Source organism: Ramlibacter sp. (genome assembly GCF_035548915.1).
Taxonomy (GTDB): Bacteria; Pseudomonadota; Gammaproteobacteria; order Burkholderiales; family Burkholderiaceae_C; genus Ramlibacter.
The window spans coordinates 1-54,386 of sequence record NZ_DASZSE010000011.1 but is presented as its reverse complement, the minus strand read 5'-3'; the positions used below and the strand labels follow the sequence as shown (position 1 = coordinate 54,386).

General features: G+C 69.0%; 56 protein-coding genes (1 of these 56 running past the window's edge). 26 read left to right on the top strand and 30 right to left on the bottom strand.

Annotation, left to right across the window (positions count from 1 at the left end):
• Both VHA82_RS02880 and lplT read right to left on the bottom strand, forming a co-directional pair.
• Positions 1-300, bottom strand: the beginning of a protein-coding gene (locus VHA82_RS02880) for a DMT family transporter (protein ID WP_325540077.1). Its footprint begins 618 nt before the window's first position; the window shows 300 of its 918 coding nt (coding positions 1-300); it begins with the start codon at positions 298-300; its stop codon lies off the left edge, out of view.
• The gene (lplT, locus tag VHA82_RS02875) at positions 293-1,576 is read right to left on the bottom strand and encodes a lysophospholipid transporter LplT (protein WP_325540075.1); all 1,284 of its coding nucleotides are present in this window, start codon (positions 1,574-1,576) and stop codon (positions 293-295) included. Before lplT ends, VHA82_RS02880 begins: the two co-directional genes overlap by 8 nt.
• Positions 1,577-1,733: 157 nt before the next feature.
• Between lplT and alr the strand changes: the two genes are divergently transcribed.
• Complete coding sequence (gene alr, locus VHA82_RS02870) at positions 1,734-2,828, top strand: alanine racemase (RefSeq protein ID WP_325540073.1); 1,095 nt, start codon at positions 1,734-1,736, stop codon at positions 2,826-2,828.
• Positions 2,829-2,855: 27 nt separating this feature from the next.
• Here the strand turns inward: alr and VHA82_RS02865 are convergent, their stop codons facing one another.
• The 14 genes from VHA82_RS02865 to hpaR are packed head-to-tail and all read right to left on the bottom strand — an operon-like array spanning position 2,856 to position 13,160.
• Positions 2,856-3,221: an EamA family transporter gene (locus VHA82_RS02865; RefSeq protein ID WP_325540071.1), complete on the bottom strand. Its 366-nt coding sequence runs from the start codon at positions 3,219-3,221 to the stop codon at positions 2,856-2,858.
• 21 nt (positions 3,222-3,242) lie between these two features.
• Entirely contained in the window at positions 3,243-4,313 is a 1,071-nt protein-coding gene (locus tag VHA82_RS02860; RefSeq protein ID WP_325540069.1) for a 3-deoxy-7-phosphoheptulonate synthase, read from the bottom strand.
• On the bottom strand, positions 4,310-4,756 hold the full coding sequence (locus VHA82_RS02855) for a type II toxin-antitoxin system VapC family toxin (RefSeq protein ID WP_325540067.1): 447 nt from the start codon (positions 4,754-4,756) through the stop codon (positions 4,310-4,312). The genes VHA82_RS02860 and VHA82_RS02855 overlap by 4 nt, the downstream gene beginning before the upstream one ends.
• Positions 4,753-5,079: a FitA-like ribbon-helix-helix domain-containing protein gene (locus tag VHA82_RS02850; RefSeq protein ID WP_325540066.1), complete on the bottom strand. Its 327-nt coding sequence runs from the start codon at positions 5,077-5,079 to the stop codon at positions 4,753-4,755. Before VHA82_RS02850 ends, VHA82_RS02855 begins: the two co-directional genes overlap by 4 nt.
• A 56-nt stretch (positions 5,080-5,135) precedes the next feature.
• A complete protein-coding gene (locus VHA82_RS02845) occupies positions 5,136-6,113 on the bottom strand; it encodes a 2-dehydropantoate 2-reductase (RefSeq protein ID WP_325540064.1) in 978 nt (325 codons plus the stop codon).
• Entirely contained in the window at positions 6,110-6,859 is a 750-nt protein-coding gene (locus tag VHA82_RS02840; RefSeq protein WP_325540063.1) for a class II aldolase/adducin family protein, read from the bottom strand. Before VHA82_RS02840 ends, VHA82_RS02845 begins: the two co-directional genes overlap by 4 nt.
• Entirely contained in the window at positions 6,856-7,644 is a 789-nt protein-coding gene (locus VHA82_RS02835; protein ID WP_325540061.1) for an HpcH/HpaI aldolase/citrate lyase family protein, read from the bottom strand. Before VHA82_RS02835 ends, VHA82_RS02840 begins: the two co-directional genes overlap by 4 nt.
• Before the next feature lie 13 nt (positions 7,645-7,657).
• Positions 7,658-8,458 carry a 2-oxo-hept-4-ene-1,7-dioate hydratase gene (gene hpaH, locus VHA82_RS02830; protein ID WP_325540095.1) on the bottom strand — a complete coding sequence of 267 codons (801 nt, stop codon included), beginning with the start codon at positions 8,456-8,458 and terminating at the stop codon, positions 7,658-7,660.
• 20 nt (positions 8,459-8,478) lie between these two features.
• Entirely contained in the window at positions 8,479-8,946 is a 468-nt protein-coding gene (locus VHA82_RS02825) for a 5-carboxymethyl-2-hydroxymuconate Delta-isomerase (protein ID WP_325540059.1), read from the bottom strand.
• Position 8,947: 1 nt separating this feature from the next.
• The gene (hpaD, locus tag VHA82_RS02820) at positions 8,948-9,874 is read right to left on the bottom strand and encodes a 3,4-dihydroxyphenylacetate 2,3-dioxygenase (RefSeq protein WP_325540057.1); all 927 of its coding nucleotides are present in this window, start codon (positions 9,872-9,874) and stop codon (positions 8,948-8,950) included.
• A 7-nt stretch (positions 9,875-9,881) separates the two neighbouring features.
• A complete protein-coding gene (gene hpaE, locus VHA82_RS02815) occupies positions 9,882-11,333 on the bottom strand; it encodes a 5-carboxymethyl-2-hydroxymuconate semialdehyde dehydrogenase (protein ID WP_325540054.1) in 1,452 nt (483 codons plus the stop codon).
• Between the two features lie 7 nt (positions 11,334-11,340).
• A complete protein-coding gene (locus VHA82_RS02810) occupies positions 11,341-12,087 on the bottom strand; it encodes a fumarylacetoacetate hydrolase family protein (protein WP_325540052.1) in 747 nt (248 codons plus the stop codon).
• Positions 12,084-12,722 (bottom strand): fumarylacetoacetate hydrolase family protein, encoded by a 639-nt coding sequence (locus VHA82_RS02805; protein ID WP_325540049.1) that lies wholly within the window; start codon positions 12,720-12,722, stop codon positions 12,084-12,086. The genes VHA82_RS02810 and VHA82_RS02805 overlap by 4 nt, the downstream gene beginning before the upstream one ends.
• 3 nt (positions 12,723-12,725) lie before the next feature.
• A complete protein-coding gene (gene hpaR / locus VHA82_RS02800; RefSeq protein ID WP_325540047.1) occupies positions 12,726-13,160 on the bottom strand; it encodes a homoprotocatechuate degradation operon regulator HpaR in 435 nt (144 codons plus the stop codon).
• 141 nt (positions 13,161-13,301) lie between these two features.
• Here hpaR and radA point away from each other — a divergent pair, with 141 nt between their 5' ends.
• The 6 genes from radA to waaF all read left to right on the top strand — a co-directional run bounded on the left by radA (position 13,302) and on the right by waaF (position 18,320).
• The gene (gene radA, locus VHA82_RS02795) at positions 13,302-14,678 is read left to right on the top strand and encodes a DNA repair protein RadA (protein ID WP_325540045.1); all 1,377 of its coding nucleotides are present in this window, start codon (positions 13,302-13,304) and stop codon (positions 14,676-14,678) included.
• Positions 14,675-15,484, top strand: coding sequence for a metallophosphoesterase family protein (locus VHA82_RS02790; RefSeq protein ID WP_325540043.1), 810 nt, complete (start codon positions 14,675-14,677; stop codon positions 15,482-15,484). Before radA ends, VHA82_RS02790 begins: the two co-directional genes overlap by 4 nt.
• Positions 15,481-15,915: a glycerate kinase gene (locus VHA82_RS02785; RefSeq protein ID WP_325540041.1), complete on the top strand. Its 435-nt coding sequence runs from the start codon at positions 15,481-15,483 to the stop codon at positions 15,913-15,915. The genes VHA82_RS02790 and VHA82_RS02785 overlap by 4 nt, the downstream gene beginning before the upstream one ends.
• 39 nt (positions 15,916-15,954) lie before the next feature.
• On the top strand, positions 15,955-16,890 hold the full coding sequence (locus VHA82_RS02780) for a branched-chain amino acid transaminase (protein ID WP_325540039.1): 936 nt from the start codon (positions 15,955-15,957) through the stop codon (positions 16,888-16,890).
• A gap of 3 nt (positions 16,891-16,893) precedes the next feature.
• On the top strand, positions 16,894-17,118 hold the full coding sequence (locus VHA82_RS02775; protein WP_325540037.1) for a zinc-finger domain-containing protein: 225 nt from the start codon (positions 16,894-16,896) through the stop codon (positions 17,116-17,118).
• Between the two features lie 173 nt (positions 17,119-17,291).
• Positions 17,292-18,320 (top strand): lipopolysaccharide heptosyltransferase II, encoded by a 1,029-nt coding sequence (gene waaF, locus VHA82_RS02770; RefSeq protein ID WP_325540035.1) that lies wholly within the window; start codon positions 17,292-17,294, stop codon positions 18,318-18,320.
• Here waaF and VHA82_RS02765 read toward each other — a convergent pair.
• Complete coding sequence (locus VHA82_RS02765; protein ID WP_325540033.1) at positions 18,317-19,174, bottom strand: LysR family transcriptional regulator; 858 nt, start codon at positions 19,172-19,174, stop codon at positions 18,317-18,319. The genes waaF and VHA82_RS02765 overlap by 4 nt on opposite strands.
• Positions 19,175-19,240: 66 nt before the next feature.
• Here VHA82_RS02765 and VHA82_RS02760 point away from each other — a divergent pair, with 66 nt between their 5' ends.
• Both VHA82_RS02760 and VHA82_RS02755 read left to right on the top strand, forming a co-directional pair.
• Positions 19,241-20,431 carry a YbfB/YjiJ family MFS transporter gene (locus VHA82_RS02760; RefSeq protein WP_325540031.1) on the top strand — a complete coding sequence of 397 codons (1,191 nt, stop codon included), beginning with the start codon at positions 19,241-19,243 and terminating at the stop codon, positions 20,429-20,431.
• Positions 20,421-21,026 (top strand): carboxymuconolactone decarboxylase family protein, encoded by a 606-nt coding sequence (locus VHA82_RS02755; protein WP_325540030.1) that lies wholly within the window; start codon positions 20,421-20,423, stop codon positions 21,024-21,026. Before VHA82_RS02760 ends, VHA82_RS02755 begins: the two co-directional genes overlap by 11 nt.
• A 234-nt stretch (positions 21,027-21,260) precedes the next feature.
• Here the strand turns inward: VHA82_RS02755 and VHA82_RS02750 are convergent, their stop codons facing one another.
• Both VHA82_RS02750 and VHA82_RS02745 read right to left on the bottom strand, forming a co-directional pair.
• Positions 21,261-22,454: a sensor histidine kinase gene (locus VHA82_RS02750; protein WP_325540029.1), complete on the bottom strand. Its 1,194-nt coding sequence runs from the start codon at positions 22,452-22,454 to the stop codon at positions 21,261-21,263.
• Positions 22,454-23,203, bottom strand: coding sequence for a winged helix-turn-helix domain-containing protein (locus VHA82_RS02745; protein WP_414708614.1), 750 nt, complete (start codon positions 23,201-23,203; stop codon positions 22,454-22,456). The genes VHA82_RS02750 and VHA82_RS02745 overlap by 1 nt, the downstream gene beginning before the upstream one ends.
• Before the next feature lie 50 nt (positions 23,204-23,253).
• Here VHA82_RS02745 and VHA82_RS02740 point away from each other — a divergent pair, with 50 nt between their 5' ends.
• Positions 23,254-24,630: a class I adenylate-forming enzyme family protein gene (locus VHA82_RS02740; protein ID WP_325540025.1), complete on the top strand. Its 1,377-nt coding sequence runs from the start codon at positions 23,254-23,256 to the stop codon at positions 24,628-24,630.
• An 83-nt stretch (positions 24,631-24,713) separates the two neighbouring features.
• Here the strand turns inward: VHA82_RS02740 and VHA82_RS02735 are convergent, their stop codons facing one another.
• A complete protein-coding gene (locus VHA82_RS02735) occupies positions 24,714-26,111 on the bottom strand; it encodes an AmpG family muropeptide MFS transporter (protein WP_325540023.1) in 1,398 nt (465 codons plus the stop codon).
• A 145-nt stretch (positions 26,112-26,256) separates the two neighbouring features.
• Here VHA82_RS02735 and VHA82_RS02730 point away from each other — a divergent pair, with 145 nt between their 5' ends.
• Positions 26,257-26,694: a hypothetical protein gene (locus VHA82_RS02730; protein WP_325540022.1), complete on the top strand. Its 438-nt coding sequence runs from the start codon at positions 26,257-26,259 to the stop codon at positions 26,692-26,694.
• On the opposite strand, the gene VHA82_RS02725 is transcribed toward VHA82_RS02730, so the two are convergent.
• The gene (locus tag VHA82_RS02725) at positions 26,691-28,430 is read right to left on the bottom strand and encodes a M10 family metallopeptidase (RefSeq protein WP_325540020.1); all 1,740 of its coding nucleotides are present in this window, start codon (positions 28,428-28,430) and stop codon (positions 26,691-26,693) included. The two genes, VHA82_RS02730 and VHA82_RS02725, sit on opposite strands and share 4 nt — an antisense overlap.
• Before the next feature lie 315 nt (positions 28,431-28,745).
• Here VHA82_RS02725 and VHA82_RS02720 point away from each other — a divergent pair, with 315 nt between their 5' ends.
• Positions 28,746-30,326: a YHYH protein gene (locus VHA82_RS02720; protein ID WP_325540019.1), complete on the top strand. Its 1,581-nt coding sequence runs from the start codon at positions 28,746-28,748 to the stop codon at positions 30,324-30,326.
• An 8-nt stretch (positions 30,327-30,334) separates the two neighbouring features.
• Positions 30,335-31,405: a HupE/UreJ family protein gene (locus tag VHA82_RS02715; protein ID WP_325540018.1), complete on the top strand. Its 1,071-nt coding sequence runs from the start codon at positions 30,335-30,337 to the stop codon at positions 31,403-31,405.
• On the opposite strand, the gene VHA82_RS02710 is transcribed toward VHA82_RS02715, so the two are convergent.
• Complete coding sequence (locus VHA82_RS02710) at positions 31,352-32,293, bottom strand: DMT family transporter (RefSeq protein WP_325540017.1); 942 nt, start codon at positions 32,291-32,293, stop codon at positions 31,352-31,354. The two genes, VHA82_RS02715 and VHA82_RS02710, sit on opposite strands and share 54 nt — an antisense overlap.
• A gap of 37 nt (positions 32,294-32,330) precedes the next feature.
• Between VHA82_RS02710 and pyrF the strand changes: the two genes are divergently transcribed.
• Positions 32,331-33,158, top strand: a complete 828-nt coding sequence (gene pyrF / locus VHA82_RS02705; RefSeq protein WP_325540016.1) for an orotidine-5'-phosphate decarboxylase — start codon at positions 32,331-32,333, stop codon at positions 33,156-33,158.
• Positions 33,159-33,197: 39 nt separating this feature from the next.
• On the opposite strand, the gene VHA82_RS02700 is transcribed toward pyrF, so the two are convergent.
• The 3 genes from VHA82_RS02700 to VHA82_RS02690 form a co-directional block, all read right to left on the bottom strand.
• Positions 33,198-33,563, bottom strand: coding sequence for a VOC family protein (locus tag VHA82_RS02700; RefSeq protein ID WP_325540015.1), 366 nt, complete (start codon positions 33,561-33,563; stop codon positions 33,198-33,200).
• Positions 33,564-33,666: 103 nt separating this feature from the next.
• Positions 33,667-36,555: an excinuclease ABC subunit UvrA gene (gene uvrA, locus VHA82_RS02695; RefSeq protein WP_325540014.1), complete on the bottom strand. Its 2,889-nt coding sequence runs from the start codon at positions 36,553-36,555 to the stop codon at positions 33,667-33,669.
• A 62-nt stretch (positions 36,556-36,617) separates the two neighbouring features.
• The gene (locus tag VHA82_RS02690) at positions 36,618-37,181 is read right to left on the bottom strand and encodes a helix-turn-helix domain-containing protein (protein WP_325540012.1); all 564 of its coding nucleotides are present in this window, start codon (positions 37,179-37,181) and stop codon (positions 36,618-36,620) included.
• Positions 37,182-37,298: 117 nt separating this feature from the next.
• Between VHA82_RS02690 and VHA82_RS02685 the strand changes: the two genes are divergently transcribed.
• The 4 genes from VHA82_RS02685 to ssb are packed head-to-tail and all read left to right on the top strand — an operon-like array spanning position 37,299 to position 40,909.
• On the top strand, positions 37,299-38,015 hold the full coding sequence (locus VHA82_RS02685) for an SDR family oxidoreductase (protein WP_325540011.1): 717 nt from the start codon (positions 37,299-37,301) through the stop codon (positions 38,013-38,015).
• Complete coding sequence (locus VHA82_RS02680) at positions 38,012-39,127, top strand: S-adenosylmethionine:tRNA ribosyltransferase-isomerase (protein ID WP_325540010.1); 1,116 nt, start codon at positions 38,012-38,014, stop codon at positions 39,125-39,127. The genes VHA82_RS02685 and VHA82_RS02680 overlap by 4 nt, the downstream gene beginning before the upstream one ends.
• A 52-nt stretch (positions 39,128-39,179) precedes the next feature.
• Positions 39,180-40,388: an MFS transporter gene (locus tag VHA82_RS02675; RefSeq protein ID WP_325540093.1), complete on the top strand. Its 1,209-nt coding sequence runs from the start codon at positions 39,180-39,182 to the stop codon at positions 40,386-40,388.
• A gap of 32 nt (positions 40,389-40,420) precedes the next feature.
• The gene (gene ssb, locus VHA82_RS02670; protein ID WP_325540009.1) at positions 40,421-40,909 is read left to right on the top strand and encodes a single-stranded DNA-binding protein; all 489 of its coding nucleotides are present in this window, start codon (positions 40,421-40,423) and stop codon (positions 40,907-40,909) included.
• Positions 40,910-40,987: 78 nt separating this feature from the next.
• On the opposite strand, the gene VHA82_RS02665 is transcribed toward ssb, so the two are convergent.
• Together VHA82_RS02665 and mnmA are read right to left on the bottom strand one after the other, a co-directional pair.
• On the bottom strand, positions 40,988-41,383 hold the full coding sequence (locus VHA82_RS02665; RefSeq protein WP_325540008.1) for an MmcQ/YjbR family DNA-binding protein: 396 nt from the start codon (positions 41,381-41,383) through the stop codon (positions 40,988-40,990).
• Between the two features lie 10 nt (positions 41,384-41,393).
• A complete protein-coding gene (gene mnmA / locus VHA82_RS02660) occupies positions 41,394-42,494 on the bottom strand; it encodes a tRNA 2-thiouridine(34) synthase MnmA (protein WP_325540007.1) in 1,101 nt (366 codons plus the stop codon).
• A 32-nt stretch (positions 42,495-42,526) separates the two neighbouring features.
• On the opposite strand from mnmA, the gene VHA82_RS02655 reads away from it, so the two are divergent.
• Complete coding sequence (locus VHA82_RS02655) at positions 42,527-44,050, top strand: hypothetical protein (RefSeq protein ID WP_325540004.1); 1,524 nt, start codon at positions 42,527-42,529, stop codon at positions 44,048-44,050.
• Between the two features lie 16 nt (positions 44,051-44,066).
• Here the strand turns inward: VHA82_RS02655 and VHA82_RS02650 are convergent, their stop codons facing one another.
• Positions 44,067-44,546: an NUDIX hydrolase gene (locus VHA82_RS02650; RefSeq protein WP_325540001.1), complete on the bottom strand. Its 480-nt coding sequence runs from the start codon at positions 44,544-44,546 to the stop codon at positions 44,067-44,069.
• A gap of 63 nt (positions 44,547-44,609) precedes the next feature.
• Here VHA82_RS02650 and VHA82_RS02645 point away from each other — a divergent pair, with 63 nt between their 5' ends.
• The 3 genes from VHA82_RS02645 to VHA82_RS02635 are packed head-to-tail and all read left to right on the top strand — an operon-like array spanning position 44,610 to position 46,254.
• On the top strand, positions 44,610-45,401 hold the full coding sequence (locus VHA82_RS02645; RefSeq protein ID WP_325539999.1) for a MotA/TolQ/ExbB proton channel family protein: 792 nt from the start codon (positions 44,610-44,612) through the stop codon (positions 45,399-45,401).
• On the top strand, positions 45,401-45,829 hold the full coding sequence (locus VHA82_RS02640) for a biopolymer transporter ExbD (RefSeq protein ID WP_325539997.1): 429 nt from the start codon (positions 45,401-45,403) through the stop codon (positions 45,827-45,829). Before VHA82_RS02645 ends, VHA82_RS02640 begins: the two co-directional genes overlap by 1 nt.
• A gap of 2 nt (positions 45,830-45,831) precedes the next feature.
• Entirely contained in the window at positions 45,832-46,254 is a 423-nt protein-coding gene (locus VHA82_RS02635) for an ExbD/TolR family protein (RefSeq protein ID WP_325539995.1), read from the top strand.
• Here VHA82_RS02635 and VHA82_RS02630 read toward each other — a convergent pair whose 3' ends face one another.
• Together VHA82_RS02630 and VHA82_RS02625 are read right to left on the bottom strand one after the other, a co-directional pair.
• On the bottom strand, positions 46,255-46,977 hold the full coding sequence (locus tag VHA82_RS02630) for a hypothetical protein (protein WP_325539993.1): 723 nt from the start codon (positions 46,975-46,977) through the stop codon (positions 46,255-46,257).
• 85 nt (positions 46,978-47,062) lie between these two features.
• Positions 47,063-48,205: a metallophosphoesterase gene (locus tag VHA82_RS02625; RefSeq protein ID WP_325539991.1), complete on the bottom strand. Its 1,143-nt coding sequence runs from the start codon at positions 48,203-48,205 to the stop codon at positions 47,063-47,065.
• Positions 48,206-48,438: 233 nt separating this feature from the next.
• Here VHA82_RS02625 and VHA82_RS02620 point away from each other — a divergent pair, with 233 nt between their 5' ends.
• The 4 genes from VHA82_RS02620 to VHA82_RS02605 all read left to right on the top strand — a co-directional run.
• Positions 48,439-50,046 carry a Re/Si-specific NAD(P)(+) transhydrogenase subunit alpha gene (locus VHA82_RS02620; protein WP_325539989.1) on the top strand — a complete coding sequence of 536 codons (1,608 nt, stop codon included), beginning with the start codon at positions 48,439-48,441 and terminating at the stop codon, positions 50,044-50,046.
• A gap of 10 nt (positions 50,047-50,056) precedes the next feature.
• Complete coding sequence (gene pntB / locus VHA82_RS02615; RefSeq protein ID WP_325539987.1) at positions 50,057-51,466, top strand: Re/Si-specific NAD(P)(+) transhydrogenase subunit beta; 1,410 nt, start codon at positions 50,057-50,059, stop codon at positions 51,464-51,466.
• Positions 51,467-51,487: 21 nt separating this feature from the next.
• Positions 51,488-53,164, top strand: coding sequence for a long-chain-fatty-acid--CoA ligase (locus VHA82_RS02610; protein ID WP_325539984.1), 1,677 nt, complete (start codon positions 51,488-51,490; stop codon positions 53,162-53,164).
• Between the two features lie 44 nt (positions 53,165-53,208).
• The coding region (locus VHA82_RS02605; RefSeq protein WP_414708613.1) for a type IV pilus assembly protein FimV at positions 53,209-54,386 on the top strand (1,178 nt) is incomplete at its 3' end.

Sequence of the window (54,386 nt, the reverse complement as noted above, 5' to 3'; positions counted from 1 at the left end):
CACGACGCGCACCACGTCGCCCACCGTCACGCCCCAGTTGAAGCCGACGTTGGTGACGCCGCAGGCCGCGACCAGCAGCCACAGGAGCGGCTCGCGCGCGAAGGCACGCACCGCGCCCGGCCTCGCGGCGAGGACGATGAGCATCGACACGGAATAGACCAGCGCGGTCGACCAGAGCGGATGCAGTCCGAGCGCGTGCAACTCGCGCAGCGGCCACCACGATACGCCCCACACGAAGGCGTTGACGAAGAGCGCGGCGACCGCCGCAACCGCCGCGGAGGGCCCGCGCGCGTCACCCATGCACGTTGTCGTGCCGCGCGACAGCCAAGAGGTGCTCGACCTCGTCGCGGTACACCACGCAGTTGCGCTCGTGCTGGCGCTTGATGAGCCACATCGCGCCGGCGACCACGACACCGAAGGCGGTGATCGCGCCGAACGCCGAGAGGCCGAGGCCCGCCGAGAGGCTGTAGAAAGCGCCGAGCGCGAGGATGCAGGCCTGCTCGTTGAAGTTCTGCACGGCGATGGAACGTCCCGCGCCCATCAGGTTGTGCCCGCGGTGCTGCAAAAGCGCATTCATCGGCACGACGAGAAAGCCCCCGAGCGCACCGAGCAGGATGAGAAACGGCGCGGCCAGCCATGCGTTGTGGATGAAGTTCATCGCGACCACGAGAAGGCCCATGCCGATGCCGAGGGGCATGACCGAAGTCGCCCGGTCGAGCCGCATGCGCACCGAAGCGGCGATCGCACCGATGGCGGTGCCGAGCGCCACGACGCCCGACAGCGACGAGGCCTGCGTCGTGGTGTAGCCGAGCGCGGCCGCGCTCCAGGCGAGCACGACATAGCGCAGGTTGCCGCTCACGCCCCAGAAGAGCGTGGTGGTGGCGAGCGATATCTGGCCGAGCTTGTCGTTCCACAGGCGCGAATTGCAGGTCCAGAAGTCGGGCACCAGTTCCAGCGCATTGCTGGGCATGCGGCGCATTTCCACGCCGGTGAGCGGGATGCGCAGGTTGAACCACGCGGCGAGCGCGTAGACGAAGATCAGCACCGCGATCGCCGCTTCGGGGGGCGTATCGATGCCGGTGTCGAAGTACGGGATGTCGAGCGCGAGCAGGTGGCGCGACAGCGCCCGCCCCACGAGCTGCCCGCCCAGCAGGATGCCGAGGATGATGGAGGCGATGGTGAGACCCTCGATCCAGCCGTTGGCCTTCACGAGCTGGGAAGGCGGCAGGAGCTCGGTGAGGATGCCGTACTTGGCCGGCGAATAGGCGGCGGCGCCCAGCCCGACGATGGCGTAGGCCGCGAGCGGGTGCAAGCCCGCGAGCATGATGAGACAGCCGACCACCTTGATCGCGTTGCTGATGAACATGACCTGGCCCTTGGGCCGCGCGTCGGCGAAGGCGCCCACGAAGGGCGCGAGCACCACGTAGAAGAGGGCGAACATCGGCACGAGCGCCGCCGCTTCCCAGCTCGGGGCCTTGGCTTCCTTCAGCAGTTCGACGGCGGCGATGAAAAGCGCGTTGTCGGCGAGCGACGAGAAGAACTGCGCCGACATGATGGTGTAGAAGCCGCGCTTCATCGGGGACCCAGGCTCCCGGGCGGCCGCATCAGGCGCGCTGATCGGCGATTCAAGTTATGTCTCCAAGCGACCCCGGGGGTTATATCACGCGGGCCGATGACAAAATCGCGGCAGCCGCCCACCGCCCGCCCCTTGCGGCAGCGCCGGCGCCACCGCCATGCCACGCCCGATTCTCGCCACGATCCACACCGACGCCCTCGGCCACAACCTCGCGCGGATGCGCCGCGCAGCGCCGGATGCGCGAGTGTGGGCCGTGGTCAAGGCCAATGCGTACGGGCATGGGATCGAGCGCGTGTACGAGGCGCTCGGCGGCGCGGACGGCTTCGCGCTGCTGGACCTCGCGGAGGCCGAACGGGTGCGCGCCCTGGGCTGGCGCGGCCCGATCCTGCTGCTGGAGGGCGTCTTCGAGCCGCGCGACCTGGAAGCGTGTTCGCGCCTGGCGCTCTGGCACACGATCCATTGCGACGAACAGATCGAGATGCTGGCCGCGCACAAGACCCAGCAGCCGCACAAGGTGTTCCTGAAGCTCAACTCGGGCATGAACCGGCTCGGCTTCGCGCCGCAGCGCTATCGCGCGGCGTGGACGCGACTGGATGCCATGCCGCAGGTGGACGAGATCGCCCTCATGACGCACTTCAGCGATGCCGACGGCCCGCGCGGCATCGCGCACCAGCTTGCGGTGTTCGAAGCGACGACACGCGATCTGCCGGGCGAACGCACGCTCGCCAACAGCGCCGCGACGCTGCGCCACAGCGCCAACCCGGCCGTGCGGGGCGACTGGGTCCGCCCCGGCATCGCGGTGTACGGCAGCTCGCCGGACCACGACGAGCACGACATCGCGCACTGGGGCCTCGTGCCTGCGATGACGCTCGCCTCGCGCATCATCGGCGTGCAGCAGCTCGGGGCCGGCGACACGGTGGGCTACGGCTCCATCTTCACGGCCGATGCGCCGCTTCGCATCGGCGTCGTGGCGTGCGGCTATGCGGATGGCTATCCGCGCCACTGCTCCACGGGGACACCCGTGCTGGTGGAAGGCGTGCGCACGCGTCTCGTGGGCCGCGTGAGCATGGACATGATCGCGGTCGATCTCACGCCGGTGCCGCGAGCCGGCATCGGCAGCGAAGTGACGCTGTGGGGTCGGTCTTCGAGCGGTGCCGTGCTCGCGATCGACGAGCCCGCGCGCGCGGCGGGCACGCTGGGCTACGAGCTCATGTGCGGGCTCGCGCAGCGGGTGCCTGTGGTCGTGGCGTGATCGGGCGTGCATGCCGCGGCGTGTGCCTCACCGCCTGCGCATCCCGAGGAACATCACCGCGCCCACGACGATGAGCCCTCCGGCGACCTGCACCGCGGCGACCGCCTGCCCGAGGACGAGCCACGCGAGCACGAGCGCGAAGACCGGCTCCACGTTCATGATGGCCGAGTTGCCCACGACGCCCAGCTTCGGCAGCACGGTGAACATGATCGTGAAGCCCGTGCCGTAGAGGAAGGTGAGCATCGCGAGGCCCGCCCAGCCGGCGGGCGCATCCGGCAGGTGGAAGCCGCCTTGCAGGCTCACGGCGGCCAGCGCCACAAGCCCCGCGAGCGCCATCGTCGTGGCCGTGCGCACGCGGCCGTCGACATCGGCCGCCTCGTGCTGCGTGAGCACCAGCGCGAGCCGCCGCCACGCCTAGGAGGAGGCGCTCTCGCGGCGGGCGCGAACGGCCGCGGCGAGTTGCTCCAGCACGTCGACCGTGGCGTCCCAGCCGATGCAGGCGTCGGTGACGCTCTGGCCGTATCGCAGACCCTTGCGGCCTTCGACGATGTCCTGCCGGCCCTCCACGAGGTGGCTTTCGAGCAGCACGCCCGCGACGTGGCGCGAACCCGCTTCGATCTGCCGCGCGAGTTCGGCCGCGACCGTGGGCTGGCGGCGATAGTCCTTCGCGCTGTTGCCGTGGCTGCAGTCGACGATGAGGCGCGGCAGCAGCCCGGAAGCGAGCAGCGCCGCCGCCGCCGCTTCCACGCTCGCCGCGTCGTAGTTGGGTCCGTGATGCGCACCGCGCAGCACGAGGTGCCCATCCGGGTTGCCGGTGGTCGTGACCACGATCGCACGGCCTTCCATCGAGATCGACGGAAAGCGATGCGCTTCGCGAGCGACGTGGATCGCGTCGATCGCGACGTCGATGCCGCCGTGCGTCGGATTCTTGAAGCCGACCGGTGCGGAGAGCGCCGAGGCCATCTGCCGGTGCAGCGGGCTTTCCACCGTGCGTGCGCCGATGGCGCCCCAGCTCAGGAGCTCGGCGTAGTACTGCGGCATCGCGAGGTCGAGGATCTCGGAGGCCGCCGGCACGCCGAGGCGCGCGCATTCCAGCAGCACGCGCCGCGCGGTGCGAAGCCCTTCGCCGATGTCGCCGCTGCCGTCGAGCCCCGGGTCGTAGATGAGGCCCTTCCAGCCCATGCGCGTGCGTGGTTTTTCGAAGTACACGCGCATCACGGGAAAGAGGGCGTCGGCATGCTCTCCCGCGAATTCCGCGAGGCGCTGCGCGTATTCGACGGCGGAGGCCGGTTCGTGAATCGAGCAGGGCCCGACGATCGCGAGCAGCCGGTCGTCTTCGCCGCGCAGGATGCTGCGGATCGTGCCGCGCGCTTCCTCGATCGATTCGGCCTGCGCCTCGTCGCAGGGCAGCTCGGCATGCAGCGCGGCGGGGGCGGGCAGCGCGTCCTCGCGAGCGATGTGCAGGTCGGAGATGCGAGAGCTCATGCGTCAGGCGCTCCGAGGTTGGCCAGATGCCTGCGCGAGGCTTCGGCAAGCTGCATGTCGAGGGTCGCGAGCGGACATTTCAGTTGTGCCGCGAGCCAGAGGTAACTCGCGTCGTAGGCCGTGATCCGGTATTGCAGACCGAGCGAGACCACCTCGGCTTCATCGATCCGGAACAGCCGGATCGCCATGGCGCCGAACTGCTCGAGCGCCTCGGCGGCGAGCGCATCGAGACCCTGTCGCGACTTCTTCCAGGCGACGTTGGCCATCTCGTACTGAAGCAGATAAGGCGCGAACAGCTCCCGCCCCGCGATCTGCGCATCGGTTTCGGCTTGCGTGGACTCACTGAAGGCAGTGCTCGCGATCACACTGCAATCGACGACCAGCGGCGGCCGCATGCGATACGCCTGCGGCGGCTCCGCGATGTGAAGACGCGCGGCCGTCATCGGCTGTCGCGGTCCGCGCGAAGGATGTCGACCGCCAAAGGTTGACCGCGAACAGGCTTGGGATGCTGGGCGCGCAACTCGGCGACGACCTGCTCCGGCGTTTTCCATCCCTGGCGGTAGATGGGCCATCCGCGAGTATCGAATCCAACGATGCGACCCCGGGCCTTGTCCGCATCGCCCGGCGGCAGGAGGGCGGCATCCTTCACGGCCTGCTCGATGATCGCCATCAGCTCCCCCTGCAGGGACCGATGATGGCTCGCCGCAAGCTTTCGCAGCGCTTCGGCCCAGGCTTCGGGCACGTCCTTGATGGAAAGGTTGGGCATTGGCACGGTTCCAAAATGGATTCGGGCTCCATTCTGGAGCCATGACGCAAGTTTCGTCAATACAACCCATGCACACGCGCATGCAACCGCGCGAGGCCCAGCAGCGTGTCCGTGAAAGGCGTCGCCACGCCCGTGAGCTCGCCCAGTTCCTTCACCACCGTCACGAGCGCATCGAGCTCCACCGGCTTGCCCGCCTCGGCGTCCTGCAGCATCGAGGGCTTGAAACTCCCGAGCTTGCGCGTGACCTGATGGCGGTCTTCCGGCTGCTGGTCGATCGGAATGCCGATCCGTTCGCCGATCGCCCGGGCTTCGAGCATCACGCGCGAGATGAACTCGCGCACGAGCTCGTCGTCGAGCACCTTGTCGGTCGTGGCGCCCGTCATCGCGCTCACCGGATTCACCGTCATGTTGCCCCAGAGCTTGTACCAGGCGTCCTTCTGAATCTGTTCGGCGAGTTCGGCTTGCAGGCCCGCGCGCGCCAGCAGCTCGCAAAGCGCTCGAACGCGCGGCGTTTTCTCTCCGGAGGGCTCACCCACGATGAGGCGCGTGCCCCTATGGTGCTTCACGAATCCCGGCTCGATCAGCGCGCAGCTCGCGTGCACGACCGAGCCGACGATGTGGCGAGCGGCAATCGCGGCGGCGATGCTGCCGTCCGGGTCGATCGCCTTCAGGCGAGTGCCCCGCCAGGGCCCGCCGAATCCTTCGAAGAACCACCAGGGCACGCCGTTCATGGCGGTAAGCACGATAGTGTCGGGGCCGAGCAGAGGGCCGATCGCCGAGGCGACCGCCGCCATCGCGGGCGCCTTCACGGCGACGACGACGAGGTCCTGCACGCCGAAGTCCGCGGGCGACGCGCTCGCGCGCACGGCGGCCGTCGTCACGTCGTCGCCTTCCTGCAGGCGAAGGCCTTTTTCCTGGATCGCGCGCAGCGTGGCCCCGCGTGCCACGACGCTCACGTCGCAGCCGGTCTGCGCGAGCTTCGCGCCGATCCAGCCGCCGATGGCGCCTGCGCCGTAGATGCAGATATTCTTCATTGCCTGTAGGAGTCGTCTCTTCGATCCACGAGCCGCGTCATCGCGTCGAACACGTCCTGGCCGCCGCCGAACTGCAGGTCGAACTGGAACGAGTCGTGCGTCGTCTTTCTCGCGACGGCTTCGGACACTTCGATCGCCGGGCCGAGCGCGGCCTGCGCGACCTGGATGTCGCAGGCGCGCTGCAGCGTCCACAGGCGCGTGAAGGCGAGCGGCAGCGTCGGCGCCCACGCGAGCAGGCCGTGGTTGCGCAGGATCGCGAGCGGCTTGTCGCCGATGTTCTTCACGAGGCGCGGGGCCTCGTCCGCATGGATCGTGATGCCCTCGAAGTCATGGTAGGCCACCATGTCGTGCAGTTGCGCCGAGTAGAAGTTGTTTTGCGCAAGACCGGTTTTCGTGCACGCCACCGCGAGGCCCGTGGTCGTGTGGGTATGCATCACGCAGTGCGCATCGGGGATCGCTTCGTGGATCGCCGAGTGCACCGTGAAGCCGGCGGGGTTCACGGGCCACGGGTTGTCGTCCTGCTTTTCGCCTTGCGTATCGATCTTCACCAGGTTGCTCGCCGTCACTTCGCTGTAGTGCAGGCCGAACGGGTTGATCAGGTAGAGCTTGCGCGAACCCGCCACGGTTTCGGGCAGCCGCACCGTGATGTGGTTGTAGATCATCTCGGTCCAGCCGAGCAGGTCGAACGCGCGATAGCAGGCCGCGAGCTGCACGCGCGCCTTCCATTCGTCGGGGTGGTACTTCATGCGGGTCCTGCCGGCTTGTATTTCGACGCGAGCTCGCTCGTGCCGCGAGCGAGGATGCGATGGTCGATGCCCACGCCCATGAACAAGACACCGAGCGCGAGCTGGTGCCGCGCAAGCGTCTCGTCCGCGGTGAGGATGCCCGGTGCCTTGCCGCAGGCCGAGATGCGGCGGATCGCGTCGTCGATGATCTGCTGAACCTCGGGGTGCGTGTTGTTGCCGACGTAGCCGAGCGAAGCGGAAAGATCGGAGGGACCGATGAAAAGACCGTCCACACCGTCGATGGCGGCGATCGCCTCGATGTTGTCGAGTGCCTCTTTCGACTCGATCTGCACGAGCAGGCACACCTCCTCGTTCGCGCGAAGCGAGTAGTCGGTGTAGGCACCCCAGCGCGAGGCCCGGGCGCCGCCCATGCCGCGCGCGCCATCGGGCGGATATCGCATCGACCGCACGAGATCGCGCGCCTGCTCGGGCGTGTCGACCATCGGAACCAGCAGCGTCTGCATGCCGATGTCGAGGTACTGCTTGATGAGCATCTGCCCCACGTGGCCATGGCCCATGGGCACGCGCGCGATCGCATGGACCCCGGGATAGGCGGCGATGGCCTGCGCAATCCGCAAAGTGGAGCGCAGGTCGTTGGGCGAATGTTCGCTGTCGATGAGGAGCCAGTCGAAGCCCGCGCCCGCGCAGATTTCGGCCGCGTAGGGGTCGCCCAGCCCGAGCCAGAGGCCGATCTGCGCCCGGCGCTCTTTCAGCGCCTGCTTGAATGGATTGACGGGAGTCTGCATCGCAAAAACGCTCCTAGATGAAGTTGAATTCGAAGCGGCCGAAGTGGCCGTAGTCCGCATCGAAACGGTCGCCGCGCTTCGCAGCCACTGGCCGTGTGAAGGAGCCGGCGAGCACGACCTCGCCGGCTTCCAGCCGTTCGCCGTGGGACGCGAGCCGGTTGGCGAGCCACGCCACGCCGATGGCGGGATGTCCCTGCACGCCGGCGGCCAGGCCGGTTTCCTCCACCGCGCCGTTGAGCCGCAGGATCGCGCCGCACCACGGCAGGTCGGTCTCCCGCGGGTCGATGCGGCGCCCCGCCAGAATCACGCCCGCGTTGGCCGCGTTGTCGCTGATGGTGTCGAACACCTTGCGCGGCGCTTTCGTGTGGCGGTCGAACTGTTCGATGCGCGCGTCGATGATCTCGATCGCGGGCGTGACGTGGCGCGTGGCGGCGATCACGTCTTCGAGCCGCACGTGCGGGCCATCCAGCGCCTCGCTCAGAACGAACGCGAGTTCGACCTCCACCCGTGGCGCGATGAAGCGATCCGCGGGAATCGGGCCGGGCTCGAAGAACATGTCGTCCAGGAGCGTGCCGTAGTCGGGCTCGTCGATCTGGCTTGCCTGCTGCATGGCGCGCGACGTGAGGCCGATCTTGTGTCCGCGCACCGTGCGGCCTTGCGCGATCTTCATCGCGACCCACGCTCGCGACACCGCGTAGCCGTCGGCGATGGTCATGCCGGGAAAGCGCCTGGAGAAATGTTCGAGCTGCACGTGCGTGCGCTCGGCTTCGTGGAGCTCGCGGGCGAGCCGATCGACAAGCTCATCGGTGAACATGGCATCGCTTCCCATCGCCGTCATCCCCGCGGAGGCGGGACTCCAGGGCTCCCGGTACTTTGGATGCCCGCCTGCGCGGGAATCACGGGCGCGAAGAGCGGATGCAGCGTGCTCAGCTTGCCGTCGTACACCTGGCCCGGACTCTCGTCGATCTGCAGCGTGATGCCGATGAGTTGTCTTTCCAGCACCGGCGCGAAGTGCTGCTTTGCCACGGCCAGCAGCGTGTCTCCCGCGTGCTTCTGGACGGCCTCGCTGCGCCCCGCGCCCATGCGCACGTTGACGTAGACGAACGCGTAGTCCCCCTGCCCGTCGGCCACCGCGTAGTGCGCGGCCGGATACGCGAGCACTCGCGTGCCGCCGGTGGGGAACACCTGCCGGCCGGCTTCGTCGCGGATCGTGAGCATCGCATCGGCGAGCGCGCGGCAAAGCGCGGTCATGTCGGTGAGCCGGTCGACATTCGGTGTGTAGAGGATGACGCAGTGGGGCATGTCAGAGTCTGCTCGCGATCGCCGTATAGCCGTCGGCGGCGCTCGCCTGCGCCGGCGGGATCGCGCGGCCGTCCTGCGGCGTGACGGGAAACACCGCGTTGATCTGTCCCGTGCCCGAAGCGCCGAAGTAGGGCGTGACGATTTCGGCCCGCCCGTCGTAGGCGGACCAGCCGAGTGCGCCCAGCAGCATCGCGGTGTCGTGCATGAAGCCTTCGCCGTGTCCCTTGGACGCGTATTCGGGCAGCATCCCGCAGAAGGCGGGCCACTGCGCGTCGCACCACATGCGCACCACTTCGCGGTCGAGCTGCTCGAGAAACGGGCTCCAGATGCGGAACGCGAATTCCGGCGCGAGGCCGTTTTGCGCGAACCGGTGCGAGAGCGAGCCGCTCGCGAAGATCGCCACCGTCCCGTCGTAGTCGTCCTCGATCGCGCGGCGAAACGCCCAGCCGAGGCGCGCGCTGTCGTTCAGGTAGTGCGCCATGCACAGCGCCGAGACGGACACGACCTTGAAGTGCCGGTCCCCGTTCATGTAGCGCATCGGCACCAGGGTGCCGTATTCGGGATTCAGCGTCGTCGCATCGTGCGCGAGCGTCTCCACGCCCATCGCGTTGGCCTTCTTCGCGAGCATTTGACCGAGCGCGGGGTTGCCCGGGAAGCCGAACCGCATGTTGCTGATGAAGTGCGGCAGCTCGTTGCTCGTGTAGAGGCCTTCGAAGGAGGGCGCGCAGTTCACGTGGTAATTGGCGTTGACGAGCCAGTGCGTGTCGAACACGACGATCGTGTCCACGCCCAGTTCGCGGCAGCGTCGCCCGATCTCCACGTGCCCGTCGATCGCGTCCTGCCGCGTGCCGTGCCGCGGGCCCGGCAGCTCGCTCAGGTACATCGAGGGAACGTGCGTGATCTTGGCCGCGAGTGCGAGCTTGCCCATGGTCAGGTCACCAGCGGGGGATGTGATGGGCGCCGAGCGAGACCGCCACGTTCTTCGGCTCCAGGAACACTTCGTAGCTCCAGGTGCCGCCTTCGCGACCGACCCCCGAGGCCTTGGTGCCACCGAACGGCTGGCGCAGGTCGCGCACGTTCTGGCTGTTCACGAAGCACATGCCTGCTTCGATTCCCGCGGCAACGCGGTGCGCGCGGCCGATGTTTTCGGTGAAGACGTAGCTCGACAGGCCGTAGGCGATGTCGTTGGCGATGCGCACCGCATCGGCTTCGTCCTCGAAGGGGATGACGCAGGCGACCGGCCCGAAGATCTCGTCCTGCGCGATCTTCATGCGGTTGTCGACGTCCGCGAAGACCGTCGGCACGACGTAGTTGCCCGCCTTCACGCGATCGGGCAGCAGCGGCGCGTCGAGTCCGCCTGCGACGAGCGTCGCGCCTTCGCGCGAACCGGTCTCGATGTAGCCGCGCACCTTCGCGAGATGGCCGCGGGAGATCATGGGACCCACGAGCGTGCTTTCGTCGAGCGGATCGCCCACCGCGATCTTTCGCGCGCGCTGCGCGAAGCGATCGACGAACGTCGCGTAGATCGGCCGCTGCACCAGAATGCGCGAGCCCGCCGTGCAGCGCTCGCCGTTGTTGGAAAAGATCATGAAGACGGCCGCATCGAGCGCGCGTTCGAAGTCCGCGTCCTCGAAGATGACGAAAGGCGACTTCCCGCCGAGCTCCATGCTGAACTTCTTGAGCCCCGCGGCCTGAACGATGCGGTTGCCGGTCGCGGTGGAGCCGGTGAACGAGATCGCGCGCACGTCCCGGTGCTTCACGAGCGGCTCGCCCGCGTCGCGGCCGGTGCCGTGCACGATGTTCAGCACGCCCGCCGGGATGCCCGCTTCGAGCGCCAGCTCGCCCAGGCGCGCCGCGGTGAGCGGCGAGAGCTCGCTCATCTTCAGCACGGCCGTGTTGCCGAAGGCGAGGCAGGGGGCGACCTTCCACGTGGCGGTCATGAAAGGCACGTTCCACGGCGAGATCAGGGCGCACACGCCCACCGGGTGGAAGAGCGTGTAGTTGAGGTGCGTCTCGGTCGGGTAGGTGTGGCCGTCCACGCGCACGCACATCTCGGCGAAGTAGTGGAAGTTGTCGGCCGCGCGCGGCACGAGCTGCTTGCCGGTCTGCGCGATCGGCTGGCCCGTGTCGAGCGTCTCGGTGCGTGCGAGCTCGGGCACGTGCGAGGCGATGAGCTCGCCCAGGCGCCGCACGAGCTTGGCGCGCTGCGGCGCGGGCAGGGCGGCCCACTGCGGGAACGCGGCCTTGGCCGCGGCCACCGCGGCATCCACTTCGGTGTCGCCGCCCGCCGCGACTTCGGCCAGCACGTCCTGCGTCGCGGGGTCGACGGTTTCGAAGTAGTCGCGGCCGGGGACGCGCTTGCCGCCGATCAGATGGTCGATGCGCATGTCGGTTTCAGGCGATGGTGTTCATGAGGGCGCCGACGCCTTCGATTTCCGTGACGACCACGTCGCCGGGCCGGCAATCGACGACGCCGTCGGGCGTGCCGGTGAGGATCATGTCGCCGGCGTTGAGCGTCATGAAGCTCGTGAAGTATTCGATGAGAAAGGGAATGCCGAAGATCATGTCGCGCGTGTTGCCGCTTTGCGTGACCTGGCCGTTCACTGTCGTCTTCAGCTCGAGCGACATCGGATCGGACACGTCGTCGCGGTCGACGAGCCACGGGCCGATCGGCGTCGCCCCATCGCGGTTTTTCACGCGCAGGTTCGGCCGGAACCAGTTCTCCAGGTAGTCGCGCACCGCGTAGTCGTTGGCCACCGTGTAGCCCGCGACGAAATCGTAGGCTTCGCCGCGTGGCACCCGCTTCGCGGTGCGGCCGATCACCACGGCGAGCTCGCATTCGTAGTGCATCGTCCGCGCGTCCGCGGGGCGATGCGTGACCTGGCGATGACCGGCGAGCGCGTTGGGTCCCTTCAGGAAGGCGAGCGGCTCGGCGGGCGCCTTGAACGCGAGTTCCTTCGCGTGGTTCGGGTAGTTGAGGCCGAGCGCGAGGATCGTGCGCGGCCGCTCGGTCGGCGCGAGCGGGGGCAGCCAGATGACCTCGTCGGGCCGCGCGACGCGGCCGTCGGGAAGCAGCAAGTCGCCGTCGCGTTCCGTCGCGTCGTGGGCCTCGCCCATCCAGGTGACTCGTGCATGCTTCATGCCGTCCCCTTCAAGCCGGCTTCCGGCGCGAGGATGTTGGTGAGCGTGCCGAGCCCTTCGGCCTGCAGTTCCACGCGGTCGAGCACCCGCGCGCGCGGCCGGCCCCAGTCGCTGCCGAGCAGCAGCACGTCTCCGGGGCCGAGCGTCATGAACTCGGCCACGTCGGCGAGCAGCCGCGCAGCCGGCCGCACGAGCTCGGCGAAGCGCATCGTCTGGCGCAGCGTGCCGTTCACCAGCACGTTCAGCACGAAGCGCGACGGATCGACGTCGTCGCCCGCGGGCAGCAGCGTGGCGCCCACGCCGAGAAATCCGTCCAGGCACCTCGAGCGAACCGGCGGGCGGAAGAAGGATTCCTCCGCCACGGCGAAGTCGGTCATCAGCACATACCCCGCGACTTCGCGCGCCGACTTCATCACCATGCCGACCGAGCCGAAGACCTCCACCTCGGCCACGTGCGCGGGCACGGGCACCGGCACGCCGTCGGCCGTCCAGGTGTTGGCGGTCTTGATGTAGAGCACCGGCGCCTTCGGCGGGGCGCCGTAGGGTGCCTCGTTCATCCGTTCGGCAAGCGCCTCGTGTTCGCCCCGGAAATTCATGAGGGTGCCGTAGACCGTGCCCATCGCGAGAAAGCTCATGGTTCAAGACTCCACTTCGAGTTCGATCAGCTCGTCCAGCAGCGTGTAGAGCTGCGCGAGCTTGTCCTTGCCGAGCGATTTCTCGAGCCACCGGTAGTGTGCCTCGATGGTGTCCGAAAGGCGGTGCACGAGCTTGCGGCCCCGGGCCGTGGCTTCGACCACCGTGCGGCGCTGGTCGCTCGGGTCGCGTTCGCGCTGCACGAGTCCGTCTCGCTCCATTCGCGCCAGCACGCCGGTGAGACTGGGGCCGAGGATGTACGCCTCGCGCGCGACGCGGCCCGTTTCCACCGTGCCGTGTTCGCCCAGCACGCGCAGCACGCGCCACTGCTGATCCGACAGGCCGTGTTCGCGCAGGCTCGGACGCGTGTGCACCATCACGGCTTCGCGTGCCTGCAGCAGAAGGCGCGGGAGATTGCGGTGGGCGAAAGCGGTGGGCATGGCGCGAATAATTAACATGTTAAATGAATTGGGGCGACCGCGCCAGTGGGGCGCCTGACCGTAGGGCGCCTCACCGCTTTCCGGTGCCCTTGATGCGCCCCGGCGGTGTGCCCGCCCGTGACCCCGTCCTACACTACAGGGATGGCCAGGGACAAGACGATCTACAGCTGCACCGAATGCGGCGGCGCAACGCCCAAGTGGCAGGGCAAGTGCCCTTCCTGCGGCGCCTGGAATTCCTTGATCGAAACCGTGGCCGAGCAGCCCGCGGGCCAGCGGCACCGCTTCGCCTCTCTCGCGCCCGCGTCGGAAGTCGCGGTGCTTGCCGACATCGAAGCCACCGAGATCGCGCGCCAGCCCACCGGCATCGGCGAGCTCGACCGTGTGCTGGGCGGCGGCATCGTCGAAGGCGGTGTCGTGCTGATCGGCGGCGACCCGGGGATCGGCAAGTCCACTCTCTTGCTGCAGGCGCTCGACGGGCTGGAGCGCGCCGGCGTTGCCGGCCTCTATGTGACGGGCGAGGAGAGCGGCGCGCAGGTGGCGCTGCGCTCGCGCCGTCTCGGGCTCGACAATTCGCGCGTGAAGGTGCTCGCCGAAATCCAGCTGGAAAAGATTCAGGCCACGATCGCCGCGCAGCAGCCGGCCGTCGCCGTGATCGACTCCATTCAGACGGTCTACTCCGCCGAGCTCACCTCCGCCCCCGGCTCCGTGGCGCAGGTGCGCGAATGCGCCGCGCACCTCACGCGCGCCGCGAAGGCGGGCGGCACGAGCATCGTGCTCGTGGGCCACGTGACGAAGGAAGGCGCGCTCGCCGGCCCGCGCGTGCTGGAGCACATGGTCGATACGGTGCTTTACTTCGAAGGCGACACGCATTCGAGCTTTCGCCTCGTGCGCGCCATCAAGAACCGCTTCGGCGCGGTGAACGAGATCGGCGTCTTCGCGATGACGGAACGAGGCCTGAAGGGCGTCGCCAACCCGAGCGCGATCTTCCTGTCGCAGCACAGCGAACCCGTGCCGGGCTCGTGCGTGCTCGTGACGCTCGAAGGCACGCGGCCGATGCTCGTGGAGATTCAGGCGCTCGTCGATGCGGGCGGGCCGAGCCCGCGGCGGCTTTCCGTCGGGCTCGACCGCGACCGGCTCGCGATGCTGCTCGCCGTGCTGCATCGCCACGCCGGCGTCGCCTGCATGGACCAGGACGTGTTCGTGAATGCCGTGGGCGGCGTGCGCATCAGCGAGCCGGCGGCCGACCTCGCGGTGATGCTCGCGATCACGTCGTCGTTGCGCGCCCGGGCGTTGCCGGGGGGCTTCATCGCGTTCGGCGAGGTGGGGCTCGCGGGCGAGGTGCGCCCCGCCCCGCGCGGGCAGGAGCGCCTGCGTGAAGCGGCCAAGCTCGGCTTTTCGATCGCGGTGGTGCCCAAGGCGAATGCGCCGAAGGCGGCCGTGCGCGAATTCGAGGGCCTCGCCATTCACCCCGTGGAGCGCATCGAAGAGGCGCTGGAAGTCGTGCGAGGCCTGCAATGAAGCTTGCCGTCGTCTCCGACATCCACGGCAATCTGCTGGCGCTGCAGGCGGTGGTGGAGGACATCCGCAGCGAGGGCGTCGATCACGTGCTGAACCTGGGCGACATCCTGAGCGGGCCGCTGCAGCCCGCGCAAACCGCGGACTACCTGATGGCGCGCGACTGGATCACGATCGCGGGCAATCACGAGAGGCAACTGCTCCAGGCGTGGGACGCGGGGCCGGAGAACGCCGACCCTTCGACGAGCGACGGCTATGCCGCCACGCAGATCGAAACCCGCCACGCGCACTGGCTGCGGTCGCTGCCGCCCACCGTCTGGCTCGGGGAGGACGTGCTGCTCGTGCACGGCACGCCCGTGAGCGATGCGCACTACTGGCTGGAGGAGGTGATGCCGGATTTCGGACAGCACGGCTCGTACGGCATCCGCGCGGCGACCGGCAACGAGGTGCGCAACCGGCTGCGCTCGGGTGGCCCGGACACCGCGCGCGCGAAGCTCGCGCTCTGCGGCCACTCGCACGTGCCGCGCGTGGTGGTGAGCGGCACCACGCTCATCGTCAACCCCGGCAGCGTCGGGGTGCAGGCGTACTTCGACGGCGCGCCGCACTACCATCAGGTGGAGACCGGCAGCCCGCATGCGCGCTACGCCATCATCGAGCAGCGCGCGGGGGCCTGGCAGGCGCGGCTGATCGCGGTCGCGTACGACTGGGCGGCGGCTTCGGTCATGGCGGCTTCGCGCGGCCGCCGCGAATGGGCCTACGCGCTGACGACGGGGCGCAACCCCGCCTGGGCATCGGCGATGCGGACATGAATGCGAGGACGATCGGCACGGCGCTGGCTGGACTGGCGCTTGTCGCCGCGGGCTGGGCGGGCTGGGGCTGGGGCGGCGTGGCGCTCGCCGCGGGGGGCATCGTGATGTGGATGCTGCTGCACTTCAACCGGCTCGTGAAGGTACTGCAGCGCGCATCGAAACGGCCCGTCGGCTTTTGCGACAGCGCCGTGATGCTCAACGCGAAGCTCCAGCCCGGCGTGAATCTGCTGCACGTGATCGCACTCACGCGCGCGCTCGGCGAAGCGCTTTCGCCGAAGGACGAAGAGCCGGAAGTCTTTCGCTGGACGGACGCGGGCGCCTCGAGCGTCACCTGCGAGTTCCGCGAAGGCAGGCTGGTGCGCTGGCAACTGCTGCGCCCGGGCGAGGGCGCAGAAGGCGCGGCTGTCGAGCGCTCGGCGGCCGAACGGTAAAATCGCCGGTCCGACAGGCGAAATTTCAAAGGACCCCCCATGAGCGCAGTACCTTCGATGGCCGAGCGCGACGGCAAGATCTGGATGGACGGCGAGCTGGTCGACTGGCGCGACGCGAAGATTCACGTGCTCACCCACACGCTGCACTACGGCTGCGGCGCCTTCGAGGGCGTGCGGGCGTACAACACCGTGAACGGGACTGCGATCTTCCGCCTTCAGGAACACACCGACCGTCTCTTCAACAGCGCGAAGATCCTGCGCATGCAGCTGCCCTTCTCGAAGGAGCAGGTGAGCGAGGCGCAAAGGCAGGTGGTGCGCGCGAACAAGCTCGACTCCTGCTACATCCGCCCGCTCACGTGGATCGGTTCGCAAAAGCTCGGCGTGAGCCCCAAGGGCAACCGCATCCACGTGATGATCGCCGCCTGGGCGTGGGGCGCCTACCTCGGAGAAGAGGGGATGCAGCGCGGCATCCGCGTGAAGACGTCCAGCTACACGCGCCATCACGTCAACATCACGATGACGCAGGCCAAGGCCGTGTCGAATTATTCGAATTCGATCCTCGCCAACATGGAGGCGCTGGATGACGGCTACGACGAGGCGCTGCTGCTGGACAGCTCGGGCTTCGTTTCCGAAGGCGCGGGCGAGAACATCTTCGTCGTGAAGGACGGCACGATCTACACGCCCGATCTTTCCGCGGGCGCGCTGAACGGCATCACGCGCAACACGGTGTTCCACATCGCGCGCGACCTCGGGACGGAAATCGTGCAAAAGCGCATCACGCGCGACGAGATCTACATCGCCGACGAGGCATTCTTCACCGGCACCGCCGCCGAGGTGACGCCGATCCGCGAGCTCGACCGCGTGCAGATCGGCGCGGGCCAGCGCGGCCCGCTCACCGAGAAGATCCAGTCGGCCTTCTTCGAAATCGTGAACGGGCGCAATCCGAAGTATGCGCACTGGCTCACCAAGGTCTGAGCGATGGAAGCCGCAGCGAAGAAACCCGAAGCCGTGGTGGAACTCACCGCGAAGGACCTCAACGCGAACGGCGGCGTGTTCTGTCCGAGCCCGAAGGCGGGCATGAAGCTCTGGAACACGCATCCGCGCATCTTTCTGGATGTGGCGCGCACGGGCAGCGCGAAGTGCGCGTACTGCGGCACCGTGTACAAGCTGAAGGAAGGCGAGCATTTCGGCGGCCACCACTGACGGGTGCTTGCGCGCGCGCGGCAACGCCGCGCCTCGTCATGCCCGCGCCATGCTCCGTCACCCCGCGCAGTGCTCCGTCGCAGCCGCGCCATGCTCCGTCGTCCCCGCGCCAAAGTCCGTCGTCCCCGCGCCAAAGTCCGTCATCCCCGCGCAGGCGGGGATCCAGGGCGTCCATGAGCTCCCCGGATACCCGCCCCCGCTGGCTTGACGCCGGCGCGAGCCGCTCGCTCGTCATCGCGCCGCAGTGGATCGGAGACGCCGTGATGACCGAGCCGCTCCTGCGCCGCCTCGCTGGACGCGGCGAGCAGCTCACGGTGGGTGCCTTGCCCTGGGTCGCGCCGGTCTACCGCGCCATGCCGCAGGTGCGCGAGGTCATCGAATTTCCCTTCCAGCACGGCGGCCTGCAATGGAAGGCGCGCCGCTCGCTCGGCCGGCAACTCGAAGGGCGCTTCGACACCGCATACGTGCTGCCGAACTCGCTGAAAAGCGCTCTGCTGCCGTTCCTCGCGGAGATCCCGAAGCGCATCGGCTACCTCGGCGAGGCGCGCGTGGGCCTGCTCACGCATCGCCTTCGCAACCCGAAGGACAAGCCGCCGATGGTGGCCTTCTATTCGGCGCTCGCGGGCGAGCCGGGGATCGAGCAGGACCGGCCGCGCCTGCGAATCCCCGACGCGCAGGTCGACAACGTGCTACGGGCGCAAGGCCTTGCCCGGCAGGACTACTACGTGTTCGCACCCGGCGCGGAGTACGGCCCGGCCAAGCGCTGGCCGCCCGCGCACTACGGACAGCTCGCGTTGCTGCTCGATGCCGGCGTGGTCGTGCTCGGCTCCGGCAAGGAAGCGCCTCTTGGCGACGAGATCGGCGCGCACGCGCCGGACAAGTGCGTGAACCTGGCCGGCAAGACGTCGCTCGCGGACGCCTTCGCGCTCATTGCCGGATCGCGCGCCGTGATCAGCAACGACTCCGGGCTCATGCACGTGGCGGCCGCCTTCGGCGTGGCGCAGGTGGCGCTGTTCGGCTCGTCGAGCCCGCTGCATACGCCGCCCTTGAACGACAACGCGCGAGTCGTGTGGCTGAAGCAGGACCCCGCATATGTGCCCTCGCTGGATTGTTCGCCCTGCTTCCAGCGCGAGTGCCCACTGGGGCACCTGCGCTGCCTGAACGACATCGCCCCGCAGCGCGTGCGCAGCCTGCTCGCTTAGCCGATGAGCTCGATCAGCTTGCCCAGCGACGTCGACGGCTCGCCGCTCCACACCAGATGCGTGCGGTTGCGGCGAACCTTCGCGGGCACCTCGTGCTGCTGGACGTCGTGCGCCGACTTCATCGCGAGAAGCAGCGACTTCGGCACCAGCGCGAAGCCCGTGCCCGCCGCGACGCACGCGATCATCGCCTGATAGCTCGCGAATTCCAGCGTGCGCGCCGGCATGATGGCCGAAGCGCCCAGCCAGTCCTGCAGCCGCTTGCGATACGAGCATCCGTCCGCGAAGGCGATGAGCGTCAACCCCGCGAGGTCCGCGGCTCGCGCGATGCCTGGCGCGCCCTTCGCCGTGATCAGCACCAGCTCTTCTGCGAACGCCTTGCGCGACGCGAGCCCGGGTGCCGTGAACGGTTCGGAGACGAACGCCGCCTCGATCTCGAAGTTCGCCACGCGCCGCACGAGAGCCCCGGTCGTGCCGGTCGTGAGCTCGACCACCACGTTCGGATACTGCCGGTGAAAGCGCGAGAGGATCGGCGCGAGCCGGCTGCCCGCCGTGCTCTCGAGCGAGCCGATGCGAAACACCCCGAGAGGTTCGCCGCGCTTCAGGTCGTTTTCCGCCTCGTCGGCGAGGCGGAAGAGGCGCTGCGCATAGCCGAGCAGGCGTTCGCCTTCGGGCGAGAGCACGAGCGCGCGCCCCTGCCGCCGGAAAAGCGGCCGGCCGAGCCGCTGTTCGAGCTGCTTCACGCGCGTGGTCACGTTCGACTGCACGCGATTCAGCTTCCGCGCGGCGCGGATCACGCCGCCTTCCAGCGCGACGGTGCGAAAGATTTCCAGCGACTCGAGGTCGATGCTTCTCATATCGAGAACGGTCCTGCAGAATTATTCATTTGATCTCGCGGCCAATTCTCGATTCAATCGAAGGCGATGGCAACCGAACGACCCTCTGCCTTCGCTCTCGCCGCGGCGGGGCTGCTGTCGCTCGCGGTGGCGATGGGCATCGGGCGCTTTTCCTTCACGCCGATGCTGCCGCTCATGATCCGCGAAGGGCAGCTCGACGTCGCGGTCGGCGGCTGGATCGCCGCGGCGAACTATGCGGGCTATCTGGCGGGCGCGCTGACCGCCGCGCGCGTGCCGCTCGGCGCGCCCCGGCTGGGCATCGTCGCGCTGGTCGCGACGGCCGTGCTCACGGCGCTGATGGCATGGCCCGGCTTCGTGCCGTGGATGCTCTGGCGCTTCTTCGCGGGCGTGGCCTCGGCCTGGGTCTTCGTCGCGACGGCCGTGTGGTGCCTCGGCGCGCTCGCCGCGCGCGGCGAGCATCATCGCGGCGGCTTCGTGTATGCCGGTGTCGGCGCGGGCATCGCACTCGCGGGCCTGTACTGCTGGGCGGCCGGTGCGTTGCGGGTCGCGGCCGCGTCGCTCTGGGTGCAACTCGCCGTGCTCGCGGCGGTGCTGATGCTGCCGGTTGTCACGATCGCCACGCGGATCGATTCGCCCGCGCCCGCGCCGCGGCCGAAGGACGTTGCCGGCGCGCCGCCACGGGCTCCGGCAGGGCTCGTGTGGTGCTACGGCGCCATGGGCTTCGGCTACATCCTGCCCGCCACGTTCCTGCCCGTGCTCGCGCGCAACGTGATCGACGATCCTCTCTGGTTCGGCCTCGCCTGGCCCGTGTTCGGCGCAACCGCGGCGCTTTCGGCCGTTGTCGCGCCGTCCTGGATGCGGCGCGCGTCGCGCCTGGCCGTGTGGTCGCGCTGCCAGTGGGCGATGGGTGTCGGCGCGCTGCTGCCGAGCCTGTGGCCCGGCGCGGCGAGCATCGCACTCTCCGCGCTTCTCGTGGGCGGCACTTTCATGATCATCACCCTGGCCGGCGTGCAGGAAATCCGTGCGCGCGTGCCCGACGCGCCCACCGCCGCCGTCGGCCGCATGACCGCCGCGTTCGCCTGGGGTCAGATCGCGGGGCCCGTCGCCTCGGCGCTGCTGCTGCACATTCCAGCGCTGCGCGAGCGGGGCCTCGAGCTTGCGTTGCAGGCGGCCGCCGGCGTGCTCTTCGCAAGCGCCTGGTGGCTGCAGCGCGAGGCGGCCTCGCATTCGACGAAGGAGATGTCCCATGCCCGATGAGTCCACGCCGCAAGGCTTTGCCGCGCATCGACGCGAGCGCTTGCCGCTCGCGCCGCTCGACACGATGAGCGCGGCGCAGCTGAGCGCCGCGCGCGCGCTGATCGACGGTCCGCGCAAGGGGGTGTTCGGCCCCTTCGTCGCGCTGCTGCGCAGCCCCGAGCTGCTCGATCGCGTGGCGAAGCTCGGCGAATACCTGCGCTTCGGGAGCCCGCTCGACGCGCGGGTGCGCGAACTCGTGATCTGCGCCGCCGCGCGTCATGCCGGCAATCAGTTCGAATGGACGATGCACGCATCGCTCGCGCGCAAGGAAGGCGTGAGCGGCGAAGCCATCGAGGCGCTTCGCACGGGCGCGCGCGTGCGCGCGCTCGCGGCCGACGAGGAATGCGCGCTCGACTTCGCGCAGGAGCTGCTGCGCACGAACGGGTGCAGCGATGCCACCTACCAGGCCGCGCTCGCGCGGTTCGGCGAGCAGGGCGTCGTGGAACTCACGGCGCTCGTCGGCTACTTCACGATGGTGAACTGGGTGCTGAACGTGGCGCGCACGCCGGCTCGGGCCGACGCGGCAGTGAAGCCATTGGACGCGTTTCCGCAATGACCAAAAAAGCAGCCACCTCGCGGTGGCTGCATAAAGTCCTTGGAAGGACGTCGTTGGGAGACTTGAATCCTGAGCCGCAGGGACGGGAGCGCGGTGTGACAGCTCTTGGATGCAACTCTAGCGTCCCCGGCGAGAAATTGCATCCTCCGATCTGATGAGGACACCCCCTCGTCGGGAAGATGTCGGTGACTTTTTGCACGGTTGACGCGACCTTCGCCGGTCCTTCCGCGGGCATTACATTTGGTGACACGGAAGCCGCAGCACGAAGCAGGCACCGCCGCCCGCCTGGTCTTCGCAATGCACCGAGCCGCGATGGCGCAACGCGATCGATCGCACGAGCGCGAGCCCGAGGCCGACGCCGCCTTCACGTTCGCTTGCGCCCGCGAGCCGGTAGAACGGCTCGAAGATCCGTTCGCGCTCTTCGCGCGGCACGCCGGGCCCGCGGTCGCACACGCGCACCAGCGCATCGCCGCCTTCGCGCAGGACCTGCACCGTGACCGGGCCGCCGTGGCTGTAGCGCCTTGCGTTGTCCAGGAGGTTGCGCACCGCGCGGCGCAGCAGCCTCGCGACGCCGGGCACGACGACACTGGCGCCTTGCGCCACCGTATCGAGCTCCGCGCCGCTGCGCGCGCATTCCTCGGCGAGGAGTCCCGTGAGGTCCACCTGCTCGAAGGTGCCGATGTCGGTCGCACGCGCATCGAGCCGGCTCGCGAGCAGGATCTCGTCGATGAGCTGATCGAGCTCGGCGAGGTTGCGCAGGATTTCGTCACGCGCCGCGGCGGCGGGCTCGGGTGTCATGAGCTCGAGCCCCATGCGGATGCGCGCGAGCGGCGAGCGCAGCTCGTGCGACGCATTCGCGAGCAGCGATTTGTGCGTCTTGATGAGAGTCTCCACGCGTTCGGCCGCGTGGTTGAACCGCTGCGCGAGAAACGCGACCTCGTCGTGGCCGTCGTCGTCGACGCGGGCGCTCAGGTCGCCTTCTCCCCAGCGCTCCACGCCGCCGCGCAGTATCTCCAGGCGCTGCGTGAGGCGGCGCACGATCGGGTAGCTCCCCACGATCACCGCGAGCGCGACCACGCCCAGCAGCCACAGCAAGCCCGCGGGCCCGCGCGGAAACGGCCCGGGGCCGGGCGGGCCTTCTCCCGCGCGGCGCGGACGCGGCGGGAACTGCACCGTCACGGTCTTGCCGTCGTTCAGCTGCACGTCGAACTCGATCCCCTGACCCGGGATGCGCGTAGGCACCACCATGCTCTGGCCGATGACGTCGCCCGCATCGTTGCGGATGATCACCTGGCGCGGCGGCGTCTGATCGCGGTTGGCCTGCCAGAGCCAGCCGAAGAACACCGTGAGCACCGCGACGGCCGCGACGACCGCGAGCCAGATGCGCAGATAGAGCGGAAAGCGCCAGTGCTCGCGCCAGGACTGCATCAGTCTTGCTGCTTGGCGAAGACGTAGCCCACGCCGCGCACGGTGAGGATGCGCTTCGGGTTCTTCGGATCGGACTCGATCGCGGCGCGGATGCGTCCCATGTGCACGTCGATCGAGCGGTCGAAGGCCTCCAGCTCGCGGCCGCGGACGGCCTCCATGATCTGGTCGCGCGTGAGCACGCGGCCCGCGCGTTCGGCAAGCACGACCAGAAGGTCGAACTGGTAGGACGTGAGCTCGCACGGCCTGCCCGCGACCGTCACCGTGCGCGCGTCGCGATCGATCTCGAGCGAGCCGAACTTCATCGACTTGGGCGCGGGCGGTGCGCCTTCGGTGCGTCGACGCAGGATCGCGCGCACGCGCGCGAGCAGCTCGCGCGGCTCGAAGGGCTTGGGCAGGTAGTCGTCGGCGCCGATTTCGAGCCCCACGATGCGATCCATCGGGTCGCCCTTGGCGGTGAGCATGAGGATCGGCACCTTGCCCATCTCCCCCGGCATGGCGCGCACGCGGCGGCACACTTCGAGCCCGTCGATGTCGGGCAGCATCAGGTCGAGGATCAGGAGTTCCGGCACGGCGCTGTGAGGGGGCTCCTGCAGCACGGCGAGCCCGGCCTTGGCGTCCAGGGCATGCGTCACGGCGAAGCCGGAGCGCTCCAGATACTCGCCCACCATCTGCGCGAGGCGCGCGTCGTCCTCGATCATCAGGAGCTGCTGCATGCGCTCCATGGTACTGTCTTGCGGCATGCATGGCATGGTGGGCGCGCGCGGCGTTCGATCATTGAACCCCCGGTAAAGTTAGGTAAATGAAATTGCTGCACGAGGTGATCGAAGCGGACGGCACGCGCGACGGCGCCCGTGCGGCGGCACGGCTGTGGCACGAATGGGGCGTGCGCAGCGGCGAGACCGTCGCGTGGCTCGGCGGCAATCATCCGGCCTTGCTGGTGCTGCTCGCGGCGGTGGCGCGCCTCGGCGCGATGCTGCTGCCGCTCAATTTCCGGCTCGCGCCGGCGGAGTGGGATCGCGCTGTCGCGCAGTGCGCACCGCGGCACATCGTCCACGATGCGTCCTGGGCGGATGCCGCGCGTGCGCTGGCCGAGCGTGCCGGCCTGCAAGCGCACTCGGCCGATGCGGTCGACGGCGGCGACCCCTTCGCGAACGCGCCGCTGCATGCGCGCGATGACGCGCCCGTGCTGCTGGTCTACACCTCGGGCACGACGGGTGGCCCGAAGGCCGCGGTGCACACGCAAGGCAACCTGCTCGCCAACATGCGCATCGCCGCGAACGCGCAGGGCATCTCGAGCAGCGACGTCGTGCTCACGGTGCTGCCTCTCTTTCACGTGGGAGGGCTGTGCATCCAGACGCTGCCCGCGCTCTACGCGGGTGCGAAGCTGGTGCTGCATCCGCGGTTCGATCCGGGCGCAACGCTCGCGGCCATCGCGCGCGACCGGCCGACGCTCACGCTGCTCGTGCCCGCGACGATGAAGGCGATCGTCGAGCACCCCGCGTGGGCCGGGACCGACCTGTCGTCCCTGCGGGCCGTGTGGGCGGGCTCTTCGATCATCCCGGCCTCGCTCATCGAGGCATTCCATGCGCGCGGCGTGCCGGTGTGCAACTTGTACGGCGCAACGGAGACCGGACCGTTCTCCATCGCGCTGCGCGAAGACCGCGCGATGACGCACGTCGGCTCGTGCGGTTGGCCCGCGCCGGGCATCGAGGCGAAACTCGTCGAAGGCGAAGTGTGGCTGCGCGGCCCGAACGTCGTGCGCCGCTACTGGCCCGACACCGCCGCGTGCGACGCCGAGGGCTGGTTTCACACGGGCGATCTCGCGACCGTGGCGGCCGACGGCAGCTACACCATCGTGGGCCGCGCCAAGGAGTTGATCATCTCCGGCGGCGAGAACATCCATCCGGCGGAGATCGAAGCCGTGCTCGCCGAACACCCCGGCGTCGCGGAATGCGCGGCCTTCGGCGTGGCCGATGCGCGGTGGGGCGAGGCGGTGGCGGTCGCGGTGGTTCGCAAGTCGGATGCGCACGAAGCCGAACTGCGCGAATATCTCGCCTCGCGCATCGCGAAATTCAAGCTGCCGCAGCGGTGGGTCTTTGTCGAGACGCTGCCGAAGACGGCGCTCGGGAAGGTGCAGCGGTCGCGCCTGAAGGGCCTGATTCCCATTCAGGAGTGATATTCGCCGATCCTCCCCGTCCTGGAATCGTTTTCCCGGCTGGCCTGCGCGGTCATCGTCCGGTTCGGCGGGCTGACCTGGGGCTACGCCGAGCGCCCATCGTGGCCCGCTTGACCCGTGCGCCCGTGCATGCGCCAGAGCACCGCGATCAGCAGCAGCGGCGCAATCGCTGTGAGCGCCGTCGCGACGAACATCGTCGCGTAAGCGCCCAGGAGGCCATAGGCTGGCGTGAGCGCATCCACGCCCGCGCCCGAAAAACCCTTCAGGAACTTGCCGAGCAGCGCATAGGTGGACGAGAGCATCGCGTACTGCGTCGCCGTGTAGCCGAGGCTCGTGAGGCTCGACATGTAGGTGACCAGCGCGACGCCGGCGAAGGCCTGCGCGAACGAGTCGAGCGACATCACGCAGGCGAACATCGCATCGCCGGGGTGCAGCGCGAGCAGCGCGAACGCACCCGTGCCGAACGCCTCCAGCACGAGGCCCGCGATCATCGTGGGCATGAGGCCGATGCGCACCGCGCTCAGGCCGGCGAAGGCGAGGCCCACGAAGGTGGCGACGAGCCCGAACGAGCCGCGTACGAGCGCGACCATGTCCTTGCTGATGCCGAGGTCGTGGTAGTAAGGGTTGTACATCGGTCCCATGACGAAGTCGGGCAGCCGGTAGAGCGCCACCATCAAGAGGATCAGAAGTCCCGCCGCCTGGTGCTTGCGGAAGAAATCGACGAACGGCCCCACCACCGCGTCCGCGATGCCGCGCAGCGACCATAGCGGCGGCTTGCCGTGCAGCACGACGTCGGCGCGTTCGGGCTCATGCGCGAAGAGCGTGGCCGCAACGCCCACGCCCATCAGCACCGCCATCGCGACGTACGACAGCGGCCAGCCGATCCGGGCGGCCGCCGCGATGATGGCCGCATCGGTGATGAGCATGGCGATGCGATAGCCGAGCTGCGCGGCCGACGTGAGCAGGCCCACCTCGTGCGGATCGGAAGCGGCTTCGATGCGCCACGCATCGATCGCGATGTCCTGCGTGGCCGATGCGAAGGCGGTGAGGAGCGCGAAAGCGCCGATCGCGGCCAGCCCACCGGCGACGCCGAGCGCGGCCATCCCGATGAGCCCGATCGCCACCAGCAACTGGCACGCGAGCATCCAGCCGCGGCGGCGTCCGAGGCGTCCGAGCAGCGGCACGTCGACGCGGTCCACGAGCGGCGACCAGTACACCTTGAAGGCGTAGGCGAAACCCACCCACGAGATGAAGCCGATCGCCACGAGGCTCGTGCCCTCGTCGCGCAGCCAGTAGCCGAACGTGTTGGCGGTGAGGAGAAACGGCAGGCCCGAGGAGAAGCCGAGCGCGAGCATCACGCCCACCTTGGGCTGGCGAAGGCCGCGCAGCACGTCGAGCGCGGAGCGCTTCGCGCGCGGCCGGGGTTCGGCCGATGAGTCCCCGGCGCCGCGGGACGGATGGGTTCGTGAATCGGTGGTCATGTCTGCCTGGCATTATTCGCGCAGTCGGCCGCCGAACCCCGCCACTGCATCGGTTCGTGCCAAACTACCTCACGCTCCTGCCGTCGGGGGATGACAGGCAGAATGAAATGGCGCAGCATGGCGCCCACATCGAGGAGAGCAGGCAATGACAGCGACGAGTCGAATTCTTTGCGCGGCCGCGGCCTTGGCCATCGCGGGTTGCGCCACCATTCCCACTTCGGCCACCTACCGCGGCCAGAAGGTCGGCACGATCAACGCCGTCACGATGAGCTGCAGCTCGCCCTTCGCGCTCACGCAGAACTGTTCCACTTCGGGGCCGAACCTGAAGGTGCGCGCGGGCAAGCTGATCGTGCGCGTGGCCGGCAGCGCCGACGGGCGCATCGTCGTCATCATGACCGAGGAGCCGATTCCCTCGCAGGCCCACTCGGAAGAAGCCGTCGACGCGGTGAGTCCGCTCGTGGCGCCCACGGGGGCGCACATCATCAAGATGGACGCGCTGGTGCTGATCGGCGGCACGGTCGCCGGCTACATGATCCAGTTCGACCGGGATGTCTACAGCGTGCTGAAGGGCTACGCCGTTTAGCCGATCGGCGTGTACTCGAGGCCGTTGGCCGCGAGGCCGACGAAGTCGATGTGCACCTCGTTGGCCGGGTGCTCGGCTGCGAGCACGCCCAGGCCGCCGGCGGTGAGGGCGCCGCAGTCGAGCTGGGCGACGATGGGCTGCAGCAGGGCAGCCGAGCCGGCGTGGCCCGTGAGGTGCGTGTAGATGAGCTGGACGATGTCCGAATTGCTCGCATGGCCGCCGAGCGCGCACTGAAGGGCCAGCTGCATCACGTCCGGGAAGGCCTGGCCGTTGTCGAGCAGGCCGATCACCACACCCATGAGGCCGGGGCTCGTCACGTACTGGGCGCCGAAGACGAGCGTCGCGAGGTCCGCCGCTTCGCCGGCATGGCCATCCATGTCGTAGGCGAGGGCGCCGTCGGCGAACTGCACGCGCTCCATGTTCACGAGCGAATCCGTGCCTTCGGCGCCGCTGAGGTCGCTCACGGTGATCGAGCCGTCGGCGGCATGGGCGACCGTGTAGTGATCCCGCGTGCCGTTGAACATGGCCGTGTCGGTGCCCGCGCCGCCGTCGAGGCGGTCGTTGCCGCCGCCGCCGGTCAGGTGGTTGTCCGCGGCGCCGCCCTGGATCGTGTCGGCGTAGGCGGAGCCGATCGCGTCCTCGATCACGCTGCCCGCGGCGACCGTGAGGGTCTTCGTGTAGGTGGTGCCGATCGTGCCGCTCGCGCCCTGCGCGGTGGCCGCGACGCGCACGCCGATGTCGCTCGCGCCCGCGAGGTCGAGCGCCACGCCGTGCGTGAGGGCGCCCGCGTAGAGCGTGTCGCGGCCGCCCGCGTCCCAGAGGGTGTGGAAGCCGTTCTGGAACTCGCGGCTCGCGAGGTTGTAGAAGTCGCCGCCTGCGTTCTGGCTGGAGGCGCCGTAGAGCGCCTGCAGCGCCGAGACGTCGTAGGGCATCGGCTCGGCCGGATAGGCGCTCATGGAGCCGGAGGTGCCGCCCGCCACGGGCGAATAGCTCATCACGGTGTTGGGGATGATGTCCTCCTGCGAGGCGAGCACGCTGTCGCCGCTGAAGGGGTGCTTCAGGCCGAGCGCATGCAGCGTCTCGTGCAGGATGAGGTCGGGCCGGTAGAAGTCCCACTGGGAGGACGCCTGGTTGGAGCCGATCCAGATATCGCCGCCGATCGGGGAGGTCGAGGGGAAGAACGTGTAGCCCGCGTAGTTCATCGCGGTGGGCTGCGGCGAGTAGCCGTAGCGAAGGACGCCGCACTCGGCCGCGTTGTCGGCCACCTCGACGAACTGCACGTTGCAGACGTCGGCGATCTTGCCGAGGAGTTCGCGCGTGAGCTGGCGGTCGGCCTCGGAGAACGCGCTGCAGTTCGTGGTGAAGCCGGCATTGGCGCCGTAAGCGAAGCTCGAGGTCGCGGGGTCGATGAACGAGTAGCTGATGATGGTCCTGGCGGTCGTGGCGTCCACGCTGTCCCACTTCGTGCCGGCCATGAGCGGCGCCACCACGTCGGCCAAGGCGCCTTGCGCGCTGACGGGTGCCACGTAGCTGTAGTTGCTCGCGTTCGGGGTCGTCGCGTACGCACCCGTGGGCGTCGAGCCGCCTTGGGCCGCGATGCCCATGCAGTAGGGGCAGGAGCAGAAGGACACCATCGTCACGGGCGCCGGTTGCGCGGCCACGGGGCCGGCCGCTTCGATTCCGCCGTCCGTCACGAGGTCGGAAAAGAGGCCCTGCTTCGATTGGTTGAGTTGCATCCGCGTCCTTCGAAAATCCCCTCGCGCAAACGTCCGCGAGGCATGGACGTATGAGAACTTTCCGGCGGCCCTTTCCGGTAAGCCATCGACGCGGTTGCCGTAGGCGAAAGCGAGTGCGTGCGTAGCGCGCGTCCCTAAGGGCTTAGGGAGGCTGCCTAAAGACCGCGCGTGGATTCCTTCGGCCACTTGCATCAGAATCCGTACGCACGAGGCGTCGGATGGAGGTGGAAGATGCGTTTGTGCGATCGGGCGATTCGCCTGCTCATCTGTGCGAGCGTGCTGGTTTCATGCGGCGGCCAGCCGAGTAGCAGTCCGATGCCGCCGCTGGAGGCGGCCGTCGTGCGCGGCGACCGCTGCACCGAAGCCGCGCTGGCCGCGGGGACGGTCCAGCTGGTGCGGGGCCGCTGCGTGCTCGCGACGCCGATGTTCGGCCGGCCGCTCGCGCAAGCCGAGGTATTGACGCCGCTCACGGCGGACGAGGCGATGGACTGGGCCGAGGCGCACTTCCCGCAGTTCTTCCCGATCGAGGGCAAGCTCTCCGGCGCGGGGGTGCCGTTCACGTATCGGTGCTATCCGCAATCCTCCAACTGCCTGGGCGTCTCGACCGGTTCGCCCGATGTCGCGGTGTACGTGTACGGCGCGGTGTCGGGCTTTCAACTTCTGCGCCTGGGCTCGCTCGCGGGCTACACGTGCGTCATGAAGCCGCAGAATTGCGCACCGCCCGGCGCGCCCACGATCGTGAGCGCGACGCCCGGCGACGCCATGGCGGTGATCGCTTTCCAGGCGCCGTCATCGAGCGGTGCCGGCAACATCACGCAGTACGGCGCAACGTGCACGGCCCAGTCGGCCGCCACGCGCACCGGCTACGGCACGCAAAGCCCGGTCACCGTGACGGCGATGATCAACGGCACGCCCTACTCGTGCAGCGTGAACGCGAGCAATGTCTACGGCACGGGCGAGCCGTCGGCGTCGCTTTCCGTCACGCCGAGTCCCTCCACGGGCGGTGGCACGCAGACCGGGACGCAGACCGGCACGGGAACGGTCACGACCGCGGGCGTCCTGTGCAACTACAGCGCATCCGTCTACAACCCAAGCGCAAGCGTGCTTGCGACCTCCACCGTCGCCATCACGTGCAACAGCACGCTGCGCACGCTGACGGGCAACGGCATCCCCGACCACGCGACCGGCCAGTTCCCGAACGCGAACAACCCGAGCGCGATCTCCTCGCAGAACGTCAACGTCGCCATGACGGTCGCGCCCGCGAAGAACGCGGCGAGCGCGAGCGTCGAGAACGTGGGCTACGCGATCAACAGCGTGAAGTTCGATCCGAACACCAATGCCACGTGCACGGTGAGCGGCAACAACGTCACCTGCGAGGCGGACGACCAGGACCACTCGGGCCAGTGGCACATCGAGGCGATGGGGCAGGCCTTCATGAACCTCGGGCTCGACAGCAACCACGCGCACGTGCAGCCGGGCGGCATCTACCACTATCACGGCATGCCCGAGGGGCTCGTCACGCGCCAGAACAAGGGCACGGCGATGACGCTCGTGGGATTCGCGGTCGATGGATTTCCGATCTATGCGAAATACGGCTACACGAGCGCGCTCTACGCGTCGAGCGGCACGAAGGCGATGCAGGGGAGCTACCAGCTGAAGAGCACGCCCGACTCGGGCCGGCCCTCGATCGTGACGTATCCGATGGGGACGTTCCGCGAAGACTACCAGTACGTCGCGGGCGGCGACCTCGACGCGTGCAACGGCCGCTACGGTGTTACGCCGGAGTTTCCGAACGGCATCTACCACTACTACATCACCGACACGTATCCCTACATCGGCCGCTGCATCTGGGGCACGGCCACCGGCGGCGGGCCGCCGCATCAGGCGCCTCGCTGATGCCTGTCGTGCGACGCCTCCTCCTCGCGTGCCTCCTCGCTTGCCTCCTCGCGCCGGCCGCGCCCGCGTGGGCGCACCTGATGCCGGCGCAACAGGGCACGATCCACTTCGTGGGAGACAAGGCTTTCGTGCTCGTGTCGCTGCCCGTGAGTGCCTTCGGCGGCGACGACGACGGCGACGGACTCATCTCGCGCGAAGAGCTGCGCGCGCATCGCGCGGCGTTCCAGCAGCGCGCGTCCGACGGATTCCGGATGCGGGACGGCGCCGCCGCCGCTTCGCGCCTGATGATGCAGCTGATCGCGGACACGCACAGCCAGGGCGAGCCGAACGCGAGCCATCTCGTCATGATGGCTACTTACCAGTTCGCCGGCATGCCCTCGGCGCCGCGCGTGGAGTGCGACCTGTTCGGAGCGAGCGAGGACGAGCGCCGGCTCGCGCTCGTCGCGCTGCGCGAGGGCGAGTCGGAGCCGGTCGTGCTCACGCCGCTTCATCGTTCGCACGGCTTTTTCCTGCCCGCGTGGCGGCAAGCCGCTGCCTTCGCCGGGCTCGGCATCGAGCACATCCTCACCGGTCTGGACCACCTGCTTTTCCTGCTCACGGTGCTCGTGGCCGGCGCGGGCTGGCGCTACTGGGCGGCGGTGATCACGAGCTTCACCCTTGCGCACAGCATCACGCTCACGCTCGCCGCGCTCGGCTGGGCCGCATTGCCGCCGGTCTGGGCCGAGGCGATGATCGCGGCCAGCATCATCGGCGTGGCCCTGGACAACCTGCGGCGCGGTGCGCGCGTGCCGCTCGCGCAGCGCAGCGCGATCGTGTTCGCCTGCGGGCTCGTGCATGGGCTCGGATTTGCCGAAGCGCTGCGCGAGCTGGGCGGCGGCGGCGCCGCGCTCTGGGTGCAGCTCGCGGGATTCAACGCCGGAGTGGAGCTCGGCCAGCTCCTTTTCGTCTCGCTGGCGCTGGGCACACTCGCGACGGCCAAGCGCGTGTGGCCGGTCCTCACGGCCGGCCGCATCGTGCGCGGCACCTCATGGACGGCGGCCGGCGTCGCGGGCGTTTTGCTCGCGCAGACTCTGCTCTGAAGGCGGCAGCGGCCCGCGCGCGGGCCACAGTACCGAAGCGATGGCCGCGACCATGAGGACGACGGCGGTCCAGTCCTGCCAGTGCAGCACTTCGCCCAGCCACACGGCCCCGCTGAAGACGCCGAGCACCGGGATCAACATGACGCTGAGCGTCGAAGCGATCGGCGGCAGCGACCGCGCGAGGTAGAACCACGTGGCGTGCGCGTAGCCGAAGATCACGATGGCGTTGAAGCCGATGGCGAACCACGTCTCGCGCGGCGGCGGCCGCCACGCGTCGCCTTCGAAGGCCCATGACAGCAGCGACATCACGACCGCGGTGAGCACCGTCATCCAGAACGAGAGCGTGAGCGTGGGCACCGCGATGTGGGTGCGCCGCAGGAGTTGCGTGCCGAGCGCCCAGGTGGATGCCGCGACGAGCGCGAGCAGCACGCCGATCGGCCGGCCGGCCATGCCGGTGAGTTCGTGCCACAAGAGCAGCGCGACGCCGAACGCGGCGGCGCCGACGCCCAGCCAGGCCCGGCGGGCGAGCGAGCTGCGGAACACGAGCGCGCCGATCACGGCCGAGAAGATCGGCATGGTGTAGCCGAGGATGGCCGCGCGTCCGCTCGCGAGCGACTTCACCGCGAGGATGATGCAGGCGTGCCAGATGAACATGTTGGTCGCGGAAAGCGCGAGCAGTTCGGGCCAGTGGCGCCGTGGCACGCGAAACGGCACCTTGAGGATCACGAGGGCGAGCCCGAGCACCGGCACGCCCAGCACGAGCGAAATCGAGCGGAACGCGAGCGGCGGATAGGCGCTCACGCCGAGCTTCATGATCGGCCAGTTGATGCCCCACACGAGCGTGAGGAGGGCGAGCAGGAGCAGTTGCGTCGGCGTGAGGCGGTACATCGGCCGCGATTGTCGCGGTTCTCTAGAATCCCTGCTCATGGTGTTCATCGACAGGCTGCTGGCCGCGCAGCGGAAGAACGGCTCGATGCTGTGCGTCGGGCTCGACCCGGAGCCGGCCCGATTTCCTTGCGGACTGAACGGCGACGCGGGCCGCATCCACGATTTCTGCGCGCGCATCGTCGACGCGACCGCCGACCTCGCGATTGCCTTCAAGCCGCAGATCGCGTATTTCGCAGCGCATCGCGCGGAGGCGCAGCTCGAGCGGCTGATCGCGCACATCCGAGCGAACGCGCCGCACGTGCCGGTGATCCTCGATGCGAAGCGCGGCGACATCGGCTCCACCGCCGAGCAGTATGCGAAGGAGGCGTTCGAGCGTTACGGCGCGGATGCGGTGACGCTGTCGCCCTTCATGGGGTTCGATTCGGTCGAGCCCTATCTGCGGTACCCCGAGCGCGGCGCGTTCCTGCTGTGCCGCACGTCCAACCCCGGTGGCGACGACCTGCAGAACCAGCGCCTCGCCTCGGTGGAGGGCGAGCCCTTGCTCTACGAGCACGTCGCGCGGCTCGCGCAGGGGCCGTGGAACACGAACGGACAGCTCGGGCTCGTCGTCGGCGCGACCTATCCGGCGGAAGTCGAACGCGTGCGCGCGATCGCGCCGACCGTGCCGCTGCTCATCCCCGGCGTCGGTGCCCAGGGCGGCGACGCCGCCGCGACGGTGAAGGCCGGCTGGCGCAGCGACGCGCCCATCGTCGTCAATTCTTCGCGTGCCATCCTGTACGCGTCGTCGGGCGATGACTTCGCCGATGCGGCGCGGCGCGAAGCGATGCGCACGCGCGATGCGCTGGAGGCGGCGAAGAGGTTGTAGACGCGGGCAGCAAGGCTGCCCGCTCGGCCGCCGCAGTCTTCAGCGCGCCTTCGGCTTCCACAGCCCGAGCGCCGCGCCGCTCGGGTCCACGATCACGCTCAGCCAGCCGGCGTCCATCACCTCGGTCACGTCCTTCATGACCTTGGCGCCGAGCGACTCGGCCTTGCGCGTGGCCGCTTCGATGTCGTCGACCTGCACGTAAGCGAGCCAGAACGACGGCGTGCCCGGCACCATGTTCTTCATCATGCCGCCGCCGGTGCCCTCGCCCACACCGATCATCGTGTAGGTTTCCCCGGGTCCCATGGGGACGTCTTCCAGCTTCCAGCCGAAGAGCTTTCCGTAGAAGGTCTTGGCGGCGGGGAGGTCGTTGCTGCTCAGTTCGACGTGAACGAAGGGGTTGGCCATCTGCTTTCTCCTGGTTGGGTTGAGTGCGGCCGCGACAGCGGCCGACTGGACAATGTCGGCCCGCGAAGGCCGGTTTCGACAGCGCCTGCAAAAAAACTGTCGACTACAACAGACGGGCCAGGTACCGGCCGGTATGGCTCGCCGGGTGCGCCGCGATGTCTTCCGGCGTCCCCGCGGCAACCACCCTCCCGCCGCCATCGCCGCCTTCCGGGCCCATGTCGATGACCCAGTCGGCAGTCTTGATGACGTCCAGATTGTGCTCGATCACGACGATGGTGTTGCCCGCATCGCGCAGCTGGTGCAGCACTTTGAGCAAGAGATCGATGTCGGCGAAGTGCAGCCCCGTCGTCGGTTCGTCCAGGATGTAGAGCGTGCGGCCCGTGTCGCGCTTGGAGAGTTCCAGCGCCAGCTTCACCCGCTGAGCTTCGCCGCCCGAAAGGGTCGTGGCCGACTGCCCGAGCTGGATGTACGCGAGGCCCACTTCCATCAGGGTCTGAAGCTTGCGCGCGATGGCGGGCACGGGCTTCAGGAATTCGTAGGCGTCCTCCACCGTCATCTCGAGAATCTGCGCGATGTTGCGGCCCTTCCACTGCACTTCCAGCGTCTCGCGGTTGTAGCGCTTGCCGTGGCAGACGTCGCAGGGCACGTAGATGTCGGGCAGGAAGTGCATTTCCACCTTCATCACGCCGTCGCCCTGGCACGCTTCGCAGCGGCCGCCCGCGACGTTGAACGAGAAACGTCCCGGCCCATAGCCGCGTTCCTTCGCGAGGTTCGTCTCGGCCATCAGGTCGCGAATCGGCGTGAAGAGGCCCGTGTAGGTGGCCGGGTTGCTGCGCGGCGTGCGGCCGATCGGCGACTGGTCGACGTTGATCACCTTGTCGAAGTGCTCGATGCCCTCGATCGCATCGTGCGCCGCGGGCTCCTCGTGCGCGCGGTACAGCTCGCGCGCCACGGCGGCATAGAGGGTGTCGTTCACGAGGGTCGACTTGCCCGAGCCGGAGACGCCGGTCACGCACGTGAAAAGCCCGACCGGGATGTCGACCGTCACGTTCTTCAGGTTGTTGCCGCGCGCACCGGCGATCCTGAGCACCTGCGGGTCGAGCATCTCACCCAGGCGATGGCGCGACGCCGGCACGGCGATCTTCAGCCTGCGCGAGAGATAGCGGCCCGTGAGCGAGGCATCGCTCGCTTCCACGTCGGCGGGCGTGCCCTGCGCCACCACTTCGCCGCCGTGAATGCCCGCGCCCGGACCCATGTCGACCACGTGATCGGCAGCGCGGATCATGTCCTCGTCGTGCTCGACCACAAGCACGCTGTTGCCCAGGTCGCGCAGGTGCTTGAGCGTCTCGATGAGCCGGTCGTTGTCGCGCTGGTGCAGGCCGATGCTCGGTTCATCGAGTACGTACATCACGCCGGTGAGTCCGGAGCCGATCTGCGAGGCGAGCCGGATGCGCTGCGCTTCGCCGCCGGACAGCGTCTCGGCGCTGCGCTCGAGGCTCAGGTACGACAGACCCACGTCGTTCAGGAACTTCAGGCGCGAGCCGATCTCCCGCACGACCTTGTCCGCGATCTCGGCCTTGGCACCTTTGAGCGCGAGGCGCATGAAGTAGTCGTGGCTCGCCTGCAGCGTCATGCGCGCGACTTCGAAGATCGCCTTCGCCTGCTCGCCTTCGCCCACCTTCACGTGGCGCGCTTCGCTGCGCAGACGCGTGCCGAGACACTCGGGGCAAGGCTGGAGACTCCGGTAGCGCGCGAGTTCCTCCCGCACCGCGGCCGAGTCGGTCTCGCGGTAGCGCCGCTCCATGTTCGGGATGATTCCTTCGAACGGGTGCTTGCGCGTGACCTTGCGCCCCGTGGAGTGGCCCGACTCCATCGTGTAGTTGAAGCGAACGGCCTCCTCGCCCGTGCCGTGGAGCACGACTTGCCGGACCTCGGCGGCGAGTTCCTGGAAGGGCACGTCGACGCTGAAGCGGTAGTGCTTCGCAAGCCCCTCGATCAGGCTGAAGTAGTAGCCGTTGCGGCGGTCCCAGCCCTTGATCGCGCCGCCGGCGAGCGAGAGCTCGGGAAAGCCGACCACGCGATCCGGGTCGAAGAACTCCAGGGTGCCGATGCCGTCGCAGCGCGGGCAAGCCCCCACCGGGGAATTGAACGAGAAAAGGCGCGGCTCGAGCTCGCTGATCGAGTGGTTGCAGATCGGGCACGCGAACTTGGCGTTGAACCAGTGCTCCTCGCCGGTGTCCATCTCGACCGCGAGGGCGCGGCCGTCGGCGAGACGCAGCGCCGCTTCGAAGCTTTCGGCAAGGCGCTGCTTCACCTCGGCGCGCACCTTCAGGCGGTCGACGACGACGTCGATGTCGTGCTTCTCGGATTTCCTGAGCTTGGGCAGGTCGTCGAATTCATACACGCGGCCGCCGACGCGAAAGCGCACGTAGCCCTGGCCCTGCATTTCGCCGAAGAGCTCGGTGAACTCGCCCTTGCGTTCGCGCGCGACGGGCGCGAGCACCATGAGGCGCGTGTCCTCGGGCAGCTCGAGCACGGCATCGACCATCTGCGACACGGTCTGCGACTGCAGCGCGATCTCATGGATCGGGCAGTACGGCGTGCCGGCGCGGGCGAACAGCAGGCGCAGGTAGTCGTGGACTTCGGTCACCGTGCCCACGGTGGAGCGGGGGTTGTGCGAAGTCGCCTTCTGCTCGATGGAGATCGCGGGCGAGAGGCCTTCGATCATGTCGACGTCCGGCTTGTCCATGAGCTGCAGGAACTGGCGCGCGTAGGTCGAGAGGCTTTCGACGTAGCGCCGCTGGCCTTCGGCGTAGAGCGTGTCGAAGGCGAGCGAGGACTTGCCGGAGCCGGAGAGGCCGGTGATCACGACCAGTCGGTTACGCGGCAGGTCGAGATCGATGTTCTTCAGGTTGTGGGTACGCGCGCCGCGGATGCTGATCCGCTGGGTGAGTGCTTCGGCGAGGTACTTGCCGTCGGAGGGCGTGTTCAAGGGGTGCGCGAAGGGAAACCCTTGATGATACCCAAGCTGCCTCGTTGCGCGCTAGGCGGCCGTCACACGCCGGCCTTGGCAAGGATCACGATCGAGATCCCGCGCGCCGCCGCGACCCCGTCCGCGTTCTGATACGAGTGCGGCTGGTTGCCCGGAAACGCAAGCACGTCGCCCGCCTCGAGCGTGAACCGGTCGCCCGCGACCATGATGTTCACGCGTCCTTCCAGCAGCGTGAAGAATTCGCGCGTGCCCGGCAGGTGCGGCGTGCCGCCCATCACGGCTCCAGGCGCGAAATCCATCACTTCCATCACGGAGTCAGGCACGGGCTCGGGGACGAGCGGGCGGATCGTGAGCCCGCGCCCCTTGCTTTTCATCGAGACCTCGTCCGCGCTCCAGCGCCGCACCTGCGCGCGCGGCGACGCGAGCAGCTCATCGATGGGCACGCCGAGCGCGCCCGCGACTTTCACGAGCACAGAAAGCGACGGATTGCCTTCGCCCGACTCGAGATTGGCGATGGTCGAGCGCGGCACGCCGGCAAGCTTCGCCACCGCTTCCTGCGTGAGCGAGCGTGCATGGCGCAGGCCCGCCAGGTTGCGCGCGAGGTGCGAGGCCGTCGGGTCCGTCATGGTCCGGCATTGTGACTTTCCTCCAATCCGTTGGACAGGAGGCTCGCCCTCGCGCGGGGTCATCCCTATCGTGACCTGACCGACCGACACACACACACACACACACAGGAGCCGCTCATGGACAACAGGGACATTTCACGTTTGCACGGCTTGCGCGTCGCCATCACCGGCGGCACGTCGGGACTGGGACTCGCGCTCGTCGAAGAGCTCTGCCGGCGCGGCGCGCGCGTCGCCTTCGTGGCGCGCGACGCGCAGCGCGTGGCCGAACTGGCGAGGCGGCTGCCGGGGACGCACGGCGTCGCGGGCGACGTGGCGCGCAAGGACGCGATCCATCCGATCGCGATGCAGGTGGCTGCCGCGCTCGGCGGGCTGGACGTGCTCGTCAACAACGCGTCCTCGCTCGGGCCCGTGCCGCTTGCAGCGCTTGCCGATACCGAATGCGAGGACTTCGAAGCGGCACTCGCCACCAACCTGCTCGGCCCGTTTCGCCTGACGAAGGCGTTGCTGGGTGCGCTCGCCGCTGCCGCGCGCGAAGGCCGGCCCGCGCTCGTCGTCAACATCTCCAGCGACGCGGCGGTGAACGCCTATGCGGGATGGGGCGCCTACTCCGCGAGCAAGGCGGCGCTGGCGCACCTGAGCCGCATCTGGGACGAGGAATTGCGCGAGCATGGCGTGCGCTTCGTTGCGCACGACCCGGGCGACATGGACACGCCTTTGCATGCGCTCGCGGTCCCGGAGGCGGATGTATCAACGCTCAAGTCCGCCGCGCTTTCGGCCGTCGAGCTGCTCGCGCGCATCGAGGCGTTGCTCGCACGCGAGGCGCTCCCCGCATGAAAGCCGCTGAACGTCCGCTGCAGCGGCCGCGCGATGCGCGTCTGCTCGTGATCGACGCCGCGGGAACCCTGCGGCACGCACCGCGCGCGCGGCTCGCGGACTTCCTGCGGCCGGGCGACGTGCTGGTCGCCAACGATGCCGCGACGCTGCCCGCGAGTCTTGCGGGCACGCACGAGCGCACGGGGCGTCGCATCGAAGTTCGGCTCGCGGGCCGCGCATCGCTCGCGAGCGATGACGTGCGCGAATTCACCGCGGTCCTCTTCGGCGAAGGCGACTATCGCATCCGCACCGAAGACCGGCCCTTGCCGCCGCATGTCGGCCCCGGAGACCGACTGAAACTCGGAGCGCTTTGCGCGACTGTGTTGCGCGTGCTCGATCATCCGCGCCTTGTCGCGCTGCGCTTCGAAGGCGCACCGGATGCGATCTGGGCGGGCATCGCGCGGCACGGCAAGCCGATCCAGTACGCGCACGTGCGTGAGCCGCTGAAGCTGTGGGATGTGTGGACGTGCGTGGCGGCGCTCCCGGTGGCGTTCGAGCCGCCTTCGGCCGGCTTCGTGCTCGACTGGGCGCTGCTCGCGGCGCTGAAGGCGCGCGGCGTCGGGTTCGCAACGCTCACGCAGGCCGCGGGGCTGTCGTCCACCGGAGACGCCGCGCTCGATGCGCGCCTGCCTCTGCCGGAGCCGTACCGCATTGCGCAGGCCACGGTCGATGCGATTCGCGGCGCCCGTGGCCGCGGAGCCCGCGTGGTGGCGCTCGGCACGACGGTGGTTCGCGCGCTCGAACATGCGGCTTCGGCTGGAGTGCTGCGCGCGGGCGACGGCCTGGCCGATGAGCGCATCGGTCCTGCGACCGCGCTTCGGGTCGTCGATGCCATCGTGAGCGGCACGCACGAGCCGGGCACCAGTCACTACGATCTGATGCGCGCGTTCGCCTCCGACGATGTCCTCGAGCGCGCCGCGGGCGAGCTCGAGTCGCAGGGCTACCTCACGCACGAGTTCGGCGACAGCGTGCTGCTGGAGCGGGCCGCGCTTGACGCCCGTCAGGCGCGGGTCACCCCGGATGCCGGACAATGCGGGGATCGCCGGGCCCACGAGTGCCCGGCTCCCGCATGACCGCTCCCCGGTGAACGAAGCATCCTCCCGCACTTCCCTCGACGCGGGCCGCATGACGGCCCTCGAACGCCGCGCCAGCCTCTCGCTGGCCGCCATCTTCGCCTCGCGCATGCTGGGCCTCTTCCTCGTCTTGCCGGTATTCGCGCTGGAAGCGGGGCGCTATCCGGGCGGCAACGACCCGGAGACGGTGGGGCTCGCGATGGGCATCTACGGGCTCACGCAAGGCATCCTGCAGCTGCCCTACGGTATCGCTTCGGACCGGTTCGGCCGCAAACGGGTGATCGCGCTCGGGCTCGTCGTGTTCGCGGCCGGCAGCTTCGTGGCGGCCGCCGCGAGCACGATGGCGGGGCTCGTCGCCGGCCGGGCGCTGCAAGGCGCCGGCGCGGTCTCGGCCGCGGTCACGGCACTGCTTGCCGACCAGACGCGCGACGAAGTGCGCACCAAGGCGATGGCGCTCGTGGGCGCGAGCATCGGGCTCATGTTCGCCCTGTCGCTCGTGGCCGCGCCGCTGCTCGCGAGCGTCGTGGGCCTGGCGGGCCTGTTCGCCGTCACGGGCGTGCTCGCGCTCGGCTGCATCGCCATCCTGCGCTGGGGCAGTCCGCCCGAGCCGCGGCAGCACAGGAACGTGCCGCGCGGCAGGCTCTCGGAAGTGCTGAGGCATGCGCCGCTCCTGCGGCTCGACGTGGGCGTGTTCGTGCTGCACGCCGTGCAGCTGGCGATGTGGGTTGCGCTACCCGCGCTGCTCGTGCAAGCGGGGCTCGACAAGGAAAACCACTGGCAGGTCTACCTGCCGGCGGTGGTCGCGTCGTTCCTCGTGATGGCCTTCACGCTCTTTCCGCTGGAGCGGCGCGGCTACCTGCGGGCGGTGTTCCTCTGCAGCGTCGCGGCGATGGGGCTCGTGCAGATCGGCCTGGTGTTCGCTTCGCGCGTGCCCCACATCGCCTTGCTGGCCGGGCTGCTCTTTGTCTTCTTCTGCGCGTTCAACGTGCTGGAGGCTTCGCAGCCGAGCATGACGTCGCGCGTGGCGCCGCAGCATGCGCGCGGCGCGGCGCTCGGTGTGTACAACACACTGCAATCGCTCGGATTTTTCACCGGCGGCGCGGTCGGCGGCTGGCTCGCCAAGAACGTTGGTGTGCCAGGCCTCTTCACCGCGTGCGCTCTCCTGATGGCTGTGTGGCTCGTGGTGGCGTGGCCGATGCGCGCGCCGCGGGCGGTGCAGACGGCCGAAGAGGTGCTGGCCGACGAAGCCCGGGCCACCTAACCGATAATCCTGGGAACTGGAGGAACCACCTCATGGCATCCGTCAACAAGGTCATCCTGGTCGGCAATTGCGGCCGGGACCCCGAAATCCGCTACCTGCCCTCGGGGCAGGCCGTCGCGAACGTCAGCATCGCCACCACGAGCAAGCGCAAGGACAAGAATTCCGGCGAGATGGTGGAGGAAACGCAGTGGCACCGCGTCACCTTCTTCGACCGGCTCGCCGAAATCGTCGGCGAGTACGTGAAGAAAGGCCGGCCCATCTACGTCGAAGGCCGCATCACCTATCGCAAGTACACCGACAAGGATGGCGTCGAGAAGAACGCGACCGACATCATCGCGACCGAAATGCAGCTGCTCGGAAGCCGCGAAGGCATGGGCGGCCCATCCGATGATGACGGTGGCGCGCCGCCGCGGCGCGCACCGGCGGCCTCGGGACGTCCGGCGGGCGGCGGCGGCGCTGCCAAGCCCGCGTCGAAGCCGAGCACGGGCTTTGACGACATGGACGACGACATTCCGTTCTGACGGCCGGGGGTGGCGACCACCCCCTCTGCGCACGCGCGGGAGTCACGGTGAGACGGTGAGACAGTGAGACGGTGAGAACTACCTGACGACGCCCATGCGCGTCCACGGCTGCTCCGCCTCGAGCTGCGCCACCAGCTTCTTCGGTGCGACGACGCGGTAGCTCTCCAGCAGCAGGCGCTTGAGCAGTTCGGCCGGAGGCTTGTCCACGCCTTCGAAATCCATGGAGACCCAGCCGCTCTTGCCAAGCCCGTACGCGGTGGGCTTCGCGAACGGCATCTTCAGGACTTCGTCGCGGCTCACGGTGAGCTTGCACGAGATGTGCAGCGGCCGACCGGCCACGCTCATGAAGGCGAAGGTCTTGTCCTTCACCGCGAGGTCGTCGTGCTCGGGCCAGGGACTCTTCGAATGCGCGCCCGGCAGCGCGAGGCCGAACTTCTTGAGCGCGGCGTGAACGGTATCGTGCGACTTCGGCATGGTGACGACTCTACGCGCCGATCACGCCGCCGCCCAGGCACACGTCGCCATCGTAGAGCACAGCCGACTGCCCGGGCGTCACGGCCCACTGCGGCTCGGCGAAGGCGAGGTCGAACCGCGCGCCCTCCACGCCCGAGAGCGTGCACGCGGCGTCGGACTGCCGGTAGCGTGTCTTTGCGGCATACAGGCCCGGCGGCGGTGGTGCGCCCGCGATCCAGCTCGCGTCGTCGGCGCGCAAAGACGACGCCAGCAGCCACGGGTGATCGTGGCCCTGCACCACCCACAGCGTGTTGTGCGCGAGGTCCTTTCGGGCCACGAACCACGGTGCGTGTTCGCCGCCGCCTCGTCGCGCGCCCTTGTCCTTGACGCCGCCGATGCCGAGCCCTTGCCGCTGGCCGAGGGTGTAGAACGAGAGGCCCGCGTGCTGCCCGATCGTGCGGCCGCGTTCGTCCTTGATCGGCCCGGGCTCCTTGGCGATGTAGCGGTTCAGGAACTCGCGAAACGGCCGCTCGCCGATGAAGCAGATGCCCGTCGAGTCCTTCTTCTTCGCGTTGGGCAGGCCGATGTCCGAGGCGAGCTCGCGCACCTCGGTCTTGCGCAGCTCGCCGATCGGAAAGAGCGTCTTCGAGAGCTGCGCCTGGTTCAGGCGATGCAGGAAGTAGCTCTGGTCCTTCGTGCCGTCGATGCCCTTCAGCAGCTCGAACCGGCCCGCGCGTTCGCGCACGCGCGCGTAGTGGCCGGTGGCGATCTTCTGCGCGCCGAGGCGCATCGCGTGTTCGAGGAACGCCTTGAACTTGATCTCGGCGTTGCACAGCACGTCGGGGTTGGGCGTGCGGCCCGCCTGGTATTCGCGCAGGAACTCGGCGAAGACCCGGTCTTTGTATTCGGCAGCGAAGTTGACGTGCTCGATCTCGATGCCGATCACGTCCGCCACGCTCGCCGCATCGAGGAAGTCCTGCCGCGACGAGCAGTACTCGTCGTCGTCGTCGTCCTCCCAGTTCTTCATGAAGATCGCGACGACGTCCCAGCCTTCGCGTTTGAGCAGGTACGCGCTCACCGCGGAGTCCACGCCTCCGCTCAGACCGACGACGACGCGTGGCTTCGAACTCATTTGTGCGATTATCCCAACGACCTTTTGTCCCGATGCGCTACCGGCCCAATCCCGTTCAACTGCCGCGGCAGCCGAAGTCGCCCGCGGCGATGGTCACGGCCGGCGCGGTGCACGTCGCGCTGCTGTGGCTGCTGCTGCAGCACCAGCCCGTGCAGCAGGCCATCCGCTACGTCGTGCAGTATGTGCGCCCTGTGAGTCCGACCGCGAGCTCGAGCCCCGCGAGTACCAGCACGAGCCGCGCGATCACGATCCAGCATGCGCCGCTGCCGCTGCAGATGGGCCCGGAGCTGCCCGTGTTTTCCCGCGCGCCCGAATCGAGCGTGCCGCTGAAGGTGACGACGCAACTGCCCGATGCCCTGCGCGCGGACGAGAAACGTCGCGGCGCGAAACGCGTCGAGGCGCCGCCGCGCGAGGTGCCGCCCGCCGCGTCGATCGAGGCGGCGCCGGCGCCGCATCCGCTGCCGGAGCCGACCCCTGTCGCGCCGATCGCACCGGCACCGGCCGAAGCGGCGCCGGTGCCTCCGCCGAAGGCCGAGGATGCGCCTGCGCCGCCCGAGCCCGCGCTGTCGCCTACTCCGCCGTCGCCCGTGCCTGCGCCTCTTCCGGCTCCTCTTGCGGCACCCGTGCCCGCGCCGGCGCCGGTCCCCGCGCCTGTTCCCGTGCCGGCGCCCGCCCCAGCGCCGGTTCCCGCGCCTGCGCCTGTTCCCGCTTCGGTGCCATCGCCCGCGGCCGTCCCTGCCACCGAGCCGGTCGCCTCGCCCGCTCCTGTGCCGGCGGTCGTGCCGGAACGCAAGCCCGCACCAATGCCCGCACCTGCGCCGGCGACACCGCCAGCACCGCCGCCCCCCGCACCGGCACCGGCACCGGCACCCGCACCCGCACCCGCACCCGCACCCGCACCCGCACCCGCACCCGCACCCGCACCCGCACCCGCACCTCCCGCGCCCGCGCCCGCGCCCGCACCCGCGCCTTCAGCCGCGCAGCCCGTATCACCGCCTGCGGCCTCCGAGGTTGCCGCTCCCGCGCAGCCTGCCGCGCCCGCGCCGGTCATCGCCGCGCCTGCGGCACCCGCATCCCCGGCCGGACCGGCCATCGCAACGCCGTCCACGTCGCCGGGGGTGCCCGCTGCCCGTGCACGCGAAGGCACCGGCACCGTCGAATCGCCCGCGCCCGGCGGCACGTCGCGTGCTCCGGGAGGCGGCGGCATCACGGTACCCGGCGGCGTGCCCGTGCTGCCCTCGCCGCCCGGCTGGGGCGCGCCGGCCGTCGCGCCGCCGGTGGCATCGCCCGGCCCTGCGCGAGGGCTGCCGCCCGCGCCCGTGATCAAGCCGTACGACGGGCCGATCTATCCGCTGCCCTACCGCCCGAGGCGCAGCCTCGCCGAGATGGCGAACGAGCAGTTGCGGCGCGACCGGAAGGACCCGCTTGCAAGCGGCATGGAAGACGCGGGGCGAGACGATTGCCTGCACGCCCCTGACAAGGCGCAAGCGGCGGGCGGACTGCTTGCCCTGCCGCAACTCGTGCAACGCGCACTCACGGACCGCTGCGCGAAATGAACGGGCGTCGGGAAGTTCAGCCTCGGGACGAGACGCTCGGGTCCGTGTGGATCGCCGAAAGCGCGATGCGCTGTCCCGCGAGATAGTCTTCGACACATCGCATCACGAGCGGACTGCGATGACGCTCGGCGGTTGCGCGCACCTGATCGGCGGTGAGCCAGAGCGTACGCACGATCCCGCTGTCGAGCGGGCGACGCGGCTCGCCGTCCAGCAAGTCGCCGCAAAAGGCAAACCTCAGATAGGTGAGGTCCCCGCCATGGGGGTCGCGCACGCGCAGGAGGTAGACACCCACGAGGGCGCGCGGACGGAACGGCCAGCCCGTTTCCTCCAGGGCCTCGCGTGCGGCGCCTTCGCAGAGCGACTCGCCGGGGTCGAGATGCCCCGCGGGATTGTTCAGCCGCAGGCCCTCGCTCGTTTCCTCTTCCACGAGCAGGAAGCGGCCGTCGCGCTCGATCACGGCGGCGACCGTGGCGGTGGGTGTCCATCGACCTGCCATGACGCATTATGGGTGCCGGAATGAGACAGAATGGCGCGGTCTCGACTCATCCATTCACTCGCAATGCGAAGCAGGAATCTCTTCATCGCGTGCGCGATGCTCATGCTGCTGGCCGCGCCGCAGGCGTTCGCGCAGGCGAGCGCGCCGCTGCCGGCGATCCAGATGCCCGCCGCCGCGCCCAACCCCTATGGCCTGGGTGCGGTGTGGGCCCAGGGCGACTGGGTCGCGCGCATCACGATCCTCATCCTGCTCGTCATGTCGGTTGCGAGCTGGTACGTGCTCGTGAGCAAGCTGATCGCGCAGTCGCGCATCGGCGAACAGGGTCGGGCCGCGAACCGCGAATTCTGGACGCGCGAGACCGTGCGGCAAGGCGCCGACGCGCTGCACAAGTCCAGCCCCTACCGGTTCGTTGCCGAGTCGGCGCTCGAAGCGACGCGCAAGCACGAGGGCCTCATCGGCCGGGTCGATCTGAACACCTGGGTCGCGCAGAGCATCGAGCGGGCCGTGGGCACCGTGCACAGCCGCGCGCAGGAAGGGCTCGCGGTGCTTGCGACGGTCGGCTCGACCGCGCCCTTCGTCGGCCTCTTCGGCACCGTCTGGGGCATCTACAACGCGCTCGTGCGCATCGGTGCTTCGGGGCAGGCCTCCATCGATCGCGTCGCGGGCCCCGTGGGCGAGGCGCTCATCATGACGGCGATCGGCCTCGCGGTCGCCGTGCCGGCGGTGCTCGGCTACAACTGGCTCGTGCGGCGCAACAAGGTCGTGATGGATGGGATCCGCGCGTTCGGCTCCGACTTGCACACGGTGCTGCTCGCGGCCGGTGCGGGCACGGCCGCCAACGAGGCGCAAGGCTGATGGGCATCCACTACAAGGATGCCGCCGAAGGCGACGACGCGCTCATCGCCGAGATCAACACGACCCCGCTGGTCGACGTGATGCTCGTGCTCCTGATCATCTTCCTCATCACGATTCCGGTGGTGAACAGCTCGATCTTCGTGAGCCTGCCGCGCGAGGCGAATCCAGTTCAGGACGCGCAGGCGCAAGACGTGATCGTCACGGTCGACGCCGAAGGCGCGCTCTACTGGTTCGACACGCCGCTCACCGCGCGCGAGAACCTCGAGCCGCTGCTCGCGAAGGTGGCGGCGATGCAGCCGCAGCCCGAACTGCACATCCGGGGCGACGCGCGCGCCGACTACGATTCCATCGGCTACGTCGTGTACGCAGCGCAGCGCTCGGGCATCGCGCGCATCGGCTTCGTCACCGAGCCGCCCCGGGCGCCGTGATCATGCAGGTGAAGGCCGGACTCGAGCGCGAACCCGAACCGCTCGCCGACATCAACACCACGCCGCTCGTGGACGTGCTGCTCGTGCTGCTCGTGATGCTCATCATCACGATCCCGATCCAGCTGCACGCGGTGGACATCGAGATGCCGAGCGCCAGCGCGCCGCCCCCGCGCAGCGAGCCGCAGGTGGTGGAAATCGACGTCACGCCCGCGGGGCGCTACCTGTGGAACGGGGTGCCGCTCGCGGACCGGGGCGAACTCGAAGCGAAACTGCGCGACGCCGCGGCGCAGCCCGATCAGCCCGAAATCCACCTGCGGCCCAGTCGCGCGGCGAAGTACGACGCCGTGGCCGCCGCGCTTTCGAGCGCGCAACGCTGGGGGCTCGTGAAGATCGGCCTCGTGGGGTCCGAGCAGTACGAGCGCTGATCAGGCCGAATATTCCTCGGAGCCCTGGACCCAGATGAACGACTGCAGGTCGATCATGTCGCGTGCCTTGAAGCCGGGCTTGCGGTCGAGGTCGCGGCGGATCACCGCGGCGAACGACAGCAGCGCCTGGTAGCCCGCCCAGCTCGGCTTGGGGTCGTAGGGCAGATCGCAGGCATAAGCCTTCGCGGCGCGCCGCGTCACGCGGGGCTTGAACAGGAGGTGGCGGTCGGGTCGCGCGATGAAGCCGAACACGGTCGCCACCGGCCACGTGAGCACGGGGCTGCCGCGCCGCGGCAAATCGGCGAGCGCCTCGATCCAGTCGTCGAAGCGGCGGTGGGCCGAGCCTTGGCCGAACAGAAAGGCGTAGAGCTCGGTTGCGAAGAGCCGTGCGCCGGCGGGCGTCTTCACCGCGTCGCGCAGCGCCATCTTTTCGAAAGAAAAGAGCAGGTTGGCGCGCGACTCGATCCGAACCGCGATGTCCGCGATCTGTCGGAACTCGCCCCGGGCCATCCGCTTGCGAAAGGCCGAGGGGCCGAGTTCCGCGTGCCATTCGAGGTGGGCGCGTTCCTTGTACGAGCGTTCCGCGACGAGGTAAGTCTCGTCCTCGAAGCCCGCGGGGTAGAAGAGCTCGAACTTGCGCCGGCAGCGCGCCGCGCCGAGGAAATTGACGTTGCTGCCCGCGCTGCGGCAAAGCGGGCTGAAGAGGAATGCCGTGCGTGCCATCCGGGCAGTGTTCGGTTTGGCCCGAACTCGGCCGTGTCGGACTTCGCGCCGCTCGCCTGTAGGACGAGGCATCACGCCGCGCACTTCAAGCCGGCGCACGCACGAGCATGAGCTCGGTGATCTCCGAGGGCGCGCCGAAACGCTTGGGCGGTCCCCAGTAGCCGGTGCCGCGGCTCACGTAGAGCCACATGCGTCCGACGCGGTGCAGCCCGGCCGTCCAGGGCTGCTGCAGCCGAACGAACCAGTTCCACGGCAGGAACTGCCCGCCATGCGTGTGGCCCGACAGCTGCAGGTCGAATCCGGCGGCCGCTGCAGCCGGCGCGCTGCGCGGCTGGTGGGCGAGGAGCACCTTCACGCAGTCCTCGGGCGCACCCTCGAGCGCCGCTTGCGCATCGGGCCGGTGCGCCTCGTCGAAGTGAGCCGCGCTGTAGTCGGGGATGCCGCCCACCACGAGCGACGCGCCGTCGTGCCGGATCACGACGTGCTCGTTCAGCAGCACCCGGATGCCGAGCGCGCGCAGCTCATCCAGCCACGCGTGCGCCCCCGAGTAGTACTCGTGATTGCCCGTGACGAAAAATACGCCGTGCCTCGCCCGCAGCTGCGCGAGCACGGCCACGTGCGCGCGCAGGTCGGCCACGGAGCCGTCGACCAGGTCGCCGGTGATGGCGACGAGGTCGGGCGCGAGGCCGTTCACGCGCCGCACGATCGCTTCGAGGTAGCGGCCCTTGATCGTGGGTCCCACGTGGATGTCGCTGATCTGCACGATGCGAAAACCCTGCAGCGGCTCGGCGAGCGTCTCGAGCGCGACGGGCACGTAGACCGGGCGCGCCGTGCGCCGCGCGTTGAGGAAGCCGATGGCGGTGACCGCCAGGCCCAGCACGGGCACGGCCGCCGCGGTCGGCGCTCGCAGCCATTCGATGGAGTGCGGCTGCGAAGCCAGAGCGACAGCCACGGCAGCGGCGAGGAGGACGAGGTCGCGCAGGAATGTCCCCACGAGGAGCGACGAGAACAGACCCATGAAGAGGAGGCCGACCCAGGCGAGCCGGTCCGAAAGCGGGGGCCGCGCGACGCGGCGCGCGATCAGGCCGAGCGGCACCAGCAGCGCCGAAGCCGCGAGGAGCAGCGCAAGGAGCATCGCGCCTGTCGCATCCGCAAGCTCCGGCACGAGGCGCGCGCCGATGTACAGATGCAGCGCCGCCGAGAGCCCGAGCAGGAATAGAAGTGACATGAACGGCCAGATGGGGATTCTCGCGCCAAAACCCAATGCCGCACGCGCCTGCGCGGGCCCGTGAGGCGACGCCTGCGCCGCGCGCGACTCGAGCCCGGCAGTGCTTGTTGTAAGCTTGGGTTCAGCCGGCCCAGCCCCCGAGCTTTCCAACAACCATCCATCGCACGCGAGGAGAACGAGCCATGTCGATTGGCGTGTCCGCTGTCACACCGGCGGACGAGAGCAGTGCTGCCATGACCGCGACCGCGGCCAAGACACCCCTCTTGATCGGTGTTCCGAAGGAAACCGCCCCGCTCGAAAAGCGGGTGGCGACGGTGCCCGAGGTGGTGGAAAAACTGATGAAGCTCGGCTTGCGCGTCGCCGTGGAAAGCGGAGCGGGCGACGCGGCGAATTTCGCGGACGACACCTACCGGGCCGCCGGCGCGGAAGTCGTCGCCACAGCGGCCGAGCTCTGGGGCCGCGCGGACATCGTGTTCAAGGTGCGTCCGCCAAGCCCGGAAGAAGTCGATCTGATGCGCGAGGGCGCCACCCTGATCGGCTTCGTCTGGCCGGCGCAGAATCCGCAGCTGATGCAGCAGCTCGCCGCGAAGAAGGCGACGGTGCTGGCGATCGACGCGCTGCCGCGCCAGCTGTCGCGCGCGCAGAAGATGGACGCGCTCACGTCGATGGCGGGTATCAGCGGCTACCGCGCCGTGATCGAGGCGGCCCATGCGTTCGGGCGCTTCTTCAACGGCCAGGTCACCGCCGCGGGGAAGATCCCGCCCGCGAAGGTGTTCATCGCCGGCGCCGGTGTGGCGGGGCTCGCGGCGATCGGCACCGCCGCCAATCTCGGGGCCATCGTGCGAGCCAACGACACCCGTGCGGAAGTCGCCGACCAGGTCGTCTCGCTCGGCGGCGAATTCGTGAAGGTCGACTACGAGGAAGAAGGCTCCGGGGGCGGCGGCTACGCCAAGGTGATGAGCGAGGGCTTCCAGCAGGCCCAGCGCGAGATGTACGCGAAGCAGGCGAAGGACGCCGACATCATCGTCACGACCGCGCTCATCCCCGGCAAACCCGCGCCGCGCCTCATCACCGCCGAGATGGTGAAGACCATGCGGCCCGGCAGCGTGATCGTCGACATGGCGGCCGAGCAGGGCGGCAACTGCGAGCTCACGCAGCCCGGCGAGGCCGTGGTGAAGCACGGCGTCACGATCATCGGCTACACCGATCTCGCGAGCCGCCTCGCGCGGCAGTCCTCGACGCTTTACTCCAACAACCTGCTGCGCCTTGCCGAGGAGCTGTGCAAGACGAAGGACGGTGTCATCGACGTCAACATGGAAGACGACGCCATCCGCGGCCTCACGGTCATCAAGAAAGGCGAAATCACCTGGCCCGCGCCGCCGCCGAAGCTGCCGGCCGTGGCGCCGCAGGCGAAGCCCGCCGCGGCACCCGCCGCCCCGAAAGGGCATGGGCACGGCAGCAGCGAACCGATGTCGGGGAAGTCGCTTGCCACCGTGTTCGCGGTGGGCGCGATCCTCTTTCTCCTGGTCGGCCTCTACGCGCCCGCGTCGTTCCTCGCGCACTTCACCGTGTTCGTGCTCGCCTGCTTCGTCGGCTACATGGTCATCTGGAACGTGACGCCCTCGCTGCACACGCCGCTCATGAGCGTCACCAACGCGATTTCCTCCATCATCGCGATCGGCGCGCTGATCCAGGTCGCGCCGCCCATCGTGGGCGTGGGCGCCGATCGGCCGGCGCAGCTGATCCTCGGGCTTGCCGTGTTCGCGCTCGCGCTCACGGCCATCAACATGTTCGGCGGCTTCGCGGTCACGCGGCGCATGCTGGCCATGTTCCGCAAGTGAGGGGACGGGCATGAACGCAAGCCTCGCTACCGTCTCCTACATCGGTGCCACCATCCTCTTCATCCTGAGCCTGGGCGGCCTCGCGAACCCGGAGACCGCGCGCCGCGGCAACTTGCTGGGCATGATCGGCATGGCCATCGCCGTGTGCGCCACGGTGTTCGGGCCGCGCGTGACCTCGCCGGGGTACGCGTGGATCGTCGGCGCTCTCGTGATCGGCGGCAGCATCGGCCTTCTCGCGGCGAAGAAGGTGCAGATGACGCAGATGCCCGAGCTCGTCGCGCTGATGCACAGCCTCGTGGGTCTGGCCGCCTGCCTGGTCGGCTTCGCGAGTTACGTCGATACGTCGATCGAATTCACGGGCGCCGAAAAGGCGATCCACGAGATCGAGATCTACGTCGGCATCCTGATCGGCGCGGTCACGTTCTCCGGATCGGTCATCGCGTTCGGCAAGCTCTCGGCGCGCATCGGCGGCAAGCCCGTGCTGCTGCCGGGGCGCCACTGGCTCAATCTCGCGGGCCTTCTCATCGTGATCTGGTTCGGGCGCGAGTTCCTGCACGCGCCGACCATCGAAGCGGGCATGACGCCGCTCGTCGTGATGACCGTGGTCGCGCTTCTCTTCGGCGTGCACATGGTGATGGCAATCGGCGGCGCCGACATGCCGGTGGTGGTCTCGATGCTCAACAGCTATTCGGGCTGGGCGGCGGCAGCCACCGGCTTCATGCTCGGCAACGACTTGCTGATCGTCGTGGGCGCGCTCGTGGGCTCCTCGGGCGCGATCCTCTCGTACATCATGTGCCGCGCGATGAACCGCAACTTCGTGAGCGTGATCGCGGGCGGCTTCGGCACGGGCGGCGGCGCGCCGGCCGCGGCGGGCGGGGGGCAGCCGGCCGGCGAAGTGTCGCCGATCGGCGCGGCCGAAACCGCGGAGATGCTGCGCGAGGCGAAGAACGTGATCATCGTGCCCGGCTACGGCATGGCGGTGGCGCAGGCCCAGCACACGGTCTACGAGATCACGAAGCTCCTGCGCGAGAAGGGCGTGAACGTGCGCTTCGGCATCCACCCGGTGGCCGGCCGCATGCCGGGCCACATGAACGTGCTGCTGGCCGAAGCCAAGGTGCCGTACGACATCGTGCTGGAGATGGACGAGATCAACGCGGACTTCCCCGACACCGACGTGGCGATGGTGATCGGCGCCAACGACATCGTGAACCCGGCGGCGCAGGAGGACCCGGCGAGTCCCATCGCGGGCATGCCGGTGCTCGAAGTGTGGAAGGCGAAGACCTCCATCGTGATGAAGCGCAGCATGGCGTCCGGCTACGCGGGCATCGACAACCCGCTTTTCTACAAGGACAACAACCGCATGCTGTTCGGCGACGCGAAGAAGATGCTGGACGAAGTGCTGGCCGCGCTGAAGTCCTGAAGCAACCCGAGGAGACCGACGATGAACGAGCGCCCCTGGCTCGCCGCCTACCCCGAGGGCGTGCCCGCCGATATCGATGCCGCGCAATACCAGTCGCTCGTGCAGCTCATGGAAGAGAGCTTCCAGAAGTTCGCGGCGCGCACCGCGTATTCCTTCATGGGCAAGGACCTCGGCTACGGCGAGACGGACTCGCTTTCGCGCGCGTTCGCGGCGTATCTGCAGGGGCTGGGCCTCGCCAAGGGCGATCGCGTCGCGGTGATGATGCCCAACGTGCCGCAGTACCCGGTGGCCGTGGCGGCCATCCTGCGCGCGGGCTGCGTGGTCGTGAACGTGAACCCGCTTTACACGCCGCGCGAACTGGAGCACCAGCTGAAGGACTCGGGTGCGAAGGCGATCGTCATCATCGAGAACTTCGCCAACACGCTGCAGCAGTGCATCGCCGCCACGCCCGTGAAGCACGTGGTGCTCGCGGCGATGGGCGACCTGCTCGGCCTCGTGAAGGGCACGCTCGTGAACTACGTCGTGCGCAAGGTGAAGAAGATGGTGCCGGCGTTCAGCGTGCCGGGGGCGGTGCGCTTCAACGATGCCATCGCGCAGGGCGAGCGCGGCACGCTCAGGCGACCGGAGATCAAGCCGGACGACGTGGCCGTGCTGCAGTACACCGGGGGCACGACGGGCGTGTCGAAGGGCGCGGTGCTCCTGCACCGCAACGTGATCGCCAACGTCCTGCAGTCCGAAGCGTGGAATGCGCCGGTGATGGGCAAGGTCCCCAAGGGCGAGCAGTCGGCCGCCGTCTGCGCGCTGCCGCTTTATCACATCTTCGCGTTCACGGTCGGCATGATGCTGTCGATGCGCACGGGCGGGCGGCTGATCCTGATTCCGAATCCGCGCGATCTGACGGCCGTGCTGAAGGAATTGTCGCGGCAGACATTCCACAGCTTTCCCGCGGTCAACACGCTCTTCAACGGGCTTGCGAACCATCCCGACTTCGGCAAGGTGGACTGGAGCCACCTGAAGGTTTCGGTCGGCGGCGGCATGGCCGTGCAGGGCGCCGTCGCGCAGAAGTGGCTGGAGAAAACCGGCTGCCCGATCTGCGAAGGCTACGGCCTGTCCGAAACGTCGCCCTCGGTGAGCTGCAACCCGGTGACGAGCACCGAGTACACCGGCACGATCGGCGTGCCGCTGCCATCCACCGTGATGAAGTGCCTGGACGACGATGGGAACGAAGTGGCGCTGGGCCAGCCCGGCGAAATCGCGATCTGCGGCCCGCAGGTGATGGCCGGCTACTGGCAGCGGCCCGACGAGACGGCGAAAGTCATGACGGCCGACGGCTTCTTCAAGACGGGTGACATCGGCGTGATGGACGAGCGCGGCTATTTCCGCATCGTCGACCGCAAGAAGGACATGGTGCTGGTCTCGGGGTTCAACGTCTATCCGAACGAGGTGGAAGACGTGGTGCAAAAACTCGAAGGCGTGATGGAGTGCGCCGTGGTCGGCGTGCCGGACGACAAGACGGGCGAGGCGGTCAAACTTGTGATCGTGAAGAAGGACCCGGGGCTCACCGAGCAGCAGGTGCGCGAGTTCTGCCGGGCGAACCTGACCGGCTACAAACAGCCGAAAGTGGTCGAGTTCCGCACCGATCTGCCGAAAACGCCAGTCGGAAAAATACTCAGGCGGGAATTGCGCGACCGCAAGTAGGGGGCTGGGTTAGATTACGGGGCTCTCAGAGCTGTTCCCGTTCCATGATCTTCCGTCTCAAACCCGTGGCCGCGGCCCTGCTGGCGTGTCTTGCGCTGCACGCCCCGGTCGCTCGCGCCGTTGCCCTGGGCCAGTTCCGCGTCCTCTCCAACCAGGGAGAGCCGCTGCTCGCCGAAGTCGAGATCCCCGAGCTGAGCGCCCCCGACGCGGGCGCGTTGCGCGCGGGGCTCGGGACGCCGGAGGACTACCAGGCCACGGGGATGTCGCTGGACCCGTCCCTGCAGGGGATGCGGATCTGGTTGAACCGGCGCGCCGACGGCCGCTATTTCCTGCGGCTCGCGGGCACGCGGCCTGTGACTGCGGGTTCGGTCGACATCATCCTGCAGGTGCAGGGCGTCTCGCGCTCCGTCTGGAGGGACTACCGTGTGCCGGTGTCGCCCCGGGCGCGTGCGGAGGCCGAAGTCGCGCAGCCGCTGGCGCTCGGCCTCGCTCGCGTCCTGTCGCAGCGGGGCGAGCCGCTGCGCGCGGAAATCGACGTGCCCGTCGTCCCCAAGGGGCAGGAAGCGGGTGTGCGCGCGGGGCTTGCTTCGGCGAGCGACTTCGCGGCGGCCGGCATGGACAGGCCGGAGCTCGGCAACGTGCGCATGCAGCTGCAGAAGAAAGCCGATGGCCGCAGCGTCCTGAGCGTCACGAGCGACAAGCCCGTCGATTCGGCTTCCGTCAATCTGCTGCTCGATGCGCAGTGGCCCTCGGGCCGGATCGTGCGCGACTACTCGCTCGCCATGCCGCCCCCGCCGCAGACAGCCGCCGCCACGTCGCGAGCGGCCGCCGGAAGCATCGGCACCGAGCAGCAGGTAGCCGCGGCGCCACCGCCACCGCCGTCACCCCTGCCGACCGCGCAGCAACGCGCGACGATCACCTCACCGCCGGCCGCCACGCCAGGCGGAGGTGCTGGCGCCGGAGCGCCTTCGCCACTGGTATTGAATGAGGCATCGGGCCCCGCAGCGAGGTCTTCATCTCCGGCGCCGCTGCCGCCGTCACCCGCGGCCGCGCCGGCGGGAGCCGGTTCGCCGGCCGTGCAGCTCTTCACACCTGTGGCCCCTCCGGCTTCCGTGAGCCCGCCGCCGCCTCCGGTGGCGGTTGCCTCGCCGCCCTCGCCCCCGGTTCCTGTGAGGGCGGCGCCTGCATTGCCCGTGCCGGGGCCGGTAGCGGTTGCGCCACC

Coding starts and splice junctions, on each gene's coding strand:
- VHA82_RS02860 (WP_325540069.1), bottom strand. CDS start 4,313: ATGAGCTCTCGCATCTCCGACCTGCACATCGCTCGCGAGGACGCGCTG.
- VHA82_RS02685 (WP_325540011.1), top strand. CDS start 37,299: ATGGACAACAGGGACATTTCACGTTTGCACGGCTTGCGCGTCGCCATC.
- VHA82_RS02665 (WP_325540008.1), bottom strand. CDS start 41,383: ATGCCGAAGTCGCACGATACCGTTCACGCCGCGCTCAAGAAGTTCGGC.
- VHA82_RS02845 (WP_325540064.1), bottom strand. CDS start 6,113: ATGAAGAATATCTGCATCTACGGCGCAGGCGCCATCGGCGGCTGGATC.
- VHA82_RS02625 (WP_325539991.1), bottom strand. CDS start 48,205: ATGTCACTTCTATTCCTGCTCGGGCTCTCGGCGGCGCTGCATCTGTAC.
- VHA82_RS02690 (WP_325540012.1), bottom strand. CDS start 37,181: ATGACGGACCCGACGGCCTCGCACCTCGCGCGCAACCTGGCGGGCCTG.
- VHA82_RS02620 (WP_325539989.1), top strand. CDS start 48,439: ATGACCGCGACCGCGGCCAAGACACCCCTCTTGATCGGTGTTCCGAAG.
- VHA82_RS02850 (WP_325540066.1), bottom strand. CDS start 5,079: ATGCCCAACCTTTCCATCAAGGACGTGCCCGAAGCCTGGGCCGAAGCG.
- VHA82_RS02655 (WP_325540004.1), top strand. CDS start 42,527: ATGCGCTACCGGCCCAATCCCGTTCAACTGCCGCGGCAGCCGAAGTCG.
- hpaE (WP_325540054.1), bottom strand. CDS start 11,333: ATGCGCATCGACCATCTGATCGGCGGCAAGCGCGTCCCCGGCCGCGAC.
- VHA82_RS02855 (WP_325540067.1), bottom strand. CDS start 4,756: ATGACGGCCGCGCGTCTTCACATCGCGGAGCCGCCGCAGGCGTATCGC.
- VHA82_RS02750 (WP_325540029.1), bottom strand. CDS start 22,454: ATGCAGTCCTGGCGCGAGCACTGGCGCTTTCCGCTCTATCTGCGCATC.
- radA (WP_325540045.1), top strand. CDS start 13,302: ATGGCCAGGGACAAGACGATCTACAGCTGCACCGAATGCGGCGGCGCA.
- pntB (WP_325539987.1), top strand. CDS start 50,057: ATGAACGCAAGCCTCGCTACCGTCTCCTACATCGGTGCCACCATCCTC.
- VHA82_RS02780 (WP_325540039.1), top strand. CDS start 15,955: ATGAGCGCAGTACCTTCGATGGCCGAGCGCGACGGCAAGATCTGGATG.
- VHA82_RS02825 (WP_325540059.1), bottom strand. CDS start 8,946: ATGCCCCACTGCGTCATCCTCTACACACCGAATGTCGACCGGCTCACC.
- waaF (WP_325540035.1), top strand. CDS start 17,292: ATGAGCTCCCCGGATACCCGCCCCCGCTGGCTTGACGCCGGCGCGAGC.
- VHA82_RS02640 (WP_325539997.1), top strand. CDS start 45,401: ATGGGCATCCACTACAAGGATGCCGCCGAAGGCGACGACGCGCTCATC.
- VHA82_RS02675 (WP_325540093.1), top strand. CDS start 39,180: ATGACGGCCCTCGAACGCCGCGCCAGCCTCTCGCTGGCCGCCATCTTC.
- VHA82_RS02760 (WP_325540031.1), top strand. CDS start 19,241: ATGGCAACCGAACGACCCTCTGCCTTCGCTCTCGCCGCGGCGGGGCTG.
- VHA82_RS02645 (WP_325539999.1), top strand. CDS start 44,610: ATGCGAAGCAGGAATCTCTTCATCGCGTGCGCGATGCTCATGCTGCTG.
- VHA82_RS02810 (WP_325540052.1), bottom strand. CDS start 12,087: ATGAAGCATGCACGAGTCACCTGGATGGGCGAGGCCCACGACGCGACG.
- VHA82_RS02725 (WP_325540020.1), bottom strand. CDS start 28,430: ATGCAACTCAACCAATCGAAGCAGGGCCTCTTTTCCGACCTCGTGACG.
- hpaD (WP_325540057.1), bottom strand. CDS start 9,874: ATGGGCAAGCTCGCACTCGCGGCCAAGATCACGCACGTTCCCTCGATG.
- VHA82_RS02745 (WP_414708614.1), bottom strand. CDS start 23,203: ATGCCATGCATGCCGCAAGACAGTACCATGGAGCGCATGCAGCAGCTC.
- VHA82_RS02840 (WP_325540063.1), bottom strand. CDS start 6,859: ATGAAGTACCACCCCGACGAATGGAAGGCGCGCGTGCAGCTCGCGGCC.
- VHA82_RS02730 (WP_325540022.1), top strand. CDS start 26,257: ATGACAGCGACGAGTCGAATTCTTTGCGCGGCCGCGGCCTTGGCCATC.
- VHA82_RS02635 (WP_325539995.1), top strand. CDS start 45,832: ATGCAGGTGAAGGCCGGACTCGAGCGCGAACCCGAACCGCTCGCCGAC.
- VHA82_RS02710 (WP_325540017.1), bottom strand. CDS start 32,293: ATGTACCGCCTCACGCCGACGCAACTGCTCCTGCTCGCCCTCCTCACG.
- VHA82_RS02835 (WP_325540061.1), bottom strand. CDS start 7,644: ATGCAGACTCCCGTCAATCCATTCAAGCAGGCGCTGAAAGAGCGCCGG.
- VHA82_RS02680 (WP_325540010.1), top strand. CDS start 38,012: ATGAAAGCCGCTGAACGTCCGCTGCAGCGGCCGCGCGATGCGCGTCTG.
- VHA82_RS02735 (WP_325540023.1), bottom strand. CDS start 26,111: ATGACCACCGATTCACGAACCCATCCGTCCCGCGGCGCCGGGGACTCA.
- VHA82_RS02630 (WP_325539993.1), bottom strand. CDS start 46,977: ATGGCACGCACGGCATTCCTCTTCAGCCCGCTTTGCCGCAGCGCGGGC.
- hpaH (WP_325540095.1), bottom strand. CDS start 8,458: ATGTTCACCGATGAGCTTGTCGATCGGCTCGCCCGCGAGCTCCACGAA.
- VHA82_RS02785 (WP_325540041.1), top strand. CDS start 15,481: ATGAATGCGAGGACGATCGGCACGGCGCTGGCTGGACTGGCGCTTGTC.
- VHA82_RS02765 (WP_325540033.1), bottom strand. CDS start 19,174: ATGAGAAGCATCGACCTCGAGTCGCTGGAAATCTTTCGCACCGTCGCG.
- VHA82_RS02775 (WP_325540037.1), top strand. CDS start 16,894: ATGGAAGCCGCAGCGAAGAAACCCGAAGCCGTGGTGGAACTCACCGCG.
- lplT (WP_325540075.1), bottom strand. CDS start 1,576: ATGAAGCGCGGCTTCTACACCATCATGTCGGCGCAGTTCTTCTCGTCG.
- VHA82_RS02720 (WP_325540019.1), top strand. CDS start 28,746: ATGCCGCCGCTGGAGGCGGCCGTCGTGCGCGGCGACCGCTGCACCGAA.
- VHA82_RS02805 (WP_325540049.1), bottom strand. CDS start 12,722: ATGAGCTTTCTCGCGATGGGCACGGTCTACGGCACCCTCATGAATTTC.
- mnmA (WP_325540007.1), bottom strand. CDS start 42,494: ATGAGTTCGAAGCCACGCGTCGTCGTCGGTCTGAGCGGAGGCGTGGAC.
- VHA82_RS02700 (WP_325540015.1), bottom strand. CDS start 33,563: ATGGCCAACCCCTTCGTTCACGTCGAACTGAGCAGCAACGACCTCCCC.
- VHA82_RS02755 (WP_325540030.1), top strand. CDS start 20,421: ATGCCCGATGAGTCCACGCCGCAAGGCTTTGCCGCGCATCGACGCGAG.
- alr (WP_325540073.1), top strand. CDS start 1,734: ATGCCACGCCCGATTCTCGCCACGATCCACACCGACGCCCTCGGCCAC.
- ssb (WP_325540009.1), top strand. CDS start 40,421: ATGGCATCCGTCAACAAGGTCATCCTGGTCGGCAATTGCGGCCGGGAC.
- VHA82_RS02740 (WP_325540025.1), top strand. CDS start 23,254: ATGAAATTGCTGCACGAGGTGATCGAAGCGGACGGCACGCGCGACGGC.
- hpaR (WP_325540047.1), bottom strand. CDS start 13,160: ATGCCCACCGCTTTCGCCCACCGCAATCTCCCGCGCCTTCTGCTGCAG.
- VHA82_RS02650 (WP_325540001.1), bottom strand. CDS start 44,546: ATGGCAGGTCGATGGACACCCACCGCCACGGTCGCCGCCGTGATCGAG.
- pyrF (WP_325540016.1), top strand. CDS start 32,331: ATGGTGTTCATCGACAGGCTGCTGGCCGCGCAGCGGAAGAACGGCTCG.
- VHA82_RS02610 (WP_325539984.1), top strand. CDS start 51,488: ATGAACGAGCGCCCCTGGCTCGCCGCCTACCCCGAGGGCGTGCCCGCC.
- VHA82_RS02790 (WP_325540043.1), top strand. CDS start 14,675: ATGAAGCTTGCCGTCGTCTCCGACATCCACGGCAATCTGCTGGCGCTG.